This is a genomic window from Bacillus sp. DTU_2020_1000418_1_SI_GHA_SEK_038 (assembly GCF_032341175.1).
In the GTDB taxonomy this organism is placed as follows: domain Bacteria; phylum Bacillota; class Bacilli; order Bacillales; family Cytobacillaceae; genus Cytobacillus.
Window position 1 is genome coordinate 2076178 of the sequence record NZ_CP135435.1, and the last position, 57671, is coordinate 2133848.

53 protein-coding genes, 2 pseudogenes and 1 riboswitch (2 of these 56 only partly in view) are annotated in these 57671 nt (G+C 37.0%); of the genes and pseudogenes, 31 read left to right on the top strand and 24 right to left on the bottom strand.

The genetic code is table 11. From position 1 onward, the window contains the following. Window positions 1-79, bottom strand: partial view of a spore germination protein gene (locus tag RRV45_RS10315; RefSeq protein ID WP_315668729.1) — the 5' end (the start) only. It extends 1403 nt beyond the left edge of the window; the window shows 79 of its 1482 coding nt (coding positions 1-79); its start codon is at window positions 77-79; the stop codon falls past the left edge of the window. Between the two features lie 724 nt (window positions 80-803). On the opposite strand from RRV45_RS10315, the gene RRV45_RS10320 reads away from it, so the two are divergent. The 5 genes and pseudogenes from RRV45_RS10320 to RRV45_RS10340 all read left to right on the top strand — a co-directional run bounded on the left by RRV45_RS10320 (window position 804) and on the right by RRV45_RS10340 (window position 6529). Further along, the gene (locus RRV45_RS10320; protein ID WP_315668730.1) at window positions 804-1226 is read left to right on the top strand and encodes a hypothetical protein; all 423 of its coding nucleotides are present in this window, start codon (window positions 804-806) and stop codon (window positions 1224-1226) included. Window positions 1227-1332: 106 nt separating this feature from the next. Continuing rightward, complete coding sequence (locus RRV45_RS10325) at window positions 1333-1500, top strand: hypothetical protein (protein WP_315668731.1); 168 nt, start codon at window positions 1333-1335, stop codon at window positions 1498-1500. Between the two features lie 271 nt (window positions 1501-1771). Next, a complete protein-coding gene (locus RRV45_RS10330) occupies window positions 1772-4864 on the top strand; it encodes an EAL domain-containing protein (protein ID WP_315668732.1) in 3093 nt (1030 codons plus the stop codon). A 679-nt stretch (window positions 4865-5543) separates the two neighbouring features. Continuing rightward, window positions 5544-5990, top strand: a pseudogene (locus RRV45_RS10335) (HAD family hydrolase); the annotation flags it as partial. 101 nt (window positions 5991-6091) lie between these two features. Further along, a complete protein-coding gene (locus tag RRV45_RS10340; RefSeq protein WP_315668733.1) occupies window positions 6092-6529 on the top strand; it encodes a hypothetical protein in 438 nt (145 codons plus the stop codon). Between the two features lie 171 nt (window positions 6530-6700). Here the strand turns inward: RRV45_RS10340 and RRV45_RS10345 are convergent, their stop codons facing one another. Continuing rightward, on the bottom strand, window positions 6701-8341 hold the full coding sequence (locus tag RRV45_RS10345) for a hypothetical protein (RefSeq protein ID WP_315668734.1): 1641 nt from the start codon (window positions 8339-8341) through the stop codon (window positions 6701-6703). Window positions 8342-8343: 2 nt separating this feature from the next. Next, complete coding sequence (locus RRV45_RS10350; protein WP_315668735.1) at window positions 8344-9123, bottom strand: ABC transporter ATP-binding protein; 780 nt, start codon at window positions 9121-9123, stop codon at window positions 8344-8346. Between the two features lie 391 nt (window positions 9124-9514). On the opposite strand from RRV45_RS10350, the gene RRV45_RS10355 reads away from it, so the two are divergent. From RRV45_RS10355 to RRV45_RS10375, 5 genes are all read left to right on the top strand, one after another. Continuing rightward, window positions 9515-10792 carry an IS110 family RNA-guided transposase gene (locus RRV45_RS10355; RefSeq protein ID WP_315667004.1) on the top strand — a complete coding sequence of 426 codons (1278 nt, stop codon included), beginning with the start codon at window positions 9515-9517 and terminating at the stop codon, window positions 10790-10792. 385 nt (window positions 10793-11177) lie between these two features. Then, entirely contained in the window at window positions 11178-12050 is an 873-nt protein-coding gene (locus tag RRV45_RS10360) for an AraC family transcriptional regulator (RefSeq protein ID WP_315668737.1), read from the top strand. 169 nt (window positions 12051-12219) lie between these two features. Further along, window positions 12220-12396 carry a hypothetical protein gene (locus RRV45_RS10365; RefSeq protein WP_315668738.1) on the top strand — a complete coding sequence of 59 codons (177 nt, stop codon included), beginning with the start codon at window positions 12220-12222 and terminating at the stop codon, window positions 12394-12396. A 97-nt stretch (window positions 12397-12493) separates the two neighbouring features. Continuing rightward, window positions 12494-13189: a Type 1 glutamine amidotransferase-like domain-containing protein gene (locus RRV45_RS10370; protein ID WP_315668739.1), complete on the top strand. Its 696-nt coding sequence runs from the start codon at window positions 12494-12496 to the stop codon at window positions 13187-13189. Between the two features lie 323 nt (window positions 13190-13512). After that, window positions 13513-14544, top strand: a complete 1032-nt coding sequence (locus RRV45_RS10375; protein ID WP_315668740.1) for a S66 family peptidase — start codon at window positions 13513-13515, stop codon at window positions 14542-14544. Window positions 14545-14769: 225 nt separating this feature from the next. On the opposite strand, the gene RRV45_RS10380 is transcribed toward RRV45_RS10375, so the two are convergent. Both RRV45_RS10380 and RRV45_RS10385 read right to left on the bottom strand, forming a co-directional pair. Next, complete coding sequence (locus RRV45_RS10380) at window positions 14770-15624, bottom strand: DegV family protein (RefSeq protein WP_315668741.1); 855 nt, start codon at window positions 15622-15624, stop codon at window positions 14770-14772. Window positions 15625-15869: 245 nt separating this feature from the next. After that, window positions 15870-17426 (bottom strand): ABC-F family ATP-binding cassette domain-containing protein, encoded by a 1557-nt coding sequence (locus RRV45_RS10385; protein ID WP_315668742.1) that lies wholly within the window; start codon window positions 17424-17426, stop codon window positions 15870-15872. 246 nt (window positions 17427-17672) lie between these two features. Here RRV45_RS10385 and RRV45_RS10390 point away from each other — a divergent pair, with 246 nt between their 5' ends. After that, complete coding sequence (locus RRV45_RS10390; protein WP_315668743.1) at window positions 17673-17831, top strand: hypothetical protein; 159 nt, start codon at window positions 17673-17675, stop codon at window positions 17829-17831. Window positions 17832-17925: 94 nt separating this feature from the next. On the opposite strand, the gene RRV45_RS10395 is transcribed toward RRV45_RS10390, so the two are convergent. After that, on the bottom strand, window positions 17926-19413 hold the full coding sequence (locus tag RRV45_RS10395; RefSeq protein WP_315668744.1) for a catalase: 1488 nt from the start codon (window positions 19411-19413) through the stop codon (window positions 17926-17928). Window positions 19414-20043: 630 nt separating this feature from the next. On the opposite strand from RRV45_RS10395, the gene RRV45_RS10400 reads away from it, so the two are divergent. Both RRV45_RS10400 and RRV45_RS10405 read left to right on the top strand, forming a co-directional pair. Then, the gene (locus RRV45_RS10400; RefSeq protein ID WP_315668745.1) at window positions 20044-21234 is read left to right on the top strand and encodes a glycine C-acetyltransferase; all 1191 of its coding nucleotides are present in this window, start codon (window positions 20044-20046) and stop codon (window positions 21232-21234) included. A gap of 89 nt (window positions 21235-21323) precedes the next feature. After that, window positions 21324-22262, top strand: coding sequence for an L-threonine 3-dehydrogenase (locus RRV45_RS10405; RefSeq protein ID WP_315668747.1), 939 nt, complete (start codon window positions 21324-21326; stop codon window positions 22260-22262). A 306-nt stretch (window positions 22263-22568) separates the two neighbouring features. Here RRV45_RS10405 and RRV45_RS10410 read toward each other — a convergent pair whose 3' ends face one another. Next, entirely contained in the window at window positions 22569-23306 is a 738-nt protein-coding gene (locus RRV45_RS10410) for an arylamine N-acetyltransferase family protein (RefSeq protein WP_315668748.1), read from the bottom strand. Between the two features lie 46 nt (window positions 23307-23352). Next, complete coding sequence (selD, locus tag RRV45_RS10415; RefSeq protein ID WP_315668749.1) at window positions 23353-24402, bottom strand: selenide, water dikinase SelD; 1050 nt, start codon at window positions 24400-24402, stop codon at window positions 23353-23355. Window positions 24403-24595: 193 nt separating this feature from the next. Here selD and RRV45_RS22100 point away from each other — a divergent pair. Both RRV45_RS22100 and selA read left to right on the top strand, forming a co-directional pair. Beyond that, window positions 24596-24790: pseudogene (locus tag RRV45_RS22100) on the top strand (Rdx family protein); the annotation flags it as partial. 149 nt (window positions 24791-24939) lie between these two features. Then, on the top strand, window positions 24940-26343 hold the full coding sequence (gene selA, locus RRV45_RS10420; protein WP_315668750.1) for an L-seryl-tRNA(Sec) selenium transferase: 1404 nt from the start codon (window positions 24940-24942) through the stop codon (window positions 26341-26343). A 66-nt stretch (window positions 26344-26409) separates the two neighbouring features. On the opposite strand, the gene RRV45_RS10425 is transcribed toward selA, so the two are convergent. Further along, window positions 26410-26553 (bottom strand): small acid-soluble spore protein P, encoded by a 144-nt coding sequence (locus RRV45_RS10425; protein ID WP_315668751.1) that lies wholly within the window; start codon window positions 26551-26553, stop codon window positions 26410-26412. A 115-nt stretch (window positions 26554-26668) separates the two neighbouring features. Here RRV45_RS10425 and RRV45_RS10430 point away from each other — a divergent pair, with 115 nt between their 5' ends. Next, entirely contained in the window at window positions 26669-26929 is a 261-nt protein-coding gene (locus RRV45_RS10430; protein WP_315668752.1) for a hypothetical protein, read from the top strand. A 95-nt stretch (window positions 26930-27024) separates the two neighbouring features. Here RRV45_RS10430 and sspO read toward each other — a convergent pair whose 3' ends face one another. Further along, the gene (gene sspO / locus RRV45_RS10435) at window positions 27025-27174 is read right to left on the bottom strand and encodes a small acid-soluble spore protein O (protein ID WP_315668754.1); all 150 of its coding nucleotides are present in this window, start codon (window positions 27172-27174) and stop codon (window positions 27025-27027) included. Window positions 27175-27530: 356 nt separating this feature from the next. Between sspO and acnA the strand changes: the two genes are divergently transcribed. The 9 genes from acnA to RRV45_RS10480 all read left to right on the top strand — a co-directional run bounded on the left by acnA (window position 27531) and on the right by RRV45_RS10480 (window position 35397). Then, complete coding sequence (gene acnA, locus RRV45_RS10440) at window positions 27531-30239, top strand: aconitate hydratase AcnA (protein WP_315668755.1); 2709 nt, start codon at window positions 27531-27533, stop codon at window positions 30237-30239. Between the two features lie 126 nt (window positions 30240-30365). After that, window positions 30366-30782 (top strand): hypothetical protein, encoded by a 417-nt coding sequence (locus RRV45_RS10445; protein WP_315668756.1) that lies wholly within the window; start codon window positions 30366-30368, stop codon window positions 30780-30782. 43 nt (window positions 30783-30825) lie between these two features. Next, window positions 30826-31332, top strand: coding sequence for a peroxiredoxin family protein (locus tag RRV45_RS10450; protein ID WP_410489349.1), 507 nt, complete (start codon window positions 30826-30828; stop codon window positions 31330-31332). Between the two features lie 127 nt (window positions 31333-31459). After that, window positions 31460-31591 (top strand): FbpB family small basic protein, encoded by a 132-nt coding sequence (locus tag RRV45_RS10455; protein WP_315668757.1) that lies wholly within the window; start codon window positions 31460-31462, stop codon window positions 31589-31591. 62 nt (window positions 31592-31653) lie between these two features. After that, complete coding sequence (locus tag RRV45_RS10460) at window positions 31654-31797, top strand: acid-soluble spore protein N (protein WP_315668759.1); 144 nt, start codon at window positions 31654-31656, stop codon at window positions 31795-31797. Between the two features lie 133 nt (window positions 31798-31930). Further along, the gene (gene tlp, locus RRV45_RS10465; RefSeq protein ID WP_315668760.1) at window positions 31931-32167 is read left to right on the top strand and encodes a small acid-soluble spore protein Tlp; all 237 of its coding nucleotides are present in this window, start codon (window positions 31931-31933) and stop codon (window positions 32165-32167) included. Between the two features lie 119 nt (window positions 32168-32286). Further along, window positions 32287-34617, top strand: a complete 2331-nt coding sequence (locus RRV45_RS10470; RefSeq protein ID WP_315668762.1) for an AAA family ATPase — start codon at window positions 32287-32289, stop codon at window positions 34615-34617. 2 nt (window positions 34618-34619) lie between these two features. Beyond that, entirely contained in the window at window positions 34620-35051 is a 432-nt protein-coding gene (locus tag RRV45_RS10475; RefSeq protein WP_315668764.1) for an acyl-CoA thioesterase, read from the top strand. A gap of 40 nt (window positions 35052-35091) precedes the next feature. Then, complete coding sequence (locus tag RRV45_RS10480) at window positions 35092-35397, top strand: hypothetical protein (RefSeq protein ID WP_315668765.1); 306 nt, start codon at window positions 35092-35094, stop codon at window positions 35395-35397. Window positions 35398-35491: 94 nt separating this feature from the next. Here RRV45_RS10480 and RRV45_RS10485 read toward each other — a convergent pair whose 3' ends face one another. From RRV45_RS10485 to plsY, 6 genes are all read right to left on the bottom strand, one after another. After that, complete coding sequence (locus tag RRV45_RS10485) at window positions 35492-35779, bottom strand: HesB/YadR/YfhF family protein (RefSeq protein WP_315669000.1); 288 nt, start codon at window positions 35777-35779, stop codon at window positions 35492-35494. A gap of 36 nt (window positions 35780-35815) precedes the next feature. Beyond that, entirely contained in the window at window positions 35816-36634 is an 819-nt protein-coding gene (locus tag RRV45_RS10490; protein ID WP_315668766.1) for a CPBP family intramembrane glutamic endopeptidase, read from the bottom strand. Between the two features lie 129 nt (window positions 36635-36763). Next, window positions 36764-38854 (bottom strand): methyl-accepting chemotaxis protein, encoded by a 2091-nt coding sequence (locus RRV45_RS10495; RefSeq protein ID WP_315668767.1) that lies wholly within the window; start codon window positions 38852-38854, stop codon window positions 36764-36766. 100 nt (window positions 38855-38954) lie between these two features. Next, window positions 38955-40109, bottom strand: a complete 1155-nt coding sequence (locus RRV45_RS10500; RefSeq protein ID WP_315668768.1) for a CapA family protein — start codon at window positions 40107-40109, stop codon at window positions 38955-38957. Between the two features lie 437 nt (window positions 40110-40546). Further along, window positions 40547-41317 carry a two-component system sensor histidine kinase NtrB gene (locus RRV45_RS10505; RefSeq protein WP_315668769.1) on the bottom strand — a complete coding sequence of 257 codons (771 nt, stop codon included), beginning with the start codon at window positions 41315-41317 and terminating at the stop codon, window positions 40547-40549. A 151-nt stretch (window positions 41318-41468) separates the two neighbouring features. Continuing rightward, window positions 41469-42053, bottom strand: a complete 585-nt coding sequence (plsY, locus tag RRV45_RS10510) for a glycerol-3-phosphate 1-O-acyltransferase PlsY (RefSeq protein WP_315668770.1) — start codon at window positions 42051-42053, stop codon at window positions 41469-41471. A gap of 193 nt (window positions 42054-42246) precedes the next feature. Here plsY and RRV45_RS10515 point away from each other — a divergent pair, with 193 nt between their 5' ends. Next, on the top strand, window positions 42247-43968 hold the full coding sequence (locus RRV45_RS10515) for a glycosyl hydrolase family 18 protein (protein ID WP_315668771.1): 1722 nt from the start codon (window positions 42247-42249) through the stop codon (window positions 43966-43968). A 210-nt stretch (window positions 43969-44178) separates the two neighbouring features. Here the strand turns inward: RRV45_RS10515 and ade are convergent, their stop codons facing one another. From ade to RRV45_RS10555, 8 genes are all read right to left on the bottom strand, one after another. Then, on the bottom strand, window positions 44179-45930 hold the full coding sequence (gene ade / locus RRV45_RS10520; protein ID WP_315668772.1) for an adenine deaminase: 1752 nt from the start codon (window positions 45928-45930) through the stop codon (window positions 44179-44181). A 30-nt stretch (window positions 45931-45960) separates the two neighbouring features. Continuing rightward, a complete protein-coding gene (locus tag RRV45_RS10525) occupies window positions 45961-47325 on the bottom strand; it encodes an NCS2 family permease (protein ID WP_315668773.1) in 1365 nt (454 codons plus the stop codon). Between the two features lie 83 nt (window positions 47326-47408). Then, window positions 47409-47723 carry an XdhC family protein gene (locus RRV45_RS10530; RefSeq protein ID WP_315668774.1) on the bottom strand — a complete coding sequence of 105 codons (315 nt, stop codon included), beginning with the start codon at window positions 47721-47723 and terminating at the stop codon, window positions 47409-47411. Beyond that, entirely contained in the window at window positions 47720-48535 is an 816-nt protein-coding gene (locus RRV45_RS10535; protein WP_315668775.1) for an XdhC family protein, read from the bottom strand. Before RRV45_RS10535 ends, RRV45_RS10530 begins: the two co-directional genes overlap by 4 nt. Before the next feature lie 5 nt (window positions 48536-48540). Further along, on the bottom strand, window positions 48541-50862 hold the full coding sequence (locus tag RRV45_RS10540) for a xanthine dehydrogenase family protein molybdopterin-binding subunit (RefSeq protein WP_315668776.1): 2322 nt from the start codon (window positions 50860-50862) through the stop codon (window positions 48541-48543). Further along, on the bottom strand, window positions 50859-51734 hold the full coding sequence (locus tag RRV45_RS10545) for an FAD binding domain-containing protein (protein ID WP_315668777.1): 876 nt from the start codon (window positions 51732-51734) through the stop codon (window positions 50859-50861). Before RRV45_RS10545 ends, RRV45_RS10540 begins: the two co-directional genes overlap by 4 nt. 12 nt (window positions 51735-51746) lie before the next feature. Beyond that, window positions 51747-52376 carry a nucleotidyltransferase family protein gene (locus tag RRV45_RS10550; RefSeq protein WP_315668779.1) on the bottom strand — a complete coding sequence of 210 codons (630 nt, stop codon included), beginning with the start codon at window positions 52374-52376 and terminating at the stop codon, window positions 51747-51749. Beyond that, window positions 52376-52867, bottom strand: coding sequence for a (2Fe-2S)-binding protein (locus tag RRV45_RS10555; RefSeq protein ID WP_315668780.1), 492 nt, complete (start codon window positions 52865-52867; stop codon window positions 52376-52378). Before RRV45_RS10555 ends, RRV45_RS10550 begins: the two co-directional genes overlap by 1 nt. Window positions 52868-53178: 311 nt before the next feature. Next, a riboswitch (purine riboswitch) is annotated at window positions 53179-53277 on the bottom strand. A gap of 151 nt (window positions 53278-53428) precedes the next feature. Between RRV45_RS10555 and RRV45_RS10560 the strand changes: the two genes are divergently transcribed. The 5 genes from RRV45_RS10560 to RRV45_RS10580 all read left to right on the top strand — a co-directional run. Then, a complete protein-coding gene (locus RRV45_RS10560) occupies window positions 53429-53779 on the top strand; it encodes a Na-translocating system protein MpsC family protein (protein ID WP_315668781.1) in 351 nt (116 codons plus the stop codon). Window positions 53780-54206: 427 nt separating this feature from the next. Further along, window positions 54207-55670: a dihydroorotase gene (locus tag RRV45_RS10565; protein WP_315668782.1), complete on the top strand. Its 1464-nt coding sequence runs from the start codon at window positions 54207-54209 to the stop codon at window positions 55668-55670. 91 nt (window positions 55671-55761) lie between these two features. Then, window positions 55762-56352, top strand: coding sequence for a cysteine hydrolase family protein (locus RRV45_RS10570; protein ID WP_315668784.1), 591 nt, complete (start codon window positions 55762-55764; stop codon window positions 56350-56352). A 37-nt stretch (window positions 56353-56389) separates the two neighbouring features. Further along, window positions 56390-56935 carry a UbiX family flavin prenyltransferase gene (locus RRV45_RS10575; protein WP_315668785.1) on the top strand — a complete coding sequence of 182 codons (546 nt, stop codon included), beginning with the start codon at window positions 56390-56392 and terminating at the stop codon, window positions 56933-56935. Further along, a protein-coding gene (locus tag RRV45_RS10580) for a UbiD family decarboxylase (RefSeq protein WP_315668786.1) crosses the window boundary here: on the top strand, window positions 56932-57671 show its 5' portion. The gene runs 598 nt beyond the window's last position; the window shows 740 of its 1338 coding nt (coding positions 1-740); its start codon is at window positions 56932-56934; its stop codon lies off the right edge, out of view. The genes RRV45_RS10575 and RRV45_RS10580 overlap by 4 nt, the downstream gene beginning before the upstream one ends.

Genomic DNA, 57671 nt, shown 5'->3' on the forward strand with positions numbered 1-57671 from the left:
TCAAATCGGGTGATTCATTAAGAATGGATTTAATTTTTTCATAACCTGGGAAGTTGCCATTATTATGACGCTCTGTCATTCGTAACCTATCCTTTAACCTTTTTTAATAGTGTCTGTAAAAACAATAAATTTATACAGAATATGGACAGAGGGACATGATAAAGTGTGCACTATATCAATGTTTAGATTGGTTACTATATATAAAGCCCTGTTAGCATTCGTTTAGATCGTTAAATATCAGGTTTGAAAAAAAATAGAGCCCCCTCGGTAAGATTATGAGTATAGACACCACTCTAACTCAAATACTTAAGGAGGAAGCCCTATATGAAATTTAGGTCGAGACTTCGACGCTTCCTCTACATAGCAACTATGAGCCTTGTGATGAACAACCCTGAGTTTAAATCTATCCATTCCCATAATGTGAATGAAAAGATAGTAGAGAAAATGAAACAAATCATGAAACGATAGGTAAATTAGCAAGGATTTTTGTAGAAATAGCACGACGAAACGAGTCTTATTATCCACATAAAGTACAAGCTATAATCCCTTTAGCAGCCTCCAGGGCTACATAATATGGTAAAATACGGATTATTAGCTAACTCCTTTATTTAACTATGCCTTCACGAAGCCAAAATGACCCGAACTCGTTTCTATTATCCGTAATTCCTTTTTCAAGGGATATGAAGTCCTGTGAATAAGTGAGCATTCAAGAGATATTCGTATCAAAGAGGGGATTGAATAAGATATAATAAAACAGTGAGGGAAAAAATGAAAGTTCACCCTATAACAAGGAGATTATGAAAATGAGTATGGCAACCTTTATTGGTTTAAATTTTCCCGTAAAACTTAATGAATATTATACAGAGGATGAAGTTGGATTTGATTATGTTTTCTCTGATGAAGAAAATCGAAATGTAGTTAAGCAGAAGCATTTTACTACGCTATATATTTATGAAGTTTCTGAAAAAGGTCATCCTATTTGGCAAATGAATGAATATCAAAAGATTCATTCTCCACATAATTTCGAGAAATCCAAAAAGACTTTTCTCTATTTATGTCACCTACTAAAAGAGTTGCTTCCGAAAGGTGATTATTGTGAAATCTATATTTGTTGGTTAGGTGAAGAAGAGGAAGAGCGTGAGGATGATTTGAAGATTAATTTAAATAATCCGAAAATTGAAACAATAGATATTTATGAAAAATGCTTTATCAGAATAGAAAATTAAAGGGTATAACTGAAAACACAAAACTATTCGATCTCTATAAAAAAAATCTAAGTATTTTTGTTGTTTAATTAGGTAATCCTTGTTTTTAAAAACTAAGGAGTCGATTATGAACGTAGGGGAGCAAATATTATCCGATTTAGTGGCAGTTTTAATGGAGTTGTATCCTAATATAGAAGTGGAAAAAACAAAGAACAAAATATCTACTGTTCTATCAGAATACTATATTAAAAAGGTTAAATTAGAAGAGGTTCATCCATATCTGAGGATAAAATAGGGTTGTTCATATCCGCAAAAGTAATTGAAAGATTAAGTTCTATTACTATAAACAACTATCTAATAGAATTAAGTATGTTTGCTGAGATCGTAAAAAAGAAGGCTCAGGTTGGTTTGCTACGGATTCCGTCTTTTATTTATGGGAAAAAAGGAAGTAACTAAGGATGGAATCCTAATGATTTCATCATTTGGTAAATTTGCCCAAATTCTATTTGTGACTATGTTATGTTGGGTATAAATAATCAATACTCTAATTGAAAGGAGATAAGATTTTGAGTAAGACAAGCAATACTGAGGTCATTTTGGAAAGAATTTCTGATGCATTTTATTCGTTAAATAAAGATTTAAAATTTGAATACATAAATAATGTAACCGAAAGACTCTTACAAATTAAACGTGAAAAAGTGATAGGAAAATATATATATATAGTATTACCACACAATGATATACAGAAATTTGTAAACCGATACAAAAGGGCTTTATTAAAACAAATTACGGTAGAATTTAAAGAGTATTTTAACAATAGATGGTATGAGATAAGGGCTTTTCCTTCTGCTGAAGGTTTGTCCGTATTTTTTAGAGATATTACGCAACAAAAGCAAGAGTATCAAAAAATGAATTATCTAGCTAATTATGATATTTTAACAGATTTACCCAACCGATATTTTTTTAATAATTACTTAAATGATAAGTTACAAGCTCTTGAGAAGTCTATTGCAGTTGTGTTTATATCTATGAACAAAATAAAAAAAGTAAATAATACGTTTGGTCATGAAGCAGGTGACCAATTAATAAAACAAACTGCAGAACGTCTAAAGAAAATTGTAGACCCATTAGGGTTTATTGCTCGTTATTCTGGAGATGAGTTTCTTGTGGCTTTAGAATACTATGATCAAAAGGAGATATCTTCTATTATTGATCAAGTAATAGAATCAGTTTCAAGTCCATTTTTAATTAATGGCTTTGAACTAAAAACTTCACTAAGTATTGGCATAAGTCAGTCTCCAAAGGATGGACATAGCGTAGAATTACTAATGAAATATGCAGCATTCGCAATGAATAGAGCTAAAAAAGTAAGAGGAAATAATTTTAAATTCTATTCCAGTAATCATGGTGAAGGAAGTATTGACCCATTAAAGCTGGAGATGGATCTTTATAAAGCTATAGACCAAGATCAATTATTCCTCCACTATCAACCTAAAATAAATTTAAATACAGGAAAAATAGTGGGGGTAGAAGCTTTAATTCGTTGGGAACATCCAGAGTGGGGATTGGTTCCACCTGGGACATTTATTCCAATAGCTGAAGAAACTGGATTAATAGTACCTATCGGTGAATGGGCTTTGAATGTTGCTTGTAAACAAAACAAAATATGGCAAGAACGAGGATTTAAAACAGTTGTTTCTGTCAATTTGTTAGAGATTCAATTTAATCAACCTAATCTAATGGATACAATTGAAACTGTTCTTCAAAAGACAGGACTTGAACCACATTTTTTAGAAATTGGAATTACTGAAAGCATGATGGCTGATATTGAGAGTACAATACTAATGTTACAGCATCTAAAAAAGATTGGTGTTCGTATAAGTATTGATGATTTTGGAACTGGGTTTAGTTCTTTAATCTATTTAAAATATTTCCCTGTAGACATCTTAAAGATTAACCAATCATTTGTTAGAAAACTTCATAACAATCCTAACTATGAAACAATCGTTAAAACTATCATTTCAATGGCTCATAATTTAAATTTGAAAGTAGTTGCAGAAGGAATTGAAACAAAGGAGCAACTTGTTTTTCTGCAGCACCATTTATGCGACGAAGGGCAAGGATTTTTCTTAAGTAAGCCGTTACTAGCCAATGATTTAGAACAAAAACTTTCTAGGATTGAACAAATTGTTCAAGACAAAGGGATCCCTGGGGATCTAATCGAAAAGATGTGGATGAAAGAATTATTTGAAAAAGCTAAAAGAGAGTTACAAGATACTGTTCGATTACAACAAGGTATGATTTTCAAGTTTAAAAAAATTAATGATCGATTTATTCATACACTCTGCGATGGGGAATTACTGTACCGATTTGGAATAATTCCTTCTCAAGTTATTGGTAAAAGTTTAGAGGAATTTCTGCCTCATGAAAATGCTATCGAAAAAACTTCCGTCTACAATAGGTCATGGGAAGGAGAAGAATTTGTTACTTATGAGGACGAATTAAATGGGATTTGTTATTTAGCCACTTTACGCCCAATAAAAAAGGGAGGAGAAATAGTTGAAGTTATTGGGTCTTGTATTGATATAACTGCACGAAAAAAAGCAGAGAAAGCTTTAAAGGAGAGTGAGTTTAAATATCGCCTTATTGCTGAAAATATGACTGACATTATAATGTTATTGGACATCAATGGAAAGATATTATATTCATCACCATCCTTAGCAAATGTAATCGGTTACCCGTTGAGATCATTTGTAGGTGAGTGTTCATTTGATTTAATACATCCCGAAGACAAACAAAGCATAATAATGGGGTTTCAACAAGTCATGGAAACTATAACACCAACTAGGATGGAAGCAAATTTTTTGACAGTCAGTGGAAATTCCGTATTATTTGAAGGCGTTGGCACTCCGGTACTTGGGAAAAATGGAGAGCCAGAACACTTTATTTTGGTTGGAAGAGACATTACCGAAAAAAGGATAATAGAAGAACAGCTTTCAAAAGCTGAAAAACTATCTATTGTTGGTCAACTTGCAGCAGGAGTAGCACATGAAGTTAGAAACCCTCTGACGTCAATAAAAGGGTTTATCCAACTTCTTGAGCAAGGAAGCAACAACAAAGAATATTTTGAAATCATGTTTAAAGAATTTGATCAAATTGAGGAAATTCTAAAAGAATTTTTAACTCTTGCAAAACCACAGGAGATTCAATTGAAAAAGGTTAATATTCAAACTATTTTTAATGATGTTACAATATTACTTATGTCCGAAGCAGATTTGAGAAACGTAGAGATTTCTCAAGAATTTCAACCAAATATTCCACAAATTTTGTGCGATATGAACCAAATAAAACAAGTTTTCATTAATATTATAAAAAATAGTATTGAAGCAATTCCTAATGGAGGATTTGTGAAAATTGAGGGTTATGTAGAAGATGGAAATCTTCTAATGAAAATTATTGATAATGGAATTGGTATAAGTAAAGAACGTATTAAACGATTAGGTGAACCGTACTACAGCAATAAAGAAAAAGGTACAGGTCTGGGTTTAATGTTATGTTATAAAATTGTTCGGCAACATAATGGGAGCATAATAGTAAAAAGTAAAGAAAACGATGGTACTATGGTTGAAGTTAGATTACCAATAAAATTATCACAATAGAAAGGTGCCTAATCGATTTAACAATATCCAGGCAATTTTGGAGATGGGATAGTCGAAATTAATAATGCATATGCAAAAGGTAAACATAGGTAAGGAGTGTTAGGTAATAGCCTATTACAAACCAATCAATTGCAGGGTAAGTATCGGAACATAACTAAAGCTGAAAACTCCAGATACCTTCATTTGTTAGAAGGAATTAAAAAATGAAGTATGTAGGATGAATCGCTATGGTTTCATCCTTTTTATTGTGTTGTAAAAAGGAATTGTGAAATATTGTACTTAAGCTACCATGAAAATTATTTTTTGTGATATCCGTAAAATGGCAATACTAAATAGACGCAGTTCATTCATTTTTTTTAAAAGGGGAGAGCGCCAAATTCATGGATTTATGGTTTAAAATCGTGACTGGATTAAGAAGCTTTAGGTTCTTCTATCGTAACTGTGTATCCTAAACTTTCGAGTCTTCTCAGTGAATGCCGAACGATAGATTGTTGTCTCTGCCTATCAAAGTAGTCTTCACCTAAGTCTACATACATTTCTTTTCGAGTTAATAGATAATAGGAGATACGTAACATTGAGTGAGCTACTACAATACCTGCACGTTTTTTGCTTTTTCCAGATGCTGTACGCCTATACAGTGCTCCAAGATAGTTTTTGGATCCTCTTACTGAATGAGCTGCCTAGATTGCCACGCCATTACATTCTAGATTTTTGGAATAATAATTTTCCTCAATGTTTTTCTACAAACCAAAATACTATAAATATCGTAAATACTATAAAGATGCAAGCTAAAGTTGCAATTATAACAAACGGCTCAACTCAGAGACAGAAAGCTAAAATAATTAACACTAAATTAAATAGTTGTTTTGATATACTAATTATTTCTGAAGAAGTGGGATTTAGTAAACCTGACAAACGCATATTTGAATTAGCATTAAATAAGCTTAATGTGCAACCGGAAGCTGCATTATTCGTTGGAGATGACATAGAAAAGGATATTGCTGGTTGTCAAAATGCAAATATAAAGGGATTATGGTTCAATCCTCATATGATCAAGAATGATACCGAAATAAAACCATATGCCGAGATCAATTCTTTCGATAGAATATTAAGTTATCTAACATAATAAACATTATCAGCAGCTTGTTGATCATGTAGATAAAGGAATAAAAAATGAGTGAGAAATGGTTAGAATGGGTAAAATGGTGTATTGGGGAATCAGTATATATGAAAAAAACTACACTGTTCTTTGTTATAATAATACTTTTAACTAATTCTACTGTTCAGGCTTTAAGTTGGGCATTCCCCTTTGTAGTTTGGAATGGAAAGGTATACGAAGTCACCGATGAAGAGTTAATGGGTCGTCTAATTGGCAAGCGTATAGGTAAGGTCAAAACAAAGCCTAACGACATGACTGGGAACTACTATGGAAATGCATCAAATTATTATCCGAAAGGAACGGAATATTTCGAAATAAGCGGTATATCCACAGATACTGCTATTGCTGTCAAAAAAGAAGAGGGGAAGTGGATGAAAGCTGTCTATGTTAATAAAGCTCCTTTTCATTGGATGAATTTATTTTCAAATCCTTTCCCATTTCTCATTTTAATAGTAATAATATTATTTATTGGATTGCGAAAAAAGAAGACGAAAAGGTATCAATAAAAAAGTTTTTCCCATTCACCTAAAAAGAGCGCTATCCAGATTTTTCATCAATAAAAAGCGGATGCAAATGGCTTTTCGCTACACTAGAGCTGAAATAAGAAAACGGGGCTGTTCATTTTTGAGACAGCCCCGTTCTTCGGGTTGTGGCATATTTGGCTGGTTCCAATTAAATCATCCAATTATCTTTTCCCAAGTAATATTGAAAGCTAGTTTCCATAGAGCAGCCAAACAAATGATGACAATCACCAAATATAGATAGATTCCGTATGAGAACAAAGTGCTGATAAAATGGAGACTAGCAAACAATGCAACCATCAGCATTAAACCGAATACAATGGCACCATTGCTGCTTTGATTGCTTTGATCAAAAGACTCTGAGAAAGGAATGGACTTTTTTAGAATCATAAAACAAATGACGGCAAAAGTGCACGCATTTAAAAATACAACTACAAGATCTGGAAGAACTCTTACTCCGAATAATGCAATAAATACTGCACTTAAAAGCAAGTAAACTGGTAAATATAATTTAAAGATAAACGCCTTTATCGTACCACTAAATATCGGTTTTGGTTGTTGTATAGGAGTAACCCTGTAAATCCACGCACCCTTATATTTTCCTGAAAACTTAAGCAAGATCATGATGGTCGGGATGATGATTAAGCTAAAGTAAATGGCTAAATATGATTTGCTAGTGGACAGATTATCAAGATCGGTAAAGCCGTTCATAATAAAAATAAAAGGAATCACAATGGAAAATCCCAAAGATGGATAGACCTTCAATTTAAATTCTCGTTCATTTTTCATCATGGAACTGGCAAATCGGAAAAAGGCTTTTTCTTCATTTGAGTGACATATGACTCGAAGGAATAATTGACCAATCTTACTACGTTTATTTACCTTTGATTTCCCATGAAAAGTGAGCTTTTGAAGATTTTGCTCAAAAGCATCATTAAATTTCATAAAAATCCAAATGGATAGGAGGGGAATTAGGACTCCTAATACTGAAACTATAAGGTAAAATGGCTGAAAGGCCCCTTTCACCACCATTTCCATATTTGCCCCATACCACATGGGAAAGATAAATATTTGCCACCATTGCGGTTCAAGCGAAATGGTTAAGTTAATAAACTGAAAAGAGCGAACAAGCAATTGGTACCCAACCATAATCATAATGGACAACCCAATTTGGACATAATTAATAATATCTTTTAACTTTTCTCCATCAAAAAATCGTAAAATAGATAAATAGATAAGGGCGGTTAACCCAACGATTAACAGGTCAATCAAGATGATATTTAAGACTGAAACTAGGAAAAATAAGAATCCATTTTTGATAAGCCCCACAATCAAAGGGATACTGACAAGTGCTATAGTAAGGAAAGACAAATAAATGACAACATGCACCATTTTCGCCGTGCTAATTGTTTTTCGATCAACTGGCTTTGGAAACAGGATGTTTCGATCACGGATGTCTAGTAAAACAGAAGAAAAATCGGCAATCATGGAGGTCATGACAAAAAAGGTAAAAATCCCAAAGAAGAGACTCATTTGAAAAAGATAATTTTCACCCATAAGTACAAATGGAATCATAAACAGACCGAATAATACGTAAATCCATAAAGATTTAATATACTGATTGTTCGTTTCCTTGTCTTTTTTTTTCGCATTTTGTGAGAAAATGGTTGGCACACGCCGGCCATCCATCGTTAACTTAACTTGTAAAATCTTTCTCATTATCTTGTAATCTACGCCAAAGCTGCTAAAAACTTTCTCAAAACGATCCAATAGTTTCAGCGTCCGATAGTCTTGCATTCTTACATCTCCCTTATAACCGATACAAATCTTGCACCAAGTTCTTTATGTTCATTAAAACCGGTAAGTTGATTAAAAATTTGTTCTAGTGACCCCCTCGTATTTTGCTGTTTTAACTCTTCAAATGTACCATCTGCAGCAATTTTACCGTCATGCAGAAGAATGATGCGGCTGCTTATTTTTTCGACCACATCCATAATATGAGAAGAGTAGAAAATTGTTTTTCCTTGTTCGGCAAGCTGTGTCATGATTTCTTTAAAAATCATCACGCTGTTTGCATCCAAACCATTGATCGGTTCATCAAAGAATAAAAGTTCTGGATTATGTAATAAGCTCGAAATAATTAAAAGCTTTTGACGCATTCCTTTTGAGTAAGATGCAATTCGAGAATGATAGACTTCACCTACCCCGAACAGTTCCATTAGGCTTTTTGCCTTATAATCAGCGAGGTCAAGGTCCAGACCATACATTTCGCCAATAAAGGTTAAATATTCTTGGGCAGTTAAATTGTCGTATACTTCGGCAATTTCCGGTACATAACCAATTTTTCTTTTATACTCGATATTTCCATCTGAAATATCATGACCGAAGATTTTGATCTCGCCTAAATAATTGTCTTCAATGCCAAGTATGAGTTTCACAGTGGTACTTTTCCCGGCTCCATTCGGTCCAATATACCCAATGATTTCTCCTTTTTTCACTTGAAGAGAAACACCATTTAAGACTGACTTTGGACCATAATTCTTTTTCAAATCAGTAATTTCTAATATAACTTCTTCCATTATCTTAATCCCCATTTCGTGAATGTATATCCAGTTTTTTCTATTTATAGTGTAACATTAACTCCTTGCTTTCTAAAGGTAGAATAGTAAAATTTCAATGAATCATTTTCTGTATATAATAAATTTGATATACATGTTGATAGTAGTTTTTGGAGAAGATGCACTTAAACAATAGGTCAGGTTAGTAAAAGTTTAAGATTAAACCGACAAAATGGTGCACAAAATGTCGGACTGACGGATGCAATCCCTGTTATTCTATTGATGAAAGGAGCATTCCTGTTAGAAGTATTTTCGGGGACTTGAAAAAAAAAGAGCCCTCTTGGTATGATACGGGGTGTCAAATCGTGTGGCGAATTGACCCCTAACTTAGTTAACCAAGGAGGACTCCAAAATGGATTTTAAACAAAATCAGAAAATAAATCAAGTCACCGAAAAAACACTAGTTGTGGGAATCGACATTGCCAAGCGGACACACTTCGCTTGTTTTGTAGATGACCGTGGACGAGTGCTCCAAAAATCATTCTCTGTTTCTCAATCTGGAGATGGATTCGAGCTTTTCTATCAACGTATTCTCGCTGCAATGAGAGAAAACGGAAAAACAGAAGTCATTATCGGGATTGAACCGACTGGCCATTATTGGCTCAATATCGCCTATTTCCTTGAGGAACGGGGCATCCCCCTAGTCATGGTTAATCCTATGCATGTTAGACGGTCGAAAGAGTTGGATGATAATTTGCCAACGAAGCATGACCGCAAAGATGCACTTGTGATTGCTCGTCTTTTAAAAGACGGACGGTTCAGCTATCCCCGTATCTTGAAAGGTATGGAAGCTGAACTTCGCGTCGGGTCAACGTTAAGAAGCAAATTGACAGAAGAACTAGGGTCTGTAAAAAACATGATCATTCGCTGGTTAGATCGCTATTTTCCTGAATTCACTCAGGTTTTCCCATCATTCGGAAAAATGGCTATGGCCGTACTTGAATGTACTCCATTTCCAAGTGATCTTCACCAGAAACAGCCTGAAGAAATTTTAGCGCTTTATCGGAAGGTCGATGGGTTAAAATCCCCTCAAAGACCGAAAGCAACGAGAATCATTGAAGTCGCCGAGAGGTCTATTGGTGTAACTGAAGGACATAAGATGGCCCGTATTGAAATAGCCACACTTGTCCGCCGTTACCATCAGCTCGAAAAAGATATCGAAAGCATTTCTCAACACTTAGTTAATCTTGTAAAAACGACTGTAGAATATGAATGGTTATCAACGGTTCCAGGGCTTGGAGATACAACAATTGTCGATTTATTAGCTGAAATCGGAAGCTTTTCTCACTACGAAGATCCACGCCAACTAATCAAACTCGCGGGATTAACGTTACGTGAAAACTCCTCTGGCTTGCACAAAGGACAAAAGCGCATCTCCAAACGAGGCAGAAGAAAACTACGTGCCCTCCTGTTCCGAGTGATGATGCCGATGATTCTCCACAACGAAGCCTTTAAAAAGTTACACGAGTATTATACAAACCGTAAGGTTAATCCCTTACGCAAGAAGCAATCCATCGTAGTTCTATGCGGTAAGCTATTAAAAGTACTACATGGGATAAGCACTAAGCACAAAGCGTTTGACGAACAGCGAATGATGAGGGATATTCCTAGTCTCGTAGAGGCTGCGTAAAGCTCTACGTCCCCTTATACCTAGACAAAAGGATGACACGGAGAAGCTGGCAATATTTTCACCATTCGACCGAGAGTCCCTAAAGGAGCTTCGCTAGCCTCTGCCTTATGACTAGACCGAACGAAGGAATGTAGGCACACTGATGCCCAGAGACATGGGAGGGTACGTCATCATAAGCTACGCAGAGATCCATTGTGCATCTCATAATTTCCTATCACTACTTTCTATTATTATCCAGTAGTGACCGCGAAGCGTACCCATATGTTGGAATAGTTTCACATAATATAAAAATATTGTTAGGAATCGTGTCGAAAAATATTTTTTTGACACCTCAACAATGGGTTAAACCATTGATATATCAACATTTATAGAGGGAGGTCAAATAATGGATTTGCTTAAAAGCATAAATGATGCAATGAGGCATATCGAGGATAACCTAACGAACGATATAGACTTCAAAGTGGTGGCAAGGATCGCTCATTGTTCCGAATATCATTTTAAAAGAATGTTTTCTTTTCTTGCAGGTATTTCATTATCAGAATATATCCGCCGTCGCCGACTGAGCTTGGCAGCATTTGAGCTTACAAATAGTGATATAAAAATAATTGATATTGCAGTTAAATATGGATACAATTCACCTGACTCTTTTACAAGAGCTTTTCAAAATTTACATGGTGTAACACCATCAGAAGCAAGAAACAATGGACAGCAATTAAAAGCCTTTCCGCTAATGACCTTCCAATTATCAATTAGAGGAGGAAATGAAATGAAATACCGAATCGAACAAAAAGAGGCATTTAATTTAGTTGGTATTATGAAAAGAGTTCCAATTATTTTTGAAGGTGAAAACCCAGAAATTACTGCAATGTGGAAATCTTTGACTATGGAAAAAATAGATCAATTACAAAAGCTTTCTAATGTAGAACCTAAAGGGATGATTCAAGCATCTACAAACTTTTCTGAAGGCCGCATGGAAGAAAAAGGAGAGCTTGATCAATATATAGGAGTCGCAACTACACATGAATGCCCTGAAAACTTTTCAAAACTTGAAGTTCCAGCAATAACATGGGCGATATTTGAATCTACGGGACCTTTTCCTAATTCGCTCCAGGAAACTTGGGGAAGGATTTATTCTGAGTGGTTTCCATCTTCAAATTATCAAGTAATAAAAGGACCCGAAATTTTGTCGATTAAAACAAAAGATTTAACCTCACCATCTGTGAAAAGCGAAATTTGGATACCAGTTTTCAAAAAATAATTTGTATTTTTGATCAATGAGCTGTTACATCATTAGGCAGCTCTTTTTTTAATTTTTACAGATGGGTAACTGCGTGCATTGCTGATATTGTCTTAGACTAATTGTATTAAAATTGCAATATAGTTAAGGTAGAGTCGAATCGAATAATGACCTAGAAGAAGGAGTCTAAATGAAAGTAATAATAAGAATTTTGTTAAGTACCTTTGGTTTGCTGCTAACCATGGCAATTGTTGATTATTTTTCTGATGGGCTAATGAAATATATACTTTTCGGTTTAGCAGTTAATGTATTTTTGTTATACAACGAAAAGAAAAATAAACAATTAAAGAAACAAAAGTTTAATTAACATATTGGGAATATGCTTTGGGGAAGCAGGATTAATACATATGCTACTAATTTATTTTAAATTGCCCCCACAAATTATTTCGAAAGGATGAATGATAGTGAGACAAATAATTGCATTAGGCGGCGGAGGATTTTCAATTGAACCTGAGAATCCTTTGTTAGATAAATACATACTCAATCAGTCTGGTAAAATAAATCCAAAAATATGCTTTATTCCTACTGCAAGTGGAGACTCAGATACTTACATTTATAGATATTATCACTTCTTCGAAAAACATCATTGTCAACCCTCGCACTTATCATTATTTAAACCACCCACTAGAGATCTAGAGAGCTTTTTATTAGAAAAAGAAATCATTTATGTTGGTGGTGGAAATACCAAGAACTTATTAGTTTTATGGAAGGAATGGGGACTAGATAGTGTTTTGAAAAAGGCTTGGGAACAAGGAATTTTATTAGCTGGAATAAGTGCCGGTGCCATTTGCTGGTTTGAAGAGGGAGTTACGGATTCTTATGGTGGGGGGCTAGAACCATTAAAATGTTTGGGGTTTTTAAAGGGGAGTAATTGCCCTCATTACGATGGAGAAACAGACAGAAGGCCTTCCTACCATAAATTAATCGCTTCAAATAAAATTAAGCCTGGAATTGCAACGGATGACGGCGTTGCTATTCACATTGAACAAGATATTAATAGAATTGTAAGTTCCAGACCAAATGCTAAGGCATATAGAGTTTTATATGATCAGCAGGTTAGGGAGATTGAACTTGAAACAGAATTTTTGGGGTCTTATTGAACTTCCGATAAGAGAGATTATTAAATATACAAAGGAGTAACATATTTATATGGCTATCAATATTAAAAAGTGTACCCTTCAGCAACTAATTTCTTGAAGTATTCGTAAATCATCAATGATCAGAACACTCATATAATTTTTTTTGAAAGATGGATTATTATGTATATTCCTAAATAGTTTAAGGTTTATGTTAGGACCAGTTTCTTGAAATCCTGCAGGTAAATTTGTTGATGTTGTAGAAATTAAAGTCATATACGATATGTTCTTTAACTAACAGCATTGTTTATTTGCAGCTAAGCGAAATATATAAGGAGGGAGTTAATGTGTTAATAAAGCCAAAGAAATTGCAACAGGGGGATTGTGTTGCAACAGTAAGTCCTTCTTGGGGCGGGGCAGGTGATCCAGAACTTAGATGGCGATATGAGCAAGGTGTAAAGAGACTAGAAGATGTTTTTGGGCTAAAAGTTATCCCAATGCCAAATAGTTTGAAAGGTGCAGACTATCTTTATAAAAATCCACAAGCTCGTGCTGAAGATTTAATGACGGCATTTAAGGATGAAAGTATTAAAGGAATCTTTGCAAATATAGGTGGAGAAGATAGTATTCGCCTACTTCCTTATATTGATTTTGATGTAATACGTGAAAATCCAAAAATTTTTATTGGTTACTCTGATGTGACTGTTTCCCATTTATTTTGTCATAAAGCAGGAATTTCTTCTTTTTACGGTCCAGCAATTTTAACCGATTTTGCTGAAAACGTTGAAATGGATCCATATACAATTGAAATGGTCAATCGAACGCTCTTTTCAAATGAGATTATTGGTGAAATCCAGCCGGCCAAAGAATGGACGAGCGAGCGTTTGGAATGGATTGAAGAGAATAAGAACCGAAGAAGGACGATGCGGAAAAACTTAGGATACGAGGTACTTCAAGGATCAGGTGTAGCACAAGGACATTTGATTGGTGGTTGTATTGAAGTTCTTGAGTTTACGAAAGGAACAGAACTTTGGCCAGATAAGAAATATTGGAATGATAGTATTCTTTTCTTTGAAACTTCTGAAGAAAAGCCAGAACCAGATTTTATTAAGTATTGGCTGCGAAATTATGCTATTCAAGGCATTCTACATAAAACTAATGGAATCATTTTTGGTAAACCGCAAGATGAAAAGTATTACGATGAGTATAAAGAAGTAGTTCTAAAAGTCATGAAGGAATTTAATTTGGAGGATTTGCCGATTCTTTTTAATTTAAATTTTGGTCATACCGAACCTAAATTTATTTTGCCATATGGTGTAATGGCAGAAATTAATTGTGATAAGCAGTCTTTCGCGATTTTAGAAAGTGGAGTGGAATAAATAAAAAGTAAAGGGATAAATCGGTGTTTTTTGTTTAAATGTACTTATTGAATGACTGACAATAGTGTTTGTCAAATAGTTATTTCATATTTTTATAGTTCACCGATTTTATATGCTAACAGTAATAAAAGACCAAACCATGTCCGGTTTGGTCTGCTAGTTTGTATTCTATTTACAAGTTTCTCCACAAAACCGAACTATATAGAACAGTCCGGCACCTTTATCTTAATATTCTTTATGCCAAATGGTTGCAAGTGTTCCTTCTCCAGCATGTGCTGCAATGGTGGAGCTTATTTCGCCGATGAAAATATCGAGTTTAGGGAAGAGTGTTTTTATTTCTGAAGCAAGTTCATTTGCTTTATCCAATACATTCCCATGGAGAATTTGCACTTGTAATATAGAATGCTTTTTGTAGGATTCTCCAAGCAGCTCTAGCATACGTTTAATTGCCTTTTTCTCAGATCGAACCTTGTCAAAAAGTTCAAATTCCCCATTTGGGTTTATTCGTATTATCGGTTTTATTTTAAGAAGGCTGCCGAGTAAATAGGCAGTGCCTGACATCCTGCCACCTTTATAAAATTGTTCAAGACTGCCTAACAAAATATAATTTTCGGACTTTTCTGCTTCTAGCTGAAGTATTTCTGCAATATTTTTAGCAGGCATGCCATCTTTTAATAGATTCATACCCTTATATATTAAAGTTGTAATAGCATAGGACATCGATTTAGAATCGACTGTATCAACCGGAAATCCAGCAAGGGCAGCTCCTGAAAGACAGCTATTAATGGTCCCGCTTAATTTTCCAGAAATATGAACGGCTATAGCTGAGTCGTATTTACCCTTTAAATTTTCTAATAGCTCTGCAAATCTACCTGCTGAAGGCTGTGAGGTTTTTGGTATTTCTCTTGATGAACGGATGCGGGAATATAATTGATTTGTATTTAAATCAATCCCATCCTCAAAGGTTTCATCACCAAATGTGATGGAGAGCGGGATGACATATACATCAGGATGATTCCGCAGCTCATCTGTAATATATGCAGTGCTGTCAGTAATCCAAGCAATCTTTTTGGTTGTCATAAATTCATTTTTCCTTTATAAAAAATTAACCCGCTAAAAAGGCAATGCCAATATATTGACAAATATAGGATCTGTATTATAAGAAGAATATTGTTAAAAATATTCATTACTTTAGTTCGTATTTGCCGGGTCTGTCTTATTATACACTAATTGTAAGCGTTTAAAAGTCCCGATGTTAAAGTTCATTGATTGCTCACATATAAGCAAATAACCCCTGAAAAATCAGGGGTTATTTATCGAATTTATTAAGATTGGAGCTGTTGGGACCATTTCTCTACATCCCAAACCTTCGTTACCCAGTCTTCATAGAAATCTGGTTCGTGGCAAACTAGCACAATTGTACCTTTATACGCTTTTAATGCACGTTTTAATTCTTCCTTTGCCACCACATCAAGATGGTTTGTAGGCTCATCGAATAGAAGCCAGTTACTTTCATTCATAAGGAGCTTGCATAAGCGAACTTTTGCTTGCTCGCCACCGCTTAATTGATTTAAAGGACGAGAAATATGCTCATTCTTCAAGCCGCATCGAGCGAGAGCAGCACGTACTTGATGCTGATCCATGGAAGGAAATTCACTCCAAACATCATCAATCGGAGTTATGTTGTCAGCTTTTACTTCTTGTTCAAAATAAGAAGGGAAGAGGAAGTCTCCACGCTCCACTTTACCACTAATTGGGTTTATCTTTCCAAGCATTGTCTTTAAGAGGGTAGACTTACCGACACCGTTACAGCCAACAATCGCTATCTTTTCACCGCGTTCAATCGTGATTGACATTTTCGGCAATAATGCATGTGTGTAACCAATTTCGAAATCCTGCCCGTCAAAAACATAACGGCTGCTTCCACGGGATTCTTTAAATTCAAAGGTTGGTTTCAATGCTGTTTCAGGACGATCAATTCTTTCCATGCGATCAAGCTGCTTTTGTCGGCTCTTTGCTCGACCTGTCGTTGAATATCTCGCTTTATTTTTCGCAATGAAATCTTCTTGTTTCTTAATAAATTCTTTCTGTTTCTCATACGCATTAATATGCTGGTTTTTATTAATTTCCGCTAATTCAAGGAATTTATCATAGCTTGCTGTATAGCGAGTCAGTTTCGAAAATTCAAGATGGAAAATAGTATTTGAGACTTGGTTCATAAATTCCGTATCATGGGAAATTAACATGAAAGCATATGGATACTCTTTCAAGTAATTCGTCAGCCAGCGAATATGTTCAACGTCCAAATAGTTGGTCGGCTCATCAAGCAATAGGACTTGTGGCTGTTCTAAAAGGAGCTTAGCCAATAACACTTTCGTACGCTGCCCGCCACTGAGAGCGGAAACATCCCGATCCAGTCCGATGGCATCTAGTCCAAGCCCGCGTGCTGCTTCTTCAATTTTAATATCAAGGGAATAAAATCCGCCTGCATCCAGGCGATCCTGGATTTCTCCCATTTCCTCTAATAACACTTCCAGTTCTTCAGGTGTTGCCTCAGCCATTTTTGAAGTCACTTCATTAAGTGCCTTTTCTTGTTCAAAAAGCGGAAGAAAAGCATCTTTTAGGACATCCCGCATTGTTCTTCCCGGTGTCAAAACCGTATGCTGATCAAGGTACCCATAATGAACATTAGGTGTCCATTCCACACGACCTGCATCATGAATCAATTGCTTAGTAATAATATTCATCAAGGTCGATTTCCCAACCCCATTCGCACCAACTAAACCTACATGATCCTCGGCAAGTAAACGAAAGGAGACATCTTTAAATAATGTTCGGTCACCAAAAGTATGACTTAATTTTTCAACATTTAATAAACTCATTATTAATCACCACTTCATCGAAAGTAATCCATTTTTACATAATACAAGATTTTTTCTTATAAAACTAGCATTTTTGCTGCTAGAAAGGTGGAAAATGATTGGCTATAAAGGAAAAAAGAAGCTTGCTTAGTAAAATAACTAAGAACTTTAAATAAACCACTTATTCAAAAAAGAGCAGGACTTTTTTAATATGAATAATTACAAAATAACAAACCACATTATAAGTATAGGAATGAAAGGGGATGAATGATCATAAAAAAGGAGAATAATGAACCAGTTCCGAATGTCTCAGGAAGCTTTCAGGTTGTCACTGAAGAGCAGAAGACTTCATTAAAAGAAGCAAAAGAAAATGGTAATTTAGACGAGGAAAGTTTGTATTATGCGAGAGTTTTTATGGAGGATTAATCATAAGAGGCATGCCAAAAGCACACCAAATCAAGATAATATTCGGTGTGCTTTTCTATTATTATTTATATTTACAAAATCCTTTTGTCTAAATTTATCTTTCTTCCTTTGCTTCAACTTCGATTTCACTCATCGGGATGCCAATAGCTTTTGCGACACCTTCACCATAAGCAGGGTCCGCTTGATAGCAATGTTTGATATGGCGAATTTGAATATGTCTTTCAACACCATTCATATTACGAGCCGTATTTTCAAACAATACTTGTTGTTGTTCTTTGCTCATTATGTTGAAGAGACGGCCAGGCTGTTCAAAGTAGTTGTCATCATCTTCTCTAAAGTCCCACTGACCGGCATCCCCTTGGAGAGCAAGATACGGTTCTTTATACTTAGGTTGTTCTTTCCATTCCCCATAACTATTTGGTTCATAGTGAATGGTGCTTCCTTTGTTACCGTCCACTCTCATTGCTCCATCACGGTGGAAGCTGTGGAAAGGACATTTTGGCTGGTTAACTGGAATTTGATGGTGATTCACACCTAAACGGTACCGCTGCGCATCCCCGTAAGAGAATAATCTGCCTTGTAGCATTCTATCTGGTGAGAAGCTAATACCCGGTACGACATTAGCCGGTGTAAAGGCAGCTTGTTCTACTTCAGCGAAATAGTTTTCCGGATTGCGATTGAGAACCCATTCACCAACCTCAATGAGAGGGTAGTCCTTCTTGTACCATACTTTCGTTAAATCAAATGGGTTATCAGGATGATTTCTTGCTTGTTCCTCTGTCATCACCTGGATATACATTTTCCATTTCGGGAAGTTGCCATTTTCGATATTTTCATAGAGATCTCTCTGATGGCTTTCACGATCTTTTCCAACAAGCACTTCTGCTTCTTCGTCAGTTAAATTTTCAATGCCTTGTTGAGAACGCATGTGGAATTTCACCCATACTCGTTCATTTTCATCATTGATCATACTGAATGTATGGCTTCCGAATCCATGCATCGTACGATACGACTTTGGAATGCCGCGGTCACTCATGACGATGGTAACTTGGTGTAAAGCTTCGGGAAGTGAAGTCCAGAAGTCCCAGTTGTTGTTAGCGCTTCGCATATTCGTGCGAGGGTCACGCTTAACGGCATGGTTCAAATCAGGGAATTGCATCGGGTCTCTGAAGAAGAACACAGGTGTATTATTTCCAACAAGATCCCAGTTTCCTTCTTCCGTATAAAATCTCATAGAGAATCCACGAATATCCCGTTCAGCATCTGCCGCACCACGCTCACCAGCAACGGTAGAAAAACGTACAAACATATCTGTTTGTTTACCAATCTCAGAAAAAATTTTTGCCTTTGTATATTTTGTAATATCATGCGTGACTGTAAACGTACCAAAGGCACCGGATCCCTTCGCATGCATTCGTCTCTCAGGAATTACTTCTCTGTCAAAATGAGCTAGCTTTTCTAATAACCATACATCCTGCAATAGAATCGGGCCTCTTGGACCTGCCGTCATTGAGTTCTGATTATCAACAACAGGGGCGCCTGCTGCAGTAGTCAATTTCTTTTGATTATCATTCTTAGTCATGAAAAATTACCTCCTAGCATTTTTTTGATTATAAATATTTAAATAAGTTACTCACATATTTAATGATAACACTTCTCAAAGAAAAATCAATCTTAGTTTATAATTAATATAAATTAATAAGTGTTTTAAAGATAATTAACATAATTACAGTAAATAGTGGTTCTCAATAGAGAGCTTCTGAAGCGGCTTTTAATTAAGACAGCAAATATTAATAGAAACAGGCACTTACTAGTGGCATTAATATATCTATATTTTCAAACTTGGACAAAAGAACTTCTTTTTTAATGGAAAGACTTAAAAAACATTGTGTTTTCAAGTTCGAGGAATGCTTCAAATTCACACCTTTAATTTGCAGTACTGTTAAGGATCAGAGGTATATTCATCAAATGTAAGTTGGAACACTTTTAGAAAATTGGACAAACTATTTTGAAGAGGGGCTGCAATAATTATAAATTTAGAAGTAAAAACTGTCCTTTAGATATGTACAAAAAAATATATTGTGATAAAGTAGTACATAATAATCCTTTATATATCTAGCTTTATTGTGAAAACGACTGTCTTTCTGGAGGAGACATTTGTTTCTAGGAAAGCTACAAATGGGAACTGAATATCGTATGGGGGGCTATAATTATGTCAAGCAATACATTAGATGTTTTTTTAAAGGAAAACCTTGAAGATTTAAGAGGAAAGGGTCTATATAATATTATCGATCCTTTAGAAAGTCCAAACGGACCCATTATTAAGATTAATGGCAGAGAGCTGATTAATCTATCTTCAAATAACTATTTAGGGTTAGCTACTGATGAACGATTAAAGGAAGCTGCAACTGAAGCGATTAATAAATACGGGGTTGGAGCGGGAGCCGTTCGAACGATTAATGGAACATTAGAACTGCATGTAAAGCTTGAAGAAAAACTTGCAGAATTTAAACATACAGAGGCTGCTATTGCCTATCAATCTGGCTTCAATTGCAATATGGCTGCCATCTCAGCTGTCATGGACAAAAATGACGCGATTCTATCCGATGAATTGAATCATGCCTCTATCATTGATGGCTGCCGATTATCGAAGGCAAAGATCATCCGTTTTAATCATTCTGACATGGAAGATTTAAGAGCAAAAGCAAAGGAAGCAAAGGAATCAGGCTTATACAATAAAATCATGGTCATCACCGATGGCGTGTTCTCAATGGATGGTGATATTGCTAAGCTTCCAGAAATTGTGAAAATTGCAGAAGAATTCGACCTGATTACTTATGTTGATGATGCTCATGGATCAGGGGTTTTAGGAGAAGGGGCAGGAACCGTTAAGCATTTCGGTCTTTCTGATAAAATTGATTTTCAAATTGGTACGCTCTCAAAAGCAATTGGTGTTGTTGGCGGATATGTTGCTGGGAAACAAGAGTTAATTGATTGGTTAAAGGTAAGAAGCAGACCATTCTTATTCTCTACCTCATTAACTCCTGCAGATGTGGCTGCCAGTATTATGGCAATTGAAACATTAATGGAAAGTACTGAATTGAATGAGAAGCTTTGGGAGAATGTCAACTATTTGAAAGCTGGTTTAAAAGGCTTAGGCTTTGATATTGGTGATAGTGAAACACCAATCACGCCTTGTATTATTGGCGATGAAGTGAGGACACAGGAATTCAGTAAGAAATTAAACGAAGCTGGCGTTTATGCGAAATCAATCGTTTTCCCGACTGTTCCACAAGGCACCGGAAGGGTTAGAAATATGCCAACAGCCGCACATACGAAGGAAATGCTTGATCAAGCGATTGCTATTTATGAAAAGGTAGGGAAAGAGATGGGGGTTATTTAAGTAACTAGCCCCACACACTTCAAAATTTTTTAAAGCAGAATGCTATAGAGACATACGAGAATTTTTCAGAGGGAAGGTTTGGAGATCATATGAAAAAGGTTTTTATTACAGGAGCATTAGGTCAAATTGGCTCAGAGTTAACGTTGAAACTAAGAGATATATACGGGGCAGATAATGTAATTGCCACTGATATTAGAAAGAATGATTCAGAGGCTGCTCTTTCTGGTCCTTTTGAAGTTGTGGATGTAACAGACACGAAAACGATGATTGAAACTGCTAAGAAGTATCAAGTAGATACTATAATTCATATGGCTGCTTTACTTTCCGCAACAGCTGAAAAAAACCCAGTATTTGCTTGGAATTTAAATATGGGCGGACTAGTGAATGCCTTAGAAGCTGCCCGTGAGTTAAACTGCAAATTTTTCACACCAAGCTCAATTGGTGCCTTTGGTCCATCAACACCAAAGGATAACACCCCGCAGGATACAATACAGCGCCCTACGACTATGTATGGGGTTAATAAAGTGGCAGGGGAATTACTAGCAGATTATTACTATTATAAATTTGGCGTTGATACGAGAGGCTTGAGATTTCCAGGGTTAATCTCGCATGTGACCCCTCCTGGAGGCGGTACAACCGATTATGCTGTAGAAATTTACTATGAAGCGATCAAAAATAAACATTATACTTCTTATATTGCCGAAGGAACTTATATGGATATGATGTATATGCCTGACGCATTGAATGCAATTGTAGACCTAATGGAGGCAGACCCTTCAAAATTAAATCATCGTAATTCATTTAATGTAACAGCAATGAGTTTTGAACCTGAACAAATTGCTGCCGAAATTAGAAAATCTATTCCAGAGTTTACGATGGATTACCAGGTAGACCCTATTCGTCAAACGATTGCTGACAGCTGGCCAAACTCGCTTGATGCCACAGCTGCAAGAGAAGAGTGGGGCTTTAAAGCAGAATATGACTTAGCTAAAATGACGAAGGATATGTTAGAGAAGCTTCGAAAATAAGTAAAAATGCAAACCAAAAGGCAGCATTATTTGCTGCCTTTTTCTAGTATGCGTGAAACTAAACGCCACCAAGGGGAAGACTCTTATAAAGAGTTAAACTCTCAGGTAAAAGGACAGAGAAGGGGGAGAGAGCACATCAATACCCATTGCTGTCCTTTTTTGCGTTCAAAAAATGAAAGCAAAGCGTATTGTTTAGCAATTACAAACAATAATAATGTAAAAATGACTATCAAATTGTATGTTAATTTGATAGTCATTTTTTTATAGTATGATCCTGCTTTACCTCAAATTATATAAAAACGTAAATTAAATCGTAATTTGAAATGCTTCTTTTAAAAACTGCTTTTTTTCTTCTTCAGTTAAATCCCACTTATTTTTCTGCTTGTTTTTGGTTTCAGTAACTGTTAATCCATTTAGTGTTATTCTGCCTGTCTTAGTTGCGATAGTAACGATATCTCCATGTGTAAATGTTGATTCAGGGGATGTTTGATTGTAATGGCATCCTTCAGTGAACTCACCGATTTGTTTCGGTAAGTCAGCAAAGCGGTATAATATTTTCCACTTCTGCTCTTCATATCTTTGGAGATCATAGATCCCTTCAGCCGCATTATTGACCCGATAGGTCCCACTCACATCGGTACGTTCTTCTCCAGTTAATGGTACTGGCTGCCTGACAGAGTCACCGAAGCCAACATCGACAAGGTAGGGTTGATCAAGCAGTACCATGATTGCAGCATGGGTATTTGGCATTGCCCATCCGGTCGGTTTATTGACCGTGCAAGCAATTAAATGAGCCTTAAAACCGAGTTTAGTTAATAATTGCTGAAAAAGACCATTTAGCTCATAGCAAAAACCACCACGATGATGGCCAATTACTTTTTTGTAAATTCGGCAAACATCTAACTCAATTTTCACCTTTCTTGTAACATCGAGATTTTCGAAAGGGATCTTTTCCATGTGATACTTTTGCAATTTTGATAGGTAGTCAAGCGTTGGAGAATTTTTCTCAACTTCTAATCTTTTTAAGTATTTTTGAACTTCCATGAAAATCATCCTTTAAAAATGATTTTAAAGTAAAAGGGAAGCAATTTTATTTGACATAAATTAATTTTTCCTGTTTAGAAACTACCTTGCCAATAATGGATGCATAAGGCATTCCTGACTCATGTAATTTTGTTACATAGGCTGCAGCCTGATTTTCAGGCATAGAAACAAGTAAGCCTCCAGAAGTAATCGCATCACATAATATTAATTGGCTTTCTATCGAGATATTTTCATATTGTACATCTTCAATCAGCCATTTATGGTTTGCCTTCGATCCCCCTGGGACGATTCCTTGTTCAGCAAGCTTATATGTACCATCTAAAAGTGGAACATTGTCGTAGTAAATTTCTAGGCTTGCATCACTTCCACGGGCCATTTCACTTCCGTGTCCAAGTAATCCGAATCCGGTAACATCTGTCACGGCATGGGGTTCAAATGCAGTCAAAATTTCTGCAGCCGCTTTATTTAGCATTGCCATTGTATCGGTAACCGCTCGCTCCTGTTCCTCGGTTACAGCACCTCTTTTGATCCCTGTAGTTAAAATCCCAACACCAATAGGTTTTGTTAAAACAAGGGAATCTCCTGGCCTTGCACCGACATTTTTCCAAAAACGTTCGGGATGTACAATCCCAGTTACAGATAGACCGAATTTCGGTTCCTGATCATCAACAGAATGCCCGCCAACCGTAATCGCACCAGCTTCATTCACTTTATCGGCCGCACCTCTTAAAATCTCAGCCAGCATATCAGGACCTAGTTTTTTCACGGGATAGCCAACGATATTAAGCACTGTTTTTGGCTGACCGCCCATAGCATATACATCACTTAAAGCATTTGCGGCAGCAATTTGACCAAACATGTATGGGTCATCAACAATTGGAGTAAAGTAATCAACAGTTTGAATTAATGCAATAGAATCGGTTAATTGATATACACCAGCATCATCTGATGTTTCATGGCCGACAAGCAGCTCGGGTACTCGTTCTTGCTTTGGTAATAGACGCAAAACTTGCGTCAAGTCCTCTGGACCAATTTTGCAGCCTCAGCCAGCTTTTGTTGACAAGGAAGTCAAACGAATTTTTTCATGCTCGCTCATTATGTCACCTCCACACTCAGTATACCTTTATTTAAAAATTAAATCACAAAATAAATATCAATTGTTTGAGGAAAAAACGTGAATATTATAAAATGGGTCATATATAAAATGTGAAAATTTTAATAGAGGAGGCCGAAATTTGAATAAATTAAATGTCATAATAGAATTTTGCATGATGTGAAATTATGCACCTAAAGCTGCGCGTGCCGCAGAAGAATTACTGACACATTTCCGTCATGATATCGAAAAATTAGAACTCATACCTAGCAAGGGTGGAGTATTTGAAGTGATTGTAAATGACGTAAAAATCTATTCCAAAGATGAAACTGGATTATTCCCAAAAACAAATGATCTTATAGAAATAATTCAGAGCAAAATGGCAGAATAAATCTTCTTCTAAATGGGGAAGGTTTTTTTACATTTACCTATGATAAAATAATATTATTATGTAAACTAAATCCTTTTTCGCCATGAAAGTATGGGGAATTTTGCTAGTAATTAATGATATAATGTTTAGCGTAGATAGGAGTGATAACGATGAAACACTTGCTTAGAAATATTCCCCCTGTACATGAGCTTCAAAAGGAAAATCGGTTTATTATGTTGGCAGAAAATCACGGGATTGATCTTATATATATGACAAATCAGCTAAAAATGGTCCTTTCAAAGATTCGAGAAGAATTGACTTTAAATAAATGGCTCGGCGCAATACCTGGCAGCAGAGATTTCAACGATGAGATTTTTAATAGGCTAGAAACCACCCTTCAAAAACAACTGAATTATACATTAAAAAGGGTGATCAATACGACAGGGACAATCCTTCATACAAATCTTGGCAGAGCACGTTTGAGTGAAAGCGCTGCCCAGCACATGCTTGAAATAGCCCTTCATTATTCCAATTTGGAGTATCAATTAGAGGAAGGGAAGCGCGGCTCTAGGCATAGTCATGTAGAGGCGCTGATAAAGGAGCTAACCGGTGCAGAAGCAGCGATGGTTGTTAATAATAATGCGGCTGCTGTTTATTTGATATTAAAAGCTATAGCAAATAATAAGGAAGTAGTCGTATCACGCGGTCAGCTTGTTGAAATTGGCGGCTCTTTCAGAATCTCCTCAATTATGGAAGAAAGCGGAGCCAAGCTTGTTGAAATTGGGACAACGAATAAAACACATCTGGCTGACTATGAAAATGCCATTACTGAGCAAACAGCGATGATATTAAAAGTACATACTAGTAACTATAAAGTAATCGGATTCACAAAAACGGTTGGAACAGATGAATTAGCAGAGCTGTCTAGGGAAAAAAATATCATTTTGTATGAGGACTTGGGAAGTGGGGCTCTGTATGATTTCCAAAAGCATGGAATTGGTGAGGAACCTGTTGTGAAAGACGTAATCAAGCAGGGGGCTGATCTCGTTTCCTTTAGCGGGGATAAGCTTTTAGGTGGACCGCAAGCAGGAATTATTGCTGGCAAGAAAGAGCTAATAAGCCTTTTAAAAAAACACCAGCTTTCTCGTGTTTTAAGAGTGGATAAAATGACGCTTGCAGCTCTTGAGGGGACCTTGCTGGATTATGTTAAAGGAATGGAAGGCTTAAAGAATATCCCTGTTATTAGAGATATTTTAGTATCACAAAAGGATCTTAAGGCAAGGACAGAGGCCTTTATCAAAAAATTGCAAAGCGTTTCACATCAGTACGACCTTTCAATTAGAGAAAGTTTTGCACAAATAGGCGGAGGAACGATGCCAGAGGTTAGTCTTCCTTCTATTGTTGCTGTCATTAAGCATAATACATGGGGAGCGGAGCAGCTTGCAAAAAAATTAAGAACAGAATTCTCTTCTTCCATTATAGTCCGTATTCAGAAAGAAGAAGTATTAATAGATCTGAGAACTGTTACAAATGAGGAAGAAGTTTATATTATTGAAGCTCTTCAAGCAATATGAGCAAATTTCTTCTCCCTATGAGGTAAAACAGCTGCGGCATAAAAAAGCTGCAGCTGTTTTTTTTCATTACATATCGTGACCAGAATTATGTTTTTGTCTTGTATGATTACGGTTTTTGACCTTTTTAGAGCCGCTTAATGGTTCTGGCTGTCCCGAATTATCTCCTTTAGGTGCATTTTTACGCATATCCTTGCCATCGTTTTTATTCATTTCATCATCCCTCCTAAAGAATAGCATGGAAGGAAGCTTCAAATTTTATACAGAATATTTTATTGGGAGACTGCACAATTTAAATGTACATTTTGAAAAAGGAGTGAGACAGGGGATGCCATATCATAAAAATAAACAGCAAGCATTTCAGGCTGCACAGCAGGGAATGGAGGATGCGCAGGAGCTTTACCATGAAATTGTCAGGGATTCTGCCAATTACGGTCATCAGCTTAAGCATTTAAAACAAGAGGTAAATGAAGCTTACGAACAAATTGAAAATGCACTCGAGGTTGCTTCTGAAACGCAAAGAACGCAATTAGAGAAATTCCAGCAGGACTTAAGCGCAATTGTTAATGAAGTTAATCAATACCATTAATATAAAAACCTATTTAATAGTTGATAAAGGAAGCGAAAAAATGATCGCTTCCTTTCGTTTATAGCAAATTAATCCGGAGGATCATCCGCCATAATTTATTGATTTTTCTTTCGCTTTTTATTATTTTGCTTCTGCATTTCTGTTAACGGTTCATTTGAAAATTCCTCGTTATAACCTGCACCCATTCCTTGCCCTTTTGCCGCATTCATCCCTGGAACAATATGATTTGATTTCCTTTTAGCCACTTCAATCACCTCCAACTGCTATTTTTTGCAAATTTCTTCAAATTATGTCGACTCCATAATCCTTTTTATTACTTATGTGAGGTTAAAATATTTTGGTAAAATATTTTGATCAATTGTACAAATGTTAATGACAAAATAAAAATCTCAATAAAATGCGTTAAAATGTATAAATAGATGCATTATTGTTAACGACATAAGAAAAACTTATCAAAAACAATAACTTTCTTGTTATTTACTTATGTAACACATTGTATTAAGATTGTTCTTGAGAAGAGTAAGATGGACAAAAATGCCATCTATTCGACAAATTTCTAACTCTTTATACTTGATTAAATATGTAAAAGGGGGATAAACCCATGGTGAAAAATGATGTATTTAATGCCCGAAAGTCATTTGAATTAAACGGGAAGCGTTATCACTATTATCATTTAGGCGCTTTGGAAAAATCTGGTGTCGGCAATGTAGCAAATCTGCCGTACTCTATTAAAGTATTATTAGAATCTGTTCTTCGTCAATATGACGGGCGTGTTATTACGCAAGAACATGTAGAAAACTTAGCAAAATGGGGCACAGATGAGGTTAAAGAGGTTGACGTACCATTCAAGCCTTCACGTGTTATTCTGCAAGACTTTACCGGAGTTCCTGCGGTTGTAGATTTAGCTTCTCTTCGTAAGGCGATGGCAGACATGGGTGGGGACCCAGATAAGATTAACCCGCTGAAGCCGGTTGACCTTGTCATTGACCACTCTGTACAAGTTGACCAATTCGGTTCTCCTGAAGCATTAGATGCTAACATGAAGCTTGAATTTGAAAGAAATGCCGAGCGTTATCAATTCCTAAGCTGGGCTCAAAAAGCGTTCGATAACTACCGTGCTGTACCGCCTGCTACAGGTATTGTACACCAAGTAAACCTTGAGTTTCTTGCAAGTGTTGTTCATGCAATTGAAAATGAAGATGGAGAATTCGAAGCATTCCCAGACACATTAGTAGGTACAGATTCCCATACAACTATGATCAACGGTATTGGTGTACTTGGCTGGGGTGTTGGAGGAATTGAAGCGGAAGCAGGAATGCTTGGACAGCCTTCATATTTCCCTGTACCAGAGGTTGTAGGTGTGAAGCTAATTGGAGAACTTCCAGACGGTGCAACAGCGACTGACTTAGCATTAAAAGTAACACAAGTTCTTCGTGCTCATGGTGTTGTCGGAAAATTTGTTGAATTCTTTGGTCCTGGAGTAACTGAACTGCCGCTTGCTGACCGTGCAACAATTGCTAACATGGCACCTGAATATGGCGCAACTTGCGGATTCTTCCCAGTTGACGAGGAATCACTTGAATACATGCGCTTAACTGGCCGTTCTGAGGAACAAATTAAATTGGTAGAAACATACTCTAAAGAAAATGGATTATTCTTCGATCCTTCATTAGAGCCAGTTTATACAAATGTTGTAGAGATTAATCTTTCAGATATCGAAGCAAACCTTTCTGGTCCAAAACGTCCACAGGACTTAATTCCACTTTCAGCAATGAAACAGGAATTTAATAAAGCATTAACTGCTCCACAAGGCAACCAAGGCTTTGGTTTAGATGAGAAAGAAATCGATAAGGAAGTAACAGTTAAATTTAATAATGGCGATACAACAGAAATGAAAACAGGTGCTGTTGCAATTGCTGCCATTACGAGCTGTACAAATACATCTAACCCATATGTATTAGTGGGTGCTGGTTTAGTTGCGAAAAAAGCCGTTGAACTTGGTATGGAAGTTCCAAAGTTTGTTAAGACTTCTTTAGCACCAGGTTCTAAAGTTGTAACTGGTTACCTTCGAGATTCAGGTCTTCAGCCTTATCTTGATCAATTAGGCTTTAACATTGTTGGTTATGGCTGTACTACTTGTATCGGAAACTCTGGACCACTTAAAGACGAAATCGAAAAGGCTATCGCTGAAAGCGATCTTCTAGTAACATCAGTTCTTTCTGGTAACCGTAACTTTGAAGGACGTATTCATCCATTAGTAAAAGCTAACTACTTGGCTTCACCACCATTAGTTGTTGCTTATGCGTTAGCTGGTACAGTTGATATTGACCTTCAGAAGGATGCTATTGGAAAAGATAAAGATGGAAATGACGTATTCTTTAAAGATATTTGGCCAACTACTGCTGAGGTTAATGAAGTTGTTAAGCAAACGGTAACACCTGAATTATTCCGTAAAGAATATGAGAACGTATTTGGTGACAATGCTCTTTGGAATAAAATCCAAACAAGCAATGAGCCGCTTTATACATTCGATGAAACATCAACATATATTCAAAATCCTCCTTTCTTTGAAGGGTTAAAAGCAGATCCGGATGAAGTGAAGCCATTAAATAGTCTTCGCGTAGTTGGGAAGTTTGGAGATTCTGTTACGACTGACCATATTTCTCCTGCTGGTGCAATTGGCAAGAATACACCTGCTGGTAAATATTTATTAGAAAACGGAGTAGAGGTACGTGACTTTAATTCTTATGGTTCTCGCCGTGGTAACCATGAAGTAATGATGCGCGGAACATTTGCTAATATTCGTATCCGTAACCAAATTGCACCAGGAACAGAAGGCGGTTTCACTACTCACTGGCCAACTGGTGAAGTGATGTCTATTTACGATGCTTGCATGAAGTACAAAGAGGAAGGTACTGGTCTTGTTGTTCTAGCAGGTAAAGATTATGGAATGGGCTCTTCACGTGACTGGGCTGCAAAGGGTACAAATTTACTTGGAATTAAGACAGTTATTGCTGAAAGCTACGAGCGTATCCATCGTTCTAACCTTGTATTGATGGGAGTTCTTCCACTTCAATTCAAAGATGGTGATAGTGCAGAAACTCTTGGTTTAACAGGAAAAGAAACAATCGATGTTAGAATCGATGAAAATGTAAGACCACGTGATCTTGTAAAGGTAACTGCAACTGATGAAGAAGGCAACAAGAAAAAATTTGAAGTTCTTGTTCGTTTCGATTCAGAAGTAGAAATCGACTACTACCGTCATGGCGGGATTTTACAAATGGTTTTACGTGAAAAATTAGCTAATTAATCTTTATTTAAAAAGAGCGCGTGGGTTTTTGATACCTACGCGCTTTTTCGTTCAAGCACATATTTTTACAAACACAATGGACTTTTGTATGTTTATAGCAAGAAACTTTGTTTGGGAGGAAAGTTGATGGGTGCAATGATGTTAGGGCCCTTTATGCTGAAATATGAATGGATTATATTTTTACTTGCTAGTTTGACTGCTTATTTATTTATGAAGCTTATGTCAAAAGAGGACCGTTCTTTTCAGGAATTATTTTTAAGTTCATTTTTAAACGCTGTTCTGATTGGATTTATAGTTTATAAATTTAGTTCCGTTATTTTCCAGGCGAGGCTCATGATGGAAGAGCCATTATCCATTCTTTATTCAACTGGCGGAACCAAGGGCAAACTGCTTGGCCTATTAATCGCAGTAATTTATTTATATAAAAAATATCGAAAAGGAAACTGGCCGTTTAAAAGCTGGTTTACGTTGATTGTTTATGGAATTGTCACATTTTTCGTTGGTTTTTGGCTGTTCAGAACCTTATTTTTTCTGCTTGTCTAGGTTACAATACGATTAAATAGATAATAAGGGTGTTGAACAGCAAATGATTAAAAAGATCGTATCAGCTAGTATTATTTTTGGCTTGATGGCAGCAGCAATTGTTCACGCGATGGATAAGGAAGAACCGAAAACGGAGAATCTTCCAGGGCTAAAGGTTGGATTAAAAGCACCTGATTTTGAATTAAAAAACTTAGAAGGCGAAACTGTAAGGCTTTCTGATTATAAAGGGAAAAAAGTCATTTTAAACTTCTGGGCAACATGGTGTCCGCCTTGTAAAGCAGAAATGCCTGCTATGCAAAATTTTTACGAAGAAGTCGATGATGAAATAGTCATACTTGCCATTAATATTGATCCTGAGTATGACGTTGCTGGGTTCGCTAAGGAAATGGACATTCATTTTCCCATTCTTCTCGATGATAAAGACGAGGTAAATACTGCATATAAAATCTTAACCATTCCAACGACTTTCTTTATTAATGAAAAAGGAATCATTACACATAAGCATTTAAGTGCAATGACAATTGAAATGATGCGAGAATACACGAAATGAGAAAAGCATCAGCATTAGCTGGTGTTTTTTTCTGTATAAAAATATAATTTTCGAAAATTTGTAATAATTTAAACGGTTATTGACCATAATAAAAGTTAATATAGGTTTGAAGGAAGGTGAAATAAAGATGAGAAAACCACGAAAACGCTCATTCGCCGAACTTGTTTCAGAAAATAAGCGACAAATTTTAAAAGATCAAGCAGCTATGGAAAAAATTGAAGAGAGATTAGAGGAAAAGCGCTTAAATAAAGCAGAATAACATTCTTTACCATAAATGCAGCCCTTCTCAACTGGACATACTTTTAAAGAGGAGGGATTTTTATGAGTAATCCAAAAAGGGACGCAAGAAAATTTAACCCTAACCATATTGGAACACAGCCACGCGGATATGGCGGAAATAATGGAAAAAAAATGCAAAGCAATACTGGCGGAGTCCCCCAAGTAATACAAACTAAAGGTGAATAAATTATGGATGGGTGACTAATAACCGGGTCACCCCTTTTAATAGAATTAGCCACTCTTTTCCGTTGATAAATTTTCATTCGACTTCACAAACTAATTTTGTATTACCACATCTTCAATAAGGAGGTTATTTCTTATGGAATACTCAAATAAACCAAAACCAGATGACCGCAGTGATAACGTTGAAAAGCTTCAGACGATGGTACAGAACACGATTGAAAATATGAACGATGCAGAAGAGACGATGCAGTTCTCTAACGAAGAGGATCGTGCAAGGATTGCGGCGAAAAACGAACGTCGTAAGGAAAGCATAGAAGCCATGCGTGAGGAAATTCAAGATGAAAGCCAAGCACGACAAAATGGTTATAAATAAATAAGCTAAGTTAGAAGACCTGATTTCAATAATAAGGTCTTCTTTTTTATTCAAATTTTTTTCCTTATTATTAAGTATGATATGATAGTTATTGGACTATGAAAAAAGAAGTGATGCAGATGGAAAAACAAAGACAGAACACGTATTTGAACAGTCAAATAAGGAATTGGGAATTGGAATTTCAGCAAAATGGATTTCTTGAAAATGAAGCTTCATTATTAGCGTATATCAAAACGATCGATCAGAGTGAAAATAGGGAACTCGTATCAGAATTACTCACGCTCGCCGGTCTTTCTAGACTCGCGAAAACAAAGGAAGATACTCTAGGACTTGTATGGATACAAAAAGCTTACAGCTTAAATCCAAATAATACTAGAGCTGCTGAAATGATCGAGCAAATGAATTGGAAAAACAGAGAATTATTATTAGATATATTATCGTTTCCGCCGCTTCGCGAAACAGATAATAAACAAGCGAAATTGCAAGCTATCGAGGAGATTCAAGTAAAATGCAGAATGTTCTTAGATATAGCTGAAGAGGAGAAGGAACAACTTGCTAAAACTCAAGAAAAACTGACGGATAGCCATTTGATCGAACTGTATTCAAGCATGATGGTACTGTTGGAAAAGGCTGAGGAAGAGATATTAAAGCTTCTTAAAGCAAGTGAAGATTATATTCAATCAGTTGTCGGGGTCTTTTATCATTCCACATATTATGCTGAAGTGAAAGATACTTTAGACAGGATTGAAGAGATAAAGAAGAGCTGGCAATTGTATTTTACAGAGGAATCAATGGAAGCTGAAAATGCAGTAAACCCATTAGAAGAATTGGAGAATTTAATCGGACTTGAAAATGTAAAAGGCCGAGTAAGAGATTTTTACCGATATTTAAAGTATCAGAAGGAAAGAAAGGCGCATGGCTTTCAATTAAAGGATGAATTAAGCCTACATATGATTCTAACAGGAAACCCTGGTACAGGGAAATCAACTTTAGCCAGGTTATTGGCTAAAATATATTATCAGCTTGGTGCATTATCTAAGGAAGCTGTCGTAGAAGTAGATCGTTCACAGCTTGTCGGTGCTTTTGTTGGCCAAACAGAGGAAAATGTACGGGCTGCAGTCAAAAAAGCACTTGGAGGGATTTTATTTATCGATGAGGCCTATAGTTTAAAAAGGGATGGCCAATCTAGCAGTGATTACGGACAAACAGTCATAGATACTCTCGTGTCATTAATGACAGGCCAAGAATATGGCGGGAAATTTGCTGTTATTATGGCTGGATATCCGGATGAAATGCGCCAGTTCCTTGATGCGAATCCAGGGCTAAGAAGTCGTTTTCCTCAATCAAACCTCATTCATCTGCCGGACTATTCAAATGATGAGCTCATTATGATTGCCAATAAACTTGCTTTAGAAAATGACTATGTTCTGACAGTTGAAGCAAAACAGGAGCTTGAAAAAAGGATTGAATTGGAAAAGGTCGATGATACGTTTGGAAATGCCCGGGCTGTAAAAAACATTGTCTTGGACGCTATTTTTAAAAAAGGTGCTCATATAGAAGATGGTGAAAGTTCCATATTAGACTTCTCACTTCTTGATAAAACAGATTTTGAAATGACTACACCTGATACACAAATAAATCCAAAAGAACAATTAATGAATTTGATCGGTCTTGAAGCCGTCAAAAATGAAGTGAATATGTTAACATCATTTGTAAGGATGCAGCAAATTAGAAGAGAAAAGGGACTTCCAGTCGTACCGATCCAGCTCCATTCCGTTTTTATCGGAAACCCTGGAACAGGCAAAACTACCGTTGCCAAAATTTATGCTGAACTTTTAAAGGAATGCGGGTTTTTAAAAAGAGGGCATTTAATTGTTGCAAGCCGTGCGGACTTTGTCGCTGGGTATGTCGGACAAACTGCTATAAAAACGAAAAAGAAATTGAAAGAAGCACTTGGCGGTGTGTTATTTATCGATGAAGCTTATTCCTTACTATCGGCAGCACAAGGGGATTTTGGCAAGGAAGTCATCAATACTCTAGTTGATGAAATGACAAAGCATAATGAGAACTTAGTCGTTATATTAGCAGGGTATCCGAATGAAATGGAAGCCTTACTGCAAAGTAATCCGGGATTAAAATCAAGATTTAAAAAGTTTTTCCATTTTAATGATTACTCTGCAGAAGAGCTGCTCCAAATTATCATCAATTATGCTTCACAATTTCAATACCAAATAACTGATATTGCGATAGATTACCTTAAAGTGGAATTAACAACAATTGCAATAAGTGGTAATGGACGATTTGCGACAAATCTAGTGGATGAAACGATTCAATCACAAGCGATGAGAATTCTTACTGGGGACGATAGGGATACGCTGCTAAAATATGTATCCTATCTTGAAAAAGAAGATTTTGAAACAGCTCTCAAGCGAATGGGAAAAGGGGAATAAAGATGTTAGTTTCAACAAAGGAAATTGAAGTTAGATACGCGGAGACAGACCAAATGGGTGTTGTTTACCATGCTAACTATTTAATTTGGATGGAATTAGGACGAACTCAGCTCATTAAGGATTTAGGCTTTAATTATGCAGAGATGGAGAAGGATGGGATTATTTCGCCTGTCTTAGATATTCAAGCATCCTACAAAAAGCCTCTTCATTATGGTGAAAACGCAATAATCAAAACATGGATTGAGGAATACGATGGCTTGCGTGTCAGCTACGGCTACGAAATATATACAGAAGAAGGAGAAATTGCAGTTACAGGCATGTCCAAGCATGTCTGTGTCAAAAAGGAATCATTCCGTCCAATATCTGTTAAGAAACATTACCCAATATGGCATGAAGCCTACGAAAAAGCAAAAAAGCATTCTGTAAATGTGTGAAATTTTAGTATAATTATCAATATTAAGGAGAGAGGCATCTTTGGCATTTGGCATAAAAAAAGAAGAGCTAAAAGAATGGAAGCGGAAAATCAATCGAGGAGACATCGCTTTTTTAACCCACTATTGGCTCGATGATCGCTTTCCAGACTGTACAACTGTCACCAAGGTTGGATGTAATGATTTGGATAAGCTGGCTGAATGGGGAAAGAAGTATGGATTGAGAGCCCAATGGATACATCAAAGGAAGGATGGCTATTCTCATTATGATCTTTTAGGCGAGAAGCAGGCTGAAATTCTTGAAAAAGAAGGCTTATTAGAGCAAATTCGGAAACTAAAGGTGAGATAACCCATTATTTTCTTCATTGAAATAAAACAACAAAAAGCCTATTAAGAAAAAACCTTTTCATTCTCCCATGAAATTAGGTGAATGAAAAGGTTTTTTATAGATACTTATAATCTGGCTCTTTTGCTTTAGCATTAAATTCAACATACAAATCATGATTATCAAAATACCAAATATCTTTTTCTTCAATAAAATAAGTGATTCCATTCTTAGCAGTTTCAGCACCTGCATTCACAGGTTCCTCCTTTGAAATACCTAATGAGAACCCTTGCTGAACAGTACTGCATCCACCATATCGTGCAAAGAAACGAACATAATCTCCTTTGCTTAAAAACATTTCATCTTCATACCAAGCAGCAGCTTCATCGCTAATATGTATTTTCATCATGACATCCTCCTTCATACTATCATTGGCCGTTCATCACCCTATATACGTAATAATCCCGCTTAAAATCATTAAAATATTGAATACCATATGCCAGATGATGGCTGGCAGGATGCTTCCTGAACGAATGGTTATTCCAGCATAGAAGATACCGCCCAATGCATAGAGCAAACATAGCCACCATGAATAGCCAAAGGCAAGATGTGATAAGCCAAAGCCTAATCCCGAAAAGATAACCGCAGCTTTTTCACCGGCTAAATCTACTAGTCTTGTTAAGACGATTCCCCTCCAAAGGATTTCTTCCAGTGTACCATTTAAAACCGAAAAAAGGATAATAAACAGGAAGAAGTTTGGGTCACCAAAATTAATTTTAGCAAAAGATATGAAGGGAATAAATGAGGCAAGATTGATACCTATCGCAATTATTAAAAAAGTTCTTACAGTTACAGTGTGAAATCCGCTCCATATAAAAGGAAATGTAATGCTTGCCATCCAATTCGGCCTTAAGCCATAAAGGAAACAATTCTTTTTAAACTTCCTAATAACATAGACCATAAAAAGGAGCGGGAATAATAGGAGGGTACGATTTATGATAATAATTGAACTTCTGCCCAACGTAAATTCTTCAATCAGTCGATCGCCATATAATAAAAATATGTATCCAAAAGTATATGCGGCCATAACCCAGAGAAAAACGCGATTATGAATTCCGGCAATCGTCATATAAATAATCATCGCTAACAAAAGAGCAAAGGATAAGATAAATAGTTTATGCTGGGTAAGGTAGATGATGACGACAAACAAAAATAGCTGTACGTAATTAATGGTTAGTGAATGTTTATCCTTTAATACCAATGTAGTCCCCCTCTCCAAAAGCCTTCACTATATTTTAGCATTTTCTTTGTTAAAGAAATAGATTGATACAAAAGAATGAGCCATGGAAACACCAGGCTCAATTCAAATTTTATTCTCCAATGTTTTCTGCTATTCTACTTTAAAATGCTCAATAGACTTTCTTAATTCATCTGTCAGCTCACGTAAATTTTCAGAGATTTTCTTAACTTCATGAACAGATTGTTTCTGTTCTTCTGTAATACTTGTGACCTCCTCAACTCCTGCTGATGTTTGCTGAGAGATGGATACAACGCTATCTACTGAAGAAGATATCGAATGGCTGCTTTCTGTAAGTGTTTCGCTGGAACTGGCGATTTCATCAATATCATGAGCTAGACTTTCGATAAAGCCAAACATTTTAGAATAGCTTTTCGCCGTATCATCTGTCATTACTGCGCCTTCAACAGCTGACTCTCTGCCAAGATCGATATTTTCTAAAGCCTTTGATGAATCCATCTGTATTTCTGAAATAAGACTTGATATTTCTCCTACAGATTGGCGGCTTTGTTCTGCCAGTTTTTTTACTTCTTGTGCGACTACCGCAAAACCTCTTCCTTGTTCTCCAGCACGAGCCGCTTCGATTGAAGCATTCAAGGAGAGGAGGTTTGTTTGTTCAGATAAATCATGGATGAGTGACGTAATATCATTAATCGTTTGCAGTTTACTATCAAGCTTTTTCATTATTGTCGCAGATTCAATAGACTGGCTGACAATCATATTCATTTTATTGTTCATATTTTCCATTGCTGCTTGTCCAACTGATGTAATCGACTTCGTCTCTCTTGCGTGATCTACAATTTTACTGATTCGCTCAGACATCGAACGGACAGCAAGATCATTGTTTTCTACATGTGTAGAAATATTCACCATATCTGCTGCAAGCCGCTCAGATCCAGTCGCTACTTCATCCATTGCAGAACTAACTGTATTGGTCACATGTGTTGAAACATTCGCCTGGTCGTTTAGAATCTTAGAATCATTTTCTACTTCCAGTATGAGCTGATTCATTTTATTGGCCATTGTCCTTAAGCTATCAATCATATGATTGACAGAGTGAAATAGAAGCCCAATCTCATCCTTTGTATTAATATCCATTTTCTTGGATAAATCACCATTTGCAACAGACTTTAAAAAGTCGGAAAGCTTAATTATTGGTCCGATAAAATACTTAGCGAAAAAGAGACTGATCAAAATAGAAATAACGAGAAGGATCAGCACGATAATAATTTGAATAGATAACAGCTTTGAAAAGATGCCTTGTAGTTCCTTATCAGCAGCTGCGATTCGATTACTCATGTTTTGCGAAATCTGTTCGGAAAAAGATTTTATTTCTTCTTGGGACAAAACTGAAAATATTTGCCAGCCAGTTTCATCATCTTTTTCACTAACATACGTTACTTGATCAATATCTAAATAAACGTTGCCATCACTTTTTTCTTTATATATCGGCAGAGAAGAGATATTTTGATTTTTTGCAACAAGATCATGATCTTTATAGGCTAAGAGTGCTCCTTCTTTATCGGTTAAAATCACATATCCTGTTTCTCCAACCTTTGTATCAGCTATGGATGCAGTTAATTTTTCCAGAGATATATCTGCGCCAAGGACACCATACAATTGGTTATTTATGTAAAGAGGCAAGCTGACTGTTACCATATAAATATCTGTGCCTGCATCAAGATAAGCATCGGTAATAAGGTACTCCTGTTCTCCGCTTTCCTTGATAGGTGCATACCATGGCCTAACTGTCGGATCATAATCATCAGGGAGGTTATAATCGTTAGGATAAATGATAAATTCCTTATCTTCAGTTCCTAAGTACATATTAGAAATAAGTTTATTCTCCTTTGCTATTTTTTCAAATAACAGGACCAGTTCTTCAGGATTATCTGAATAAACTTCATTAAAGCTTGCTACTGTCGCTAAATCACTTTTTGCACTTGAAATGATTCCATTAATAGATGCTTTAACATTTTTCGTTTCATGATAGGTCAAAGTACCTGCGTAATGCTCAGCAAAACCACTTACATCCCTTTGAGCGTCATTTGAAAGCCCATTTGTTAATTCTCGCCCATTTTCAGAGAAAAGATTAACAGAAATAAAGGTAAAACCAGAACAAGCGGCAATGATAAGAATCATAGTAGATAATACACCGATAATGAGCTTTGTCTTTAGTGACATGAAATCCCCCCTAAACTCCTTACTAACTGTATTATATCGGATAGGGAGGAAGACCTAATGTATAAATTTGAAAGTTGTATTACATTTTTCCAACAGTTCTCTAAAGACCACCAATCATGTGTTGCTGGATTTCTAAATATTTTTCAGCTGCATTTTTCAGCCCGTAGTTTCCCGCCTCTTCAAGGGGAACGATACGATAGTTTCTTAGTTTTTGTTTTGAGACATAGGTTGGGAAAAAAGCAGGCTGATCGAGTTTAATAGAAACGCCGCTTTCATTAATACTTTTTGTAACATTTATCGTGGCTATTCCGCCAATATCTTTGTAATCCCAGTTTTGTCCAGATAGAAAATTACCTAGCGAATAAACAATGAGAGCGTCTCGTCCGTCAGCGGCTTTTATCCATTCAATCGGCTGTAAAACATGCGGATGATGACCAAAAAGAATATCAATTCCTTCTTTAATTAAATACTGTCCTAATTCTTTTTGTTCTGCTGTTGGAAAACGCTGGTATTCATTTCCCCAATGAAGACTCATCACTACTACATCAGCTTCATTTTTTGCCCGGTGAATTTCTTCTTTCATTTTTTCCCGATCAATTAAATTTACAAGGTAATCCTTACCTTTTGGGATAGGGATTCCATTCGTCCCGTATGTGTAGGAAAGGAAAGCAACTTTAATGCCCTTTTTAGTAAGAATAACAAGTGTTTGCTGTTCCTCTGGGCTTCGATATGTACCTACATGTGGAAGTCCGATTTTATCCATATAGTTCATGGAAGCAACAAGCCCTTTTTCACCTTTATCAAGAGAGTGATTGTTAGCAGTAGAAACGATATCGACACCTGCCTGAATTAGTGCATCACCTACTTCTTGAGGACTATTAAATAGGGGATAGCTAGAAATACCGAATTCCTCTCCTCCTAATATGGTTTCCTGGTTGGCGAGAAGGATATCTGGTTTTTGAAGAATAGGGTTAATATGCTGAAACATTGGGTTGAAATCGTAACCTGATGCGGTCTTAGCATCTTGATATACCCAATCATGAATAAGAATATCCCCGATCGCCCCGAGAGTGATTGTTTCAACATAATATTTCGGGGTGACAGATACTTGTTTGGCTGGATGGATTTGTACGGGAAGACTGACTGTCGTTGTTTCTTGCTTTTCACTGTACATTTTAATTATGAGACTTGTTGATAAAATAATTAAGGCCAAACAAAAAAAAATAGAGAGAGTAATCGATAATTTCTTTTTCATTTTAATCTCCTTACTGCCATATTTAAATCTACTATAATACAAAAATAGGAATATTTCGACAAGGTTTTAACCCGACTTTGAATCCTCGTAAGAAAGAATCAGATTAGGATATAATAAGGTTGAGGTGATAATATGATAAAATTGACAGCAAGTGCAGTAAATATTATGGAGAGTGCTATTAAGAAAGAACAGAAGGATGAAACGGAGAAGTTGTATATCCGTTTATCAATGGGAATCGGCTGAGGCGGCCCACAATTAAAGCTGTCTCTGGAGGAGCAGCCATTAAGTGAGGATAAAGAGTTTGCAGTAGAAGGAATTAATTTGTTAATTCATCCAAAGGATTTAGTCTATTTCGAACGTACAAAGTTGGATTATGTGAAGGATGTCTTTGGGACAGGCAGATTTCAATTATTAAAAGTGTGAAAAAGCGGCAGCCATTAGGCTCCGCTTTTTTGAATATAGAGGGGTAATGTTAATGTCATAATGGTTCCTTTTCCAGCTGAACTGTTAATATGAAAGCTTCCGTTATGAGCTTCAATAATTTTCTTGCATATTGGGAGCCCGATGCCTGTGCCTGTTTCCTTTGTCGTATAAAATGGTGTAAATATATGTTCGATTGTTTCAGCTGTCATTCCACAGCCATTGTCTTCAATGATGATATAAGCATGGGATGCCTCTTTTTTTAAGGCGAGAGTGATTTGTTTACGATCTTTTGCGCCATTATACAATGATTCGATTGCGTTTTTTAATATATTTATTAACACTTGTTTCAATTGCTTTTCATTACCAAGAATACTGGGGTTTTCTTGAGATGGTTGAACATCAATTTTGATTTTGTTTATCAACCCTTCACCTTCGAAAAGAGAGGCGATATTGCTTATAAGTTGATTTAAAGAAACCTCCCGCTTTTGGGAAGTTTGAGATTTCTCAAAATTGAGAAGGTCGATGATAAGATCATTAGCCCGATTGATCTCATTTAAGGCAATATCGGCATAATGCTCTTTGCCCCTTTCGATTAAATAAGGTTTAATAAGCTGAATATATCCCTTTATCGTTGTTAAAGGATTTCTAATTTCATGAGCGAATGCTGCCGCTAGCTTGCTTACATTGGATAGATTATCGGATTCCATTGAAAAATCATGACTTTCTATATTTGAAAGCACACTGTTTTCTTGTAAATTATTAAAATTGGATTGGACAGAAACCAAGATTTATCACCTCTAAATTTGTTTTCCATCTAATCTATGACGGAAAAAAGCGGGATATGTATTATTTTGAATTATATCTTGAAATTTTGTAAATGGAGCCCGATTCATGAAAAAAAACAGCAGAAGTAGATTTCTGCTGTTTCATTATCTGTTAGAGCCATTTTATTTTCGGTTCCGATTTGTTTATGATCCGTTTAATATTGGCACGGTGACGATAAATGACAAACAAAGCAAGCAGCGATACGACAATAATCAGAGGTGGATCCCATATGATTACGGAATAAATGACAGCTACGAGTGCCGCAAGCATGGAAGCAAGCGAAACATACTTTGTTATGTAAAGGCAAATAAAGAAAACCAATACCATAATGATAAACATTGGAGGGGCATAACCTAATAAAATACCGCCTGATGTTGCTACAGCTTTTCCACCTTTAAAGCCAGCAAAAATAGGGTACATATGGCCAATAACCGCAAAAATTCCAGCGAATAGCTGATGTATTTCACCACCGAGGAATAAGGGAAGTAAAACAGCAAGTGTACCTTTTAAGATATCTGCAATTGTAACAGCCATCCCTGCTTTAAATCCTAAAGTTCTGAAAGTGTTTGTCCCACCTAAATTTCCGCTTCCATGCTGGCGAATATCGACTCCGTAAAAAATCTTACCGATAATTAATCCTGATGGAATGGACCCTAGTAAATAAGCTAAAACAATTATGATTCCGTTTATTACCATGAAAATTCTCCTTCAATAATATCTCCGTGTAATTGTACCATGTTTTTTAATAAGTCCGCCATGTCAATTAAGGTAAATAACTGTATTTGAAGCTGAAAGAGGGGATCTTGGTGAATAAAGGAAGACTTTTTCCACTAAAATACCTTCCCATCAGCAGAAATTTTCGTTACGATTGACCTAAGGGGGAAAGAGAATGGCTCGTGTAGAATTTCATAAAAAGAAGCCTCTATCAATGAAATGGATAGCAGCTGGGCTTCTATTTTCATGTTTTTTAATCATTTCAAGTATTATTTTTCTTTTATATCCGTTTGCTTCGAAAGAAACTGAATCATATTTTCAGGGAGAAAACCCCATTTTATATGAAGGCGTGCAATCCGGAAATGCCATAATTGAAGGAAATAGCGTATATTTGCCAATCTCTTTCATACAAGAGAATTTTGATGATGCCATCACTTTTGATGAAAAATCAAACTCCGTCATTATTACAACCAAAAATAAAGTGGTTCAAATGCCTTCCGAATCGCTAACCTATTATGTAAATGAAGAGCCTGTTCAATTACACTTTTCTGTATTTAAAAATAAGGATAATGACATGTATTTGGCAATTGATCCATTACTCACGTATTATCCATTCCAGTATACTATTATGCCAGGAACAAATGCCATATGGATAAAGGAAAATGATCAGGAAATCCTTCATGCGAAGGTTATTAATAAAGAAGTGAATGAAGAAAAGCTTCGTTTACGAGTAGATGCTAGTTTGAAGACTCCTTATACAGGGCAAGTAGAAAATGGAGAGAAGCTCTTTATTGAAGGTGAAAAGGAAGATTACTATTTTGCTAGGAAAGAAAATGGTGTGGCTGGATATATTAAAAAAGATTATCTAACCGCTGGGGAAACGGAGAAGGTTACCATTAATCGAACTCATGAAGAAGTTGTAGTCCCTAAAATTGAGGGGCCCATCCAGCTTACTTGGGAAGCCGTTTATACGAAGAATCCAGACACATCACAGATGCCTATGATGCCAGGGGTCAATGTCATTTCCCCTACATGGTTTGAATTAGGTGATCGGGATGGAGGAATAAAAAACCTCGGCTCTCTTGAATTTGTCAATTGGGCACAAAATCAAGGCTATCAAGTATGGGGGTTATTTTCCAATGCGTTTGATCCAGTCTTAACACATGAGGCGTTCAAGAATTTTGAAACTAGGCAGAAAATGATCCGCCAGCTTCTCCATTTTAGCCAAATTTATCAATTGAACGGTATTAATTTGGATATTGAAAATGTGAATCTTGAAGATGGTCCGCTTATCACTCAATTCGTACGTGAAGCTGTTCCATATTTTCATGAAGCAGGTCTTGTCGTCTCCATGGATATTACTTTTATTTCGACTAGCGGGAATTGGTCTGCTTTTTATGAAAGAGATAAGCTAGCTAATCTTGTTGATTATATGGTAGTCATGGCGTATGACGAGCATTGGGGCACTTCACCAAAAGCGGGAAGTGTAGCGAGTTTGCCGTGGGTAGAAGAAAATCTAAAAAGGCTGCTTGAGGTTGTCCCAAACGACAGGCTAATTCTTGGAGTTCCGTTATATGCGAGGCTATGGGAACAGAAGGACAGTGGAGAGGTTTCTTCTAAAGCTCTATCAATGGCGAAAGTAAAGCAATGGCTGAAAGCGAATGAACTAACTCCAGTTTATGATGAAGCGAGCGGTCAAAACTATGCTGAACTTTATTCTGAAAAAGAACAAACGACTTATAAAATTTGGCTAGAGGATGAGCTATCCTTAAAGAAACGCGCTGATTTGGCAAAAAAATATAATTTAGCAGGGGTTGCCAGCTGGTCAAGGTATTTTGCTGACGAATCTGCCTGGGCAGCTTTATCACTCGGCAATGAACAATTGACGAAAAAATAAAGTGAAACTTCAATCAGTGGGGCTTTCTTTCATCCCCCACTGATTGTTAGTTGAACCAATCGGGCCTTTACGGGCTGTTGATCCCACACTTAGAAACTTTTATTTTACTCTACTTCTTGATGCGGGGGTCTTACAGCCCGTTAATCTGCGATAAACAAAGGTGGTTTGCTATTTTAATAGTAAACCACCTTTGTTTGTTATGATTGAAAATTAATGTGCTGAACTCACTTCCACCTCTATATGTTTAAAGGTTTTAACATCAAATAATCCAATATCTGTAAGCTTTAATTCAGGAATCACTGGGAGAGCCAGAAAGGAGAGAGTAACAAACGGATTAAATGCCATGGAACAGCCTATTGTGAGTAAGGCTTTATTTAATTCATGAATACTCTCATTAACTGTCTGGAAGTCCATATTTGACATGAGTCCTGCTATAGGCAATGGGAGTGAAGCAAGAATATTCCCATTTTGAACAACGACTAAACCTCCAGCCATCTCTCTTGTTAAGTTAATTGCTTTGACAAGATCATGATCGTTAGTGCCCGAAGCCACAATATTATGTGAATCATGCGCAACAGTAGAAGCAATTGCTCCATTATTAATTCCCAAGCCTTTGATGATTCCAAGACCAATATTGCCTGTGTTATTATGACGCTCTAGGACAGCTAATTTTAATTGATCCTTTTCAATATTTGCTTGAAAAAGCCCATTTTCGATTACAACTTCCTCAATAATATGCTTTGTTACAATCATATTTGGCAATATTTCAATAATATTAGCCTGCCGGCCTTTCTCCAGACTGATTTTTAGATCCTCACTTTTTATCAAATTCATATTTATACTGTTAATAATAGCTGAAGGGGGAGCGGCCATTGACTTGATTGGGTCAGTTACTTTCCCGTTCTTAGCAACAAGTTTCCCACCTTTAAAAACCTGTTCAATCTCAATGTTTTCTAAATTATTTAATACTAGGATATCCGCTTCATATCCTGGGGCGATTGCGCCTTTTGTCTTTAACCCGAAGCATTCTGCTGCATTTAAGGTTGCCATTTGAATGGCTAGTACTGGATCAATTCCTTCTCTGATTGCTACCTTTATATTGAAATCAATACTTCCTTCTTCAATTAATTCATCCAAATGCTTATCATCAGTAACGAATAGACAGCGGCGTGAATTATTTTCATTCACTGCCTGTAATAGTTCAACTAAATCTTTTGCAGCCGAACCTTCACGCAGCATGACATACATACCTTTTCGAAGTCTTTCCAGAGCTTCCTCAGCTGTTACACATTCGTGATCTGTTCGTATCCCGGCAGCCATGTAAACATTAATCCCATTTGCATCAAGTCCGGCTGCATGGCCGTCAATGCACTTGCCTTTCAAACTGGCATTCTCAAGTTTGTTAAGCATCTGGTCGCTATTTTGGAAGACAGAAGGGTAATCCATAACCTCGCCAAGCCCAATAACCCTTGGGTGTTCGTAATAAGGATCTAAATCTTCATCATTCAATGTTGCGCCAGCATTTTCAAATGGGGTAGCGGGGACACAGGAAGGCAGCATTAATAATACATCAAGCGGAATACCTTCAGACGCCTGCAACATAAAATCAATCCCAGCTGTTCCAGAAACATTGGCAATTTCATGTGGATCAGCAATAATGGTTGTTACCCCGTGAGGCAGGACTACATTACAAAACTCTGCAGGAGTTACCATAGAAGATTCAATATGCACATGCCCATCAATAAACCCAGGAACTAAGTATTTTCCTGAAGCATCAATCGTTTCATGTCCTTCAAATTCTCCAATCCCTGCAATATAGCCATCAACAATTGCGATATGATCCTCAATAATTTCTCGCGTAAAAACGTTTACAATTTTCCCGTTCTTTATAACTAAATCTGCTGGTTTCCTTCCTGCTGCTACATCGATTCTTCGTTTCATCCATTCTTTAGTTAGCTCCAATCGATACCCCTCTTTCGCTTATTTACCGTTTTAGTGTCCACTCATTATAAAGTTTATAATAAATGCAGCACTTACGATATACATTATCCAATGAATTTGCTTTCTTTTCCCCGTTAAAAGTTTTAAAAGTGTGTAAGAAATGAAACCAAATGCTAAGCCTTCTGCGATGCTAAATGTGAGAGGCATTAAGACAATAGTTAAAAACACAGGAATTACATCGGTAAAATCATCAAAACTAATATGTCTAATTTCACTAATCATTAATGCTCCGACAAGGATTAAGATTGGAGCGGTAGCAACTGAAGGGATGAACACAATTAATGGTGCAAAAATTAAAGCCAAAAAGAAGAGGACACCGGCTGTTAAAGCGGTTAAGCCAGTTCTGCCGCCTTCCGAAATCCCGGTTGCGTTCTCTACATAGGCATTTAATGCTGTGCTTCCAAAAGCAGCACTTGCCATTGTCCCAATCGCATCAGCCTGAAGGGCGCGGTCTAAATTTTCGATTTTACCGTTTTCATCAGTAAGGCCAGCTTTCTTCGTTAATCCAATTAAAGTAGCTAAGTTATCAAATAATTCTACGATAGTAAAAGAGAAAATTACAGAGAGGACACCGTATCCAATAGCACCCATAAGGTCCATTGCCAGGAAGGTTTCAGACATACTTGGCAGGTTTAAAGAAACGATATCGCCAATGGATTTAGGAAAACTAATGAAGCCAGCAATCATAGCAATAACACTAGTAGCTAAAATACTTATAAGAAGAGCGCCTTTTACACGTTTAGCCATTAATATGGCTGCAATGATGAATCCTAATAATGCTAGCATTGGGCCAAGGCTTGTTACGTCTCCTAAAGCGACAAAGGTTGCTTCATTTGCAACAACAAGCTCTGCATTTTTTAAGCCAATAAAGGCAATGAATAGACCAATTCCTACGGCTATTGCAGATTTTAATACATCTGGCACACCATCAACGATTTTTTGCCGGATACCCGTAACAGTCAAAATTAAAAACACAACCCCTGAAATAAATACGGCTCCAAGTGCTGTCTGCCATGTTAGTCCTTGACCAAGAACGACAGTATAGGCGAAAAAGGCATTTAGTCCCATTCCTGGGGCGACTGCAACAGGGTAATTTGCCCAAAGGGCCATTAGGATTGTACAGAAAACACTCGCATAAATGGTTGCAGCAAGTGCAGCTTCTTTCGGAATACCAGCATCAGCTAGTATGGCAGGGTTGACGAATATTATATAACTCATCGTTAAAAATGAAGTAATTCCTGCCAAAATTTCAGTTCTTACATTTGTTTTCCTTTCAGACAGCTTGAACAGTTTTTCCAATAGGTTATTTCTAGTTGGTGGGAGGTTGGATCCTAAACCCTTTTCAATCATGGACATGAAAGCTCACTCCTAACTTTTTTAATAACCAAAATGCTTTAAGAAAGTGCAACTCGGTTCATATTTTTCGCCATGATGATAAATTAGATCGGTTCGATAAAAACATCCATAATGCCGCCGCAAATTCCACCATCTTCATACAACAAACCTTTCGTAAGATCGACAACATATTTAGTTGGTCTGCTGCTATTAATCACTTCAAAAGCTTTTTCGATGACTTCCGCCTCTCCACAGCCACCTCCAATCGTTCCTTCAATTTTTCCGCATGGGAAAATGATCATTTTAGTTCCAGCTTTTCTTGGTGTTGAGCCCTTAGTTCGGATAACAGTAGCAAGAGCTGCTTTCTCACCCCCTTTCTGTAAATCTATTGTTCTTTGTAAAAGCTGTAATGAATTCATCTTACTGCCCCCTCATGAAAACCCATCTTCGCATAATCCCGAATGCTGCTGCTTAAGGAGCTGCCAGATGTTTGATTTTTTACTTTTAATATTTCAGCCATGATACTTACCGCAATTTCGGAAGGTGTCTCTGCACCAATATCAAGTCCTACTGGGGTAAATAAATGATCAAAGCTTTCATTTGGGAAGTCCTGCATAAGTTCGTTGAATACACCGGAAATACGCCTTCTGCTTCCAATCATTCCAATATAGGCAGCTCTATCTTTCCGTTTTAATAACTCTTGTAAGCTTAATACATCATATTTATGGCCTCTCGTTATTAGAAGGATATAAGTATGATCCGTTAATTCCACCTCCCGAAAATAGTCAAAATACGATTGGCAGCAAACCTCATCCGCATTAGGGAAGCGCTCCCAATTGGCAAAGTCAATGCGATCATCAATAACAGTGACATAGAATTCAAGCATTTTGCCCATTTCTACGACAGGCTCACAGACATGACCTGCACCAGCTACGATAAGGTGAATCGGAATAGGATAGTATTCAGCAAAGCATTCTACGTAATCTCCGAATAAAAAGAAGGAAATCACACCAGTTCTTTTCCTTCGAATCAGTCTTTCGCAGCTTTCCAGCATTTTACTTTGAAGGGCAGGGGAGAGGGGAGTTTCAGAATAGATATCCCCACTTGGCCAAAGTAAAGCTTTTTGTCCTATCATATGAGAATTTGTATGGTCAGTAATCGTAATAAAAAAGACATCCCGACGCTTCTTTAATGATTCAGTTAGTCGATTGTATAACTTTTGATTTATCATTATGATCACCTAGTAGAATGAGCCTTTTGTTTTTTCAGATCTTTTAATGCATTAAAAATTCTTTCCGGTGTAGCAGGTAAATGGAAGATTCTTGCTCCAGTAGCATCATAAATAGCTGACATGATGGCAGCAATTATTGGAATCATGACGACCTCTCCAATTCCTTTCGCTCCAAATGGACCTGATTTTTCAGGGGCATCTTCAACTGGAATCGTTTCAATAATAGGTGTTTCTCTAATGGTCGGAATGATATAGTCTGTAAAATTTTTCGTTTTGTGATAACCGTTTTCAATCACTATATCTTCATATAGCGTATAGCCAATGCCCATTACTGCACCGCCCTCAGCTTGACCTTCAAGTCCTTGCGGGTTAATGACCTTTCCTGCATCAGGAATAGATACTACGTGTAGAACATCTGTTTCCCCGGTCAATGTATCTACCTCAACCATAACAACATGGGTTAAGTACCCGTACAGATGGTGAGGGGCTCCCCCAGATCCTTTAATTTCAGTCTTTTCTTTTGGAAGAATAAAATGTCCTTCAATTCTAGTATTTCGATGCTGTTCATGAAGGTAATTGTATATTTGTTGATAAGTTAAGCTTTCTCCATTGGATACAAGGCAGTTTTGTTTAATTTCAACACTTTCTAGAGGTACGTTAAGTATCTCAGCTGCCGTTTCGGCTAAGAGACTTACCATTTTCGGTGCTGCTGTTGCAACTGCTCTACCTCCTGTATAAGTGGAACGGGAGGCGGTTACTGTTCCGCTATCAAGTGTTTGAAGCGTGTCGCCTTGAACGACTTTAATTAGGTGAATATCACAATTTAATAGTTCGGCCGCCACTTGTGCATAGGCAGTGCTATTTCCTCCGCCAATCTCTTCGCAGCCAACTGCCACTAAAAACTTCCCATCCGGAAGTAGTTCAATGGAAGCAGCACCGTAGTCAGGCAGTCCAATTCCCATGCCAATTCCGTGAAAGGATGTAGCTAGGGAAACACCTCGTTTTTTCCATGGTTCACTTACTTCATTTTTATACTTTTCACGGTTTTTCCAGAGATCACAATTTTCCGCCGCTTCAAGCGTTTTATACGTGCCAACGCTTGATTGGACGATATGGCCTAAACTGGACATTTCGCCTTGGTGATAGACATTTTTCTTTCGAATTTCAATCGGATCCATGCCTAGCTTTTCGGCTATCATGTCCATATGAGTTTCAATTCCCATGCATACCTGATTAACGCCAAAGCCCCTAAAGGCACCCGCAATGCCATTATTTGTGTATACACAGAACCCTTCTAGGTTTACGTTCGGAATTTTATAAGGACCGCATGAGTGTTCAATGGCTAGAGCGATAACAGCACCGCCTAATGATGCATAAGCACCCGTGTCAGCTACTGCTCTTACTTCATTGGCGATTAAAGTACCGTCCTTTCTTGCAGCTGTTTTCATTTGCACTTTAAATGGATGTCTCTTGATTCCAGCGATTACTGATTCTTCCCGGCTTAAATGGATCTTTACTGGACGCCCATTTGTATACATAGCAAGAAGACCTAGGTATATTTGCACAGTAATTTCATCTTTGCCTCCAAAGGCACCGCCTATCGGGCTGGAAATGACCCGAATTCTTTCAGGGTTGTATGCAAGGGCGCGTGCGATTTGCGCCCGATCACGGTGGGCATATTGTCCTGGACAGCGAATAGTAATATACCCTTCCTCATCCATCACGCCCCATCCGCCTTCTGTTTCGATAAAAGCGTGCATTTGTCGAGGGGAGTAGAAAGTATTCTCAACAATAATATCTGCTTCCTTAAATGCTTTATCAGTATCGCCATTTTTGATAATGACATGACTATGAATATTCCCATCCGGATGCAATTTAGTTGATGAAGGGGTCATCGCTTTTTCTGCATCTATAACGAACTCAAGCGGTTCATAATCAACTTCAATTAAAGCCAATGCTTGTTCAGCAATCTCTTCAGTTTCTGCTGCAACTAACGCTACCGCATCACCTGTGCAGCGAACAATATCAGAACATAGTACAGGCTGGTCTGGGATAACGATTCCAAAGCCGTTGAAGCCAGGGATATCCTTATGTGTTAATACACAAACTACACCAGGAAGCTGTTCAGCTTTTTCGATTTCAATAGACTTTATTCTTGCATGAGGATATTTGGCGCGCAGAACCTTTCCCCAAACCATATTGTCAAATTGGTAATCAGTCATGTATTTCAATTCACCTGTTACTTTCTCAGGTCCATCAATTCTTTTTACTCTTTTTCCAATCCAATTTAAATCCTTGCTATTGTTCTGTTCATTCATCTGTTTCATTTATTCTCCCACCTCCTTATGAGTCGATAAAGTCCACGTTCTAGAAGGGCGCTTGCCATATCCCGGCGATACTGGGCTGTTGCTCTTGTATCTGTAATCGGCATAACCTCTTTCCAAGCTATTTTTGCAATGTTTTGTATTAATTCATCTGTCAATGGATTAAGCGTCATAATCGATTCACATTTTTTTGCACGAATAATTGTTGGGGCAACAGAACCGAAGGCAATCTTGCCGCTTAAAACTTGACGGCCTTCTCCCATTAATAATGAAATAGCAACATTTACAATTGAGATAGATTGAGCTTTTCTCGGTCCAAGTTTTTGGAATATCCCGATTTCATTTTCATCCTGGGGCTGAATAATAATTTTTGTAATCATTTCGTTATCCTTCAGGACGGTTCTTCCTGGCCCGATAAAAAATTCTTCAATTGGAACGAGCCGTTTATTGTTTAAAGCGCTAAGCTCCAACACCGCATTTAACACAAATAGTGCTGGAATCGTATCTCCGGCAGGGGAGGCGGTACCAATATTTCCACCGATCGTTCCGATGTTTTGCATCTGAATCGCTCCAACTTCTCTGGACGCTTGTACAAGCACATCTGCTTTTTCTTGGAGCAAGGTGGAGTGGACGATATCTGTATGTGTTGTTAACGGTCCAATGTGAATTTCTCCTTCCTTTTCATGGATGTATCTCAATTCCCTTAAACCATTAATATTAATCCATGTTTCTGGACGCCATTTTCCATCCTTCATTCGGACAACTGCATCCGTTCCTCCAGCTATGAGTCTAGAATCTTTGTCTTTATTAGAAATAATCGTAAGACATTCCGTTAATGTAACTGGAGAAATTACGTCAATTTCTGATACTAGCATAAAGTTACCTCCTTACATGTTCTGAATGATTTCCTTTACTTTCGAAGTTATTGTTATCTCTAAAGCCTTTCGGTAGTCCATTGGAGTGTTAATATTTTGGGTGACAAGGGTATTGTCAATGACAGCCTCCACAATTTCATTTTCATATTGGCGAATAATATTACGCAGTCCCTGCGTCTCTTCCCGAATGGAAAGAAGAGCATGAATAATATTTTTTGAGAATAGTATAGGGTGGCCTCTTTTCCCATTATTTATGGGTATGGCAATTAAGCTATTAGAATCTTGAAGTGATTGAATAAGCTGATTAATTACAGTTGCATCAATTGGCTGATCAACTGCTGTAATTAATATCATGTCAGAGGCGCAATCTATCGATTGAAGACCTTTTATGATAGAAGAACATTTTCCTTGAAGATAGTTCTCGTTAAATACCGTTTTTACAGGATAACGATTTGTGATGGAAAAAAATTCTTTCGCCTCATGTCCAAGTACAACAATAATTTCTGACAGATTCGAATTTAGCAGCATTTGGATCTGGTGTTCGATTAGCGTTTTCCCCTTCCATTTAAGCAATCCTTTATGTGGGAGCGGGCGCATACGGCTTGATAATCCTGCAGACAGCAAAATAGCTGAAACCTGCATTACGTAGTTACATTTCCAATTATTTTCTTTTCCTTTTCAGCAGCAGTTTGAATGGCCTTAATGATTTTTGTATAACCAGTGCATCGGCAAAGATTCCCCCCAAGTGCTGTTTTAATTTGATCTGTACTTGGCACATAATCGATTCCATTAAGAAAGGCTCTTGCTGAAACAATTATGCCTGGCGTGCAATACCCGCATTGAGTGGCACCCTCTACTACAAAGGATTCTTGGATAACATCCATATTTGATGTTAATCCGACACCTTCACAGGTTACTATTTCTTGATTTTCAACTTGACCTGCAAGAATTAAACAGGAACAGACAACTTCCCCATTTAATAGTACTGAGCATGATCCGCATTCCCCTTTGCCACAGCATTCCTTACTGGCCGTCAGCTTTAGATCCTCTCTTAATACGTCCAGCAAGGTTTTGGCCGGCGGGCATGAAACAGCACAGGGTGAGCCATTAACAGTAAAGTTTATTGTTCTCATTAAATTCCCTCCTAAAATTAATTTCTTATTTTACAGATGAATAAGCTTAATAGGTTAAGCTGATAAATGGTGATTTCTATATAAATTTTTTAATATAATATATATGTATTAGAAAATTATGCTATTGGAAGGTGCAGCTGTTCTGAAAATAATCAAGGGGTATTTGAAAGATAACTTCATGTGCAGAAAAAAAGACAGTTAGTTTTGAAAATATAGGTTGGGAGTTGATGTAGGTGCTAGAAAGCAATCTGGCTGAGGAACCTAAAAAAACGAAAAAAATCCCCATACAAAAAGGCTGACGTGATTCTTTCGCACGTAAGTAACCCTTTCGTAGTTAGGAATTTACGGTCCCTAGTAGAAACCCTCAAACCAATTTTTGAGGTTATACGAAAATAGTAATATAAGATATTTTTATCCAAAAATGTTTAAACTTCCAAAAAAAGTATGATTTGATTTGTAGTGTAATAGTCACTCTAATATTTTGTCAAGTGCAAATTTTCAGATAATACTATTGACAATAAAATTGGCTTTGTTTAATATAGTGAGTAACGGGAGGCAATTATGTCTATTATTTCTATACATACCCATCAATCATTGAAAAAAGATATTGCTCATCTTTATAATCGTGTTAACCAGGAAATTCATGGTGTTGGTGTAAAGAAACAGAGAATTGAAATTTTTGATGACAGATTAATTATTTTTGCCCAGCATAAACGAGTAGAGGCTTTACAGACGCTAAGCAAGAATTTTCAACATTTGACCATTTCGGTTGATTCAGCATTAATTGTTGAATTTAAATCGTTATTTAAATGTCAAATTGAAGAGACGCTTCCTTTTAAAGTGAAAACCATTTTAAAAGATTATGATCCTGTTACGGAAGAGGCATGTACAATCATTTATTTTAAAGAATAATCTGCTATCAATTTTGTATGGGAATGCTGCGCAGGCGCAACTATTCCTATCCATATTGAAGGCGGTTCCTTTAGCTTTTGTTATACGAAAGTTATGTGAAACCGCAGTAATAGATAATCATCTTACGGAAAGATGTATTCTATTACTGCGGTTTTTTATATACAATTTTCTATTTTATGGAGGTGATTTATTAGGAAAATGGCGAAATGCATCCCAAGCGAACTTCCAACAAGTGTCCGTTTACTCGTTGAAATGGAATAGTATTAGGAAGCTTGACAGCCATTTTACTAAATTTGGTCTTTAATTTTAAGGATTTAAATATAACTGAGAATGAGGAAATTAATTAGTTAAAAGCTGATCACTCAGTGGATGCCAGTTAATAAATCTGCACAAAGCAGAAATAAAAACAGTAGAAGGGGTAGAAATTATGGATTTAATTCTGAAAAATGCGAATATTCCACAAGGAGATCGTCAAGTATTGACGAATATACTAGTAAATGATGGAAAAATTGTCGGTTATTCCAATGACATTAGCTTTTTAAACGCTTCGAAGGTTATTGATGTTGAAGGAAAACTAGTTGTTCCGGGCTGTATTGATCCACATACTCATTTTATGGATCCAGGCTTTACCCATCGAGAAACATTTGCAACAGGAAGCAGATCAGCAGCAGCTGGCGGATTAACAACCATCATCGATATGCCTTGCTGCAGTAAGCCTTCTGTTCGTGACGGTGATAGCTTCCAAAAGAAAATTGGTCCAATCCGTGATCAGGCTTATATTGATTATTGCTTCTGGGGGGGCATGACTGGAGAGGATGCACGTGAGGGATGGATTGATAATATTTATCCGCAAATAGATGAAGGAGTCGTTGCTTTTAAAGTATATATGACACCTTCCGTACCAACATTCCCAAGAGTTTCGGATGCCGAAATGCTAGAAATCTTTAAGCATGTTGCCAAAACAGGACTGCCAATTGGTGTACATGCTGAAAACTATGATATTTGTACATTTAACTCTAAGAAGCTAGAGAAAGAAGGGCGACTTGATGGTCCTGCTTGGGCAGAGGCACGTTCCAGTTTGGCAGAAAAGGTTGCAATTGAATTAATTCTCAGTTTTGCTGAGGCAACAGATGCCCGTGTCCATGTCGTGCATATGAGTACAAAAGAGGGAGTTGAGCTTGTTAGGGCTGCTAAGAAACGCGGGATAAAAGTTACTGCGGAAACTTGCCCTCATTACCTCGTACTGAACGCACAGGATTCAATGTCAGAACGTGGTTCATATGCAAAAATTGCCCCTCCATTGCGCGGCAAGGAAGACAATGATTCTCACTGGCAGGCACTTGCCGATGGAACAATCGATTTCGTTGGAACTGACCACGCTCCATATGAAATAGCAACAGAAAAAGATTATCCAGGAGCGACTATTTGGAATACTTTCCCTGGTATTCCAGGGGTAGAAACAATGGTTCCTATCCTAGTTAGTGAAGGACTAAATAAAGGCCGTCTATCCCTATCTCGTTTCGTTGAGGTTACGAGCCGGAACGCTGCCATTCATTATGGCATTTATCCGAAAAAGGGTTCAATGGAAATTGGCAGTGACGCTGACTTTACGATCATCGACCTTGAAAAGGAATATATCATTGATGAACAAAAAACAGAATCAATGGCGAAGTATAATCCTTTACATGGTTTGAAATTAAAAGGAAAGCCAGTACAGACAATTATCCGCGGTAACGTTGTTTTTGATGAAGATAACGGTGGAATTATTGGTGAAGCTGGATATGGAGAGTACGTGCCGCGTCAAAGTATCCAGAGACTCGAAAGAACATTAAAATATGAAAAATTTGAGGGAGTAAAGGTAGAAACGAAGGAAGCTGTTCCACAAAATTGAGTTTACATTATTCATAAATCGCTTTTTCCGATTCATTTCATATATTAATAGAACAAATGAAAAATCATTTTACTGAAAGGATGATAAATAAGTGGAACTCAGAGGAAAAAAACATTGTGTCGTTGTTATCGATATGCTTAATGATTTCATTGGGGAAAAAGCAACTCTACGCTGTGAAAATGGGGAAAAGATTGTTCCCAAAATTAGAGAACTAATTGATTTTGCTCATGAGCAAAATATTCAAGTAGTCCATGTACAGGAGGCACACCGGAAAAATGACCGGGATTTCCGTGTAAGACCTGTTCATGCCATAAAAGGTACTTGGGGTTCAGAATTTATTCCTGAACTGCAGCCTGAAGAGGATAAAGGCGATTATGTCGTTCAGAAGAGAAGACATAGCGCATTTAGCTACACTGACTTTGATCTTTTCTTAAGAGAAGAAGAGATTGATACAGTTGTTCTAACTGGCGTATGGACAAATGTCTGTGTTCGCAGTACAGCATCTGATGCACTTTACCATGGATATAACGTGATCTGTATTTCCGATGGTACTGCCTCTCAAGATAATGATATGCATGTTTCCGGATTAAGAGATATTGATATCTTCGGAGACATCATGACAACAGAAGAATATAAAGAAGCAGCGAAAAATAAATTCTCCCTAGACGAAAAGGTTGTTTAATATTATCACTCACACAGAACGAAAAAGAAGAATTTTAGTGGGTATTACTGGGGCTAGCGGATCATTGTATGGTTATACTCTGATCCGCGCTCTTCATCAATTAGGAATTGAAACGCACTTAATTGTTACGGAAATGGGAGAAAAGGTAATGCAATTTGAGTGCGGTGTTTCGATGGAGGAGCTTAAGGAGTACGCCACTGTCCATAGTAATAAGAATTTATTTGCATCGATAGCAAGCGGGTCCTATTTGACAGACGGTATGGTTATAGTCCCTTGCTCCATGAATACTCTTGGAGCCATTGCGAATGGTGTCGGGGATACATTGCTAAGCAGAGCGGCGAGTGTGGTTTTAAAAGAAAAACGAAATTTTATTATCGTTCCAAGGGAAGCCCCATTTAATCTAATACACTTACGGAATATGACACTGCTTGCTGAGACAGGTGCATGTATCATGCCAGCCTCTCCAGGTTTCTATCATAAGCCAACAGAAATATGGGAGCTGGCCAACTTCATGGTAGCCCGAATTTTAGACATGCTTAATATTGATCATCGATTGCTGGAAAGGTGGGGAGAAAATTCATGATACCTGTAACAATGAGAGCATTATTAGATGACTGGGAGAATAGAGGCCTTCTATATCGCATTAAACGAGAAGTAGATCCCCGCTATGAATTAGGTGCTGTTGTGAATACGAAAAATGGAAAGCAGCCATTCCTCTTTGAAAAAGTCAAAGGGTATCAATCAGCAATGGCAGCAGGATTAGGCGGAGATCGTGAGCTAGTTGCTGATAGCATGGGAATACATGCTTCGGAACTGATCCCTAAAATCATTGACTCTATTGTTAATCCAATCCCTACAACTTTAAAAGAAACTGGACCTGTGCAAGAAAATTTAGTAACAGGCGATTTCGATTTAGCTGACCTGTTTCCCATCCCAACCTTTCATGAGGGGGATTCAGGTGCCTATTATGTATCGGGAATACTTGTTGTAAAGGATATTACAGGCAAGAAAAGGTATACATCTATAAGGAGAATGCAATATCTAGGCGGAAATAGAACTAATATATTAATCACTTCCCCAGAGTTATTGGAACAGTATTCATATTTTGAAAAAAATGGTGAACCAATGGAAGTGGCGGTTATGTTTGGGGTAGTGCCAGCAGTCGTACTAAGTTCACAAATTAGCACTCACCTATATCATACGGATAAATTAGATGTCGCAGGCGCTTTACTTGGACAATCCTTAGATGTTGTTCGCTGTAAGACCGTTGATTTAGACGTTTTGGCAGAAGCGGAGATTGTGTTTGAGGGAAGGATGTT

What these genes read in the sequence shown, in the direction of transcription:
- RRV45_RS10380 (WP_315668741.1), bottom strand. Translation starts at nt 15,624, where the DNA reads ATGACAACCAAAAAGATTGCTTGGATTACTGACAGCACTGCATATATT.
- tlp (WP_315668760.1), top strand. Translation starts at nt 31,931, where the DNA reads ATGGAATACTCAAATAAACCAAAACCAGATGACCGCAGTGATAACGTT.
- plsY (WP_315668770.1), bottom strand. Translation starts at nt 42,053, where the DNA reads ATGGTAATAAACGGAATCATAATTGTTTTAGCTTATTTACTAGGGTCC.
- RRV45_RS10540 (WP_315668776.1), bottom strand. Translation starts at nt 50,862, where the DNA reads ATGAAACAGATGAATGAACAGAACAATAGCAAGGATTTAAATTGGATT.
- RRV45_RS10500 (WP_315668768.1), bottom strand. Translation starts at nt 40,109, where the DNA reads ATGAAAAAGAAATTATCGATTACTCTCTCTATTTTTTTTTGTTTGGCC.
- selA (WP_315668750.1), top strand. Translation starts at nt 24,940, where the DNA reads ATGAAACACTTGCTTAGAAATATTCCCCCTGTACATGAGCTTCAAAAG.
- RRV45_RS10345 (WP_315668734.1), bottom strand. Translation starts at nt 8,341, where the DNA reads ATGCAAGACTATCGGACGCTGAAACTATTGGATCGTTTTGAGAAAGTT.
- RRV45_RS10485 (WP_315669000.1), bottom strand. Translation starts at nt 35,779, where the DNA reads ATGAAAATACATATTAGCGATGAAGCTGCTGCTTGGTATGAAGATGAA.
- RRV45_RS10325 (WP_315668731.1), top strand. Translation starts at nt 1,333, where the DNA reads ATGAACGTAGGGGAGCAAATATTATCCGATTTAGTGGCAGTTTTAATG.
- RRV45_RS10355 (WP_315667004.1), top strand. Translation starts at nt 9,515, where the DNA reads ATGGATTTTAAACAAAATCAGAAAATAAATCAAGTCACCGAAAAAACA.
- RRV45_RS10535 (WP_315668775.1), bottom strand. Translation starts at nt 48,535, where the DNA reads ATGATAAATCAAAAGTTATACAATCGACTAACTGAATCATTAAAGAAG.
- RRV45_RS10550 (WP_315668779.1), bottom strand. Translation starts at nt 52,376, where the DNA reads ATGCAGGTTTCAGCTATTTTGCTGTCTGCAGGATTATCAAGCCGTATG.
- RRV45_RS10445 (WP_315668756.1), top strand. Translation starts at nt 30,366, where the DNA reads ATGGGTGCAATGATGTTAGGGCCCTTTATGCTGAAATATGAATGGATT.
- RRV45_RS10515 (WP_315668771.1), top strand. Translation starts at nt 42,247, where the DNA reads ATGGCTCGTGTAGAATTTCATAAAAAGAAGCCTCTATCAATGAAATGG.
- RRV45_RS10545 (WP_315668777.1), bottom strand. Translation starts at nt 51,734, where the DNA reads ATGCTAGTATCAGAAATTGACGTAATTTCTCCAGTTACATTAACGGAA.
- RRV45_RS10405 (WP_315668747.1), top strand. Translation starts at nt 21,324, where the DNA reads ATGAAAAAGGTTTTTATTACAGGAGCATTAGGTCAAATTGGCTCAGAG.
- RRV45_RS10385 (WP_315668742.1), bottom strand. Translation starts at nt 17,426, where the DNA reads ATGAGTTTATTAAATGTTGAAAAATTAAGTCATACTTTTGGTGACCGA.
- RRV45_RS10410 (WP_315668748.1), bottom strand. Translation starts at nt 23,306, where the DNA reads ATGGAAGTTCAAAAATACTTAAAAAGATTAGAAGTTGAGAAAAATTCT.
- RRV45_RS10470 (WP_315668762.1), top strand. Translation starts at nt 32,287, where the DNA reads ATGGAAAAACAAAGACAGAACACGTATTTGAACAGTCAAATAAGGAAT.
- RRV45_RS10390 (WP_315668743.1), top strand. Translation starts at nt 17,673, where the DNA reads ATGATCATAAAAAAGGAGAATAATGAACCAGTTCCGAATGTCTCAGGA.
- RRV45_RS10340 (WP_315668733.1), top strand. Translation starts at nt 6,092, where the DNA reads ATGAAAAAAACTACACTGTTCTTTGTTATAATAATACTTTTAACTAAT.
- RRV45_RS10530 (WP_315668774.1), bottom strand. Translation starts at nt 47,723, where the DNA reads ATGAATTCATTACAGCTTTTACAAAGAACAATAGATTTACAGAAAGGG.
- RRV45_RS10475 (WP_315668764.1), top strand. Translation starts at nt 34,620, where the DNA reads ATGTTAGTTTCAACAAAGGAAATTGAAGTTAGATACGCGGAGACAGAC.
- RRV45_RS10555 (WP_315668780.1), bottom strand. Translation starts at nt 52,867, where the DNA reads ATGAGAACAATAAACTTTACTGTTAATGGCTCACCCTGTGCTGTTTCA.
- RRV45_RS10365 (WP_315668738.1), top strand. Translation starts at nt 12,220, where the DNA reads ATGAAAGTAATAATAAGAATTTTGTTAAGTACCTTTGGTTTGCTGCTA.
- RRV45_RS10320 (WP_315668730.1), top strand. Translation starts at nt 804, where the DNA reads ATGAGTATGGCAACCTTTATTGGTTTAAATTTTCCCGTAAAACTTAAT.
- RRV45_RS10565 (WP_315668782.1), top strand. Translation starts at nt 54,207, where the DNA reads ATGGATTTAATTCTGAAAAATGCGAATATTCCACAAGGAGATCGTCAA.
- RRV45_RS10425 (WP_315668751.1), bottom strand. Translation starts at nt 26,553, where the DNA reads ATGAATAAAAACGATGGCAAGGATATGCGTAAAAATGCACCTAAAGGA.
- RRV45_RS10460 (WP_315668759.1), top strand. Translation starts at nt 31,654, where the DNA reads ATGAGTAATCCAAAAAGGGACGCAAGAAAATTTAACCCTAACCATATT.
- RRV45_RS10395 (WP_315668744.1), bottom strand. Translation starts at nt 19,413, where the DNA reads ATGACTAAGAATGATAATCAAAAGAAATTGACTACTGCAGCAGGCGCC.
- RRV45_RS10455 (WP_315668757.1), top strand. Translation starts at nt 31,460, where the DNA reads ATGAGAAAACCACGAAAACGCTCATTCGCCGAACTTGTTTCAGAAAAT.
- RRV45_RS10525 (WP_315668773.1), bottom strand. Translation starts at nt 47,325, where the DNA reads ATGTCCATGATTGAAAAGGGTTTAGGATCCAACCTCCCACCAACTAGA.
- RRV45_RS10560 (WP_315668781.1), top strand. Translation starts at nt 53,429, where the DNA reads ATGTCTATTATTTCTATACATACCCATCAATCATTGAAAAAAGATATT.
- RRV45_RS10450 (WP_410489349.1), top strand. Translation starts at nt 30,826, where the DNA reads ATGATTAAAAAGATCGTATCAGCTAGTATTATTTTTGGCTTGATGGCA.
- RRV45_RS10360 (WP_315668737.1), top strand. Translation starts at nt 11,178, where the DNA reads ATGGATTTGCTTAAAAGCATAAATGATGCAATGAGGCATATCGAGGAT.
- RRV45_RS10495 (WP_315668767.1), bottom strand. Translation starts at nt 38,854, where the DNA reads ATGTCACTAAAGACAAAGCTCATTATCGGTGTATTATCTACTATGATT.
- RRV45_RS10430 (WP_315668752.1), top strand. Translation starts at nt 26,669, where the DNA reads ATGCCATATCATAAAAATAAACAGCAAGCATTTCAGGCTGCACAGCAG.
- acnA (WP_315668755.1), top strand. Translation starts at nt 27,531, where the DNA reads ATGGTGAAAAATGATGTATTTAATGCCCGAAAGTCATTTGAATTAAAC.
- RRV45_RS10350 (WP_315668735.1), bottom strand. Translation starts at nt 9,123, where the DNA reads ATGGAAGAAGTTATATTAGAAATTACTGATTTGAAAAAGAATTATGGT.
- RRV45_RS10400 (WP_315668745.1), top strand. Translation starts at nt 20,044, where the DNA reads ATGTCAAGCAATACATTAGATGTTTTTTTAAAGGAAAACCTTGAAGAT.